Source organism: Pseudomonas sp. NPDC087626 (genome assembly GCF_044743405.1).
Taxonomy (GTDB): Bacteria; Pseudomonadota; Gammaproteobacteria; order Pseudomonadales; family Pseudomonadaceae; genus Aquipseudomonas.
Genome location: NZ_JBIUWJ010000008.1, coordinates 1 through 55,170 on the forward strand (window position 1 = coordinate 1; position 55,170 = coordinate 55,170).

General features: G+C 62.2%; 53 protein-coding genes (1 of these 53 only partly in view). 28 read left to right on the forward strand and 25 right to left on the reverse strand.

The annotated features are described in order from the left end of the window. Positions 1–536, reverse strand: a 536-nt coding sequence (locus tag ACIOVD_RS08675) for an aldehyde dehydrogenase family protein (protein ID WP_401127165.1), incomplete at its 3' end; no start/stop codon positions are given. A 359-nt stretch (positions 537–895) separates the two neighbouring features. Here ACIOVD_RS08675 and ACIOVD_RS08680 point away from each other — a divergent pair. Beyond that, the gene (locus ACIOVD_RS08680; RefSeq protein ID WP_401127167.1) at positions 896–2,806 is read left to right on the forward strand and encodes a sigma-54-dependent Fis family transcriptional regulator; all 1,911 of its coding nucleotides are present in this window, start codon (positions 896–898) and stop codon (positions 2,804–2,806) included. 23 nt (positions 2,807–2,829) lie between these two features. Here ACIOVD_RS08680 and ACIOVD_RS08685 read toward each other — a convergent pair whose 3' ends face one another. Continuing rightward, a complete protein-coding gene (locus ACIOVD_RS08685) occupies positions 2,830–3,954 on the reverse strand; it encodes a molecular chaperone DnaJ (RefSeq protein ID WP_401127168.1) in 1,125 nt (374 codons plus the stop codon). A 190-nt stretch (positions 3,955–4,144) separates the two neighbouring features. Between ACIOVD_RS08685 and mpl the strand changes: the two genes are divergently transcribed. From mpl to ACIOVD_RS08700, 3 genes are read left to right on the forward strand one after another with little or no spacing between them, the layout of a single operon-like run. Then, positions 4,145–5,494 (forward strand): UDP-N-acetylmuramate:L-alanyl-gamma-D-glutamyl-meso-diaminopimelate ligase, encoded by a 1,350-nt coding sequence (gene mpl, locus ACIOVD_RS08690; protein ID WP_320333093.1) that lies wholly within the window; start codon positions 4,145–4,147, stop codon positions 5,492–5,494. Beyond that, on the forward strand, positions 5,491–6,123 hold the full coding sequence (gene ubiX, locus ACIOVD_RS08695) for a flavin prenyltransferase UbiX (RefSeq protein WP_401127171.1): 633 nt from the start codon (positions 5,491–5,493) through the stop codon (positions 6,121–6,123). Before mpl ends, ubiX begins: the two co-directional genes overlap by 4 nt. Then, positions 6,116–6,400 carry a YceK/YidQ family lipoprotein gene (locus ACIOVD_RS08700; RefSeq protein ID WP_095166277.1) on the forward strand — a complete coding sequence of 95 codons (285 nt, stop codon included), beginning with the start codon at positions 6,116–6,118 and terminating at the stop codon, positions 6,398–6,400. The genes ubiX and ACIOVD_RS08700 overlap by 8 nt, the downstream gene beginning before the upstream one ends. Positions 6,401–6,407: 7 nt before the next feature. On the opposite strand, the gene ACIOVD_RS08705 is transcribed toward ACIOVD_RS08700, so the two are convergent. The 3 genes from ACIOVD_RS08705 to ACIOVD_RS08715 form a co-directional block, all read right to left on the reverse strand. Continuing rightward, complete coding sequence (locus ACIOVD_RS08705; protein ID WP_095166279.1) at positions 6,408–7,049, reverse strand: oxidoreductase; 642 nt, start codon at positions 7,047–7,049, stop codon at positions 6,408–6,410. Positions 7,050–7,076: 27 nt separating this feature from the next. Further along, a complete protein-coding gene (locus ACIOVD_RS08710) occupies positions 7,077–8,795 on the reverse strand; it encodes a C13 family peptidase (protein WP_401127173.1) in 1,719 nt (572 codons plus the stop codon). 103 nt (positions 8,796–8,898) lie between these two features. Next, positions 8,899–9,354, reverse strand: coding sequence for a MaoC family dehydratase (locus ACIOVD_RS08715; RefSeq protein ID WP_095166283.1), 456 nt, complete (start codon positions 9,352–9,354; stop codon positions 8,899–8,901). A 183-nt stretch (positions 9,355–9,537) separates the two neighbouring features. Between ACIOVD_RS08715 and ACIOVD_RS08720 the strand changes: the two genes are divergently transcribed. From ACIOVD_RS08720 to ACIOVD_RS08730, 3 genes are read left to right on the forward strand one after another with little or no spacing between them, the layout of a single operon-like run. Further along, positions 9,538–9,900 (forward strand): CidA/LrgA family protein, encoded by a 363-nt coding sequence (locus ACIOVD_RS08720; RefSeq protein ID WP_095166285.1) that lies wholly within the window; start codon positions 9,538–9,540, stop codon positions 9,898–9,900. Then, the gene (locus ACIOVD_RS08725) at positions 9,897–10,613 is read left to right on the forward strand and encodes an LrgB family protein (protein ID WP_095166287.1); all 717 of its coding nucleotides are present in this window, start codon (positions 9,897–9,899) and stop codon (positions 10,611–10,613) included. Before ACIOVD_RS08720 ends, ACIOVD_RS08725 begins: the two co-directional genes overlap by 4 nt. A gap of 10 nt (positions 10,614–10,623) precedes the next feature. Continuing rightward, positions 10,624–11,214, forward strand: a complete 591-nt coding sequence (locus ACIOVD_RS08730) for an LON peptidase substrate-binding domain-containing protein (RefSeq protein ID WP_159998129.1) — start codon at positions 10,624–10,626, stop codon at positions 11,212–11,214. 7 nt (positions 11,215–11,221) lie between these two features. Here ACIOVD_RS08730 and ACIOVD_RS08735 read toward each other — a convergent pair whose 3' ends face one another. Together ACIOVD_RS08735 and ACIOVD_RS08740 are read right to left on the reverse strand one after the other, a co-directional pair. Next, complete coding sequence (locus ACIOVD_RS08735; protein WP_401127176.1) at positions 11,222–12,538, reverse strand: bifunctional DedA family/phosphatase PAP2 family protein; 1,317 nt, start codon at positions 12,536–12,538, stop codon at positions 11,222–11,224. 43 nt (positions 12,539–12,581) lie between these two features. Then, positions 12,582–13,265: a DNA-3-methyladenine glycosylase gene (locus tag ACIOVD_RS08740; protein ID WP_401127178.1), complete on the reverse strand. Its 684-nt coding sequence runs from the start codon at positions 13,263–13,265 to the stop codon at positions 12,582–12,584. Positions 13,266–13,452: 187 nt separating this feature from the next. Here ACIOVD_RS08740 and ACIOVD_RS08745 point away from each other — a divergent pair, with 187 nt between their 5' ends. The 13 genes from ACIOVD_RS08745 (at position 13,453) to ACIOVD_RS08805 (ending at position 25,954) form a co-directional block, all read left to right on the forward strand. Further along, positions 13,453–14,724, forward strand: a complete 1,272-nt coding sequence (locus ACIOVD_RS08745) for a glutamate-5-semialdehyde dehydrogenase (protein WP_095166294.1) — start codon at positions 13,453–13,455, stop codon at positions 14,722–14,724. After that, entirely contained in the window at positions 14,693–15,415 is a 723-nt protein-coding gene (gene nadD, locus ACIOVD_RS08750; RefSeq protein ID WP_095166296.1) for a nicotinate-nucleotide adenylyltransferase, read from the forward strand. The genes ACIOVD_RS08745 and nadD overlap by 32 nt, the downstream gene beginning before the upstream one ends. Before the next feature lie 73 nt (positions 15,416–15,488). Continuing rightward, a complete protein-coding gene (gene rsfS, locus ACIOVD_RS08755) occupies positions 15,489–15,983 on the forward strand; it encodes a ribosome silencing factor (RefSeq protein ID WP_095166298.1) in 495 nt (164 codons plus the stop codon). A gap of 9 nt (positions 15,984–15,992) precedes the next feature. Further along, positions 15,993–16,460, forward strand: coding sequence for a 23S rRNA (pseudouridine(1915)-N(3))-methyltransferase RlmH (gene rlmH, locus ACIOVD_RS08760; RefSeq protein WP_003185785.1), 468 nt, complete (start codon positions 15,993–15,995; stop codon positions 16,458–16,460). Positions 16,461–16,470: 10 nt separating this feature from the next. Then, positions 16,471–18,366, forward strand: a complete 1,896-nt coding sequence (gene mrdA, locus ACIOVD_RS08765) for a penicillin-binding protein 2 (protein ID WP_095166300.1) — start codon at positions 16,471–16,473, stop codon at positions 18,364–18,366. Between the two features lie 31 nt (positions 18,367–18,397). Next, on the forward strand, positions 18,398–19,501 hold the full coding sequence (rodA, locus tag ACIOVD_RS08770) for a rod shape-determining protein RodA (protein WP_162530240.1): 1,104 nt from the start codon (positions 18,398–18,400) through the stop codon (positions 19,499–19,501). A 17-nt stretch (positions 19,502–19,518) separates the two neighbouring features. Then, positions 19,519–20,529 carry a lytic murein transglycosylase B gene (gene mltB / locus ACIOVD_RS08775; RefSeq protein WP_095166304.1) on the forward strand — a complete coding sequence of 337 codons (1,011 nt, stop codon included), beginning with the start codon at positions 19,519–19,521 and terminating at the stop codon, positions 20,527–20,529. Between the two features lie 56 nt (positions 20,530–20,585). Then, positions 20,586–21,542 (forward strand): septal ring lytic transglycosylase RlpA family protein, encoded by a 957-nt coding sequence (locus tag ACIOVD_RS08780; RefSeq protein WP_371917574.1) that lies wholly within the window; start codon positions 20,586–20,588, stop codon positions 21,540–21,542. 194 nt (positions 21,543–21,736) lie between these two features. Then, positions 21,737–22,894 carry a D-alanyl-D-alanine carboxypeptidase family protein gene (locus ACIOVD_RS08785; protein WP_095166309.1) on the forward strand — a complete coding sequence of 386 codons (1,158 nt, stop codon included), beginning with the start codon at positions 21,737–21,739 and terminating at the stop codon, positions 22,892–22,894. An 80-nt stretch (positions 22,895–22,974) separates the two neighbouring features. Next, entirely contained in the window at positions 22,975–23,250 is a 276-nt protein-coding gene (locus ACIOVD_RS08790; RefSeq protein ID WP_008152827.1) for a DUF493 domain-containing protein, read from the forward strand. After that, on the forward strand, positions 23,250–23,897 hold the full coding sequence (gene lipB, locus ACIOVD_RS08795; RefSeq protein WP_095166311.1) for a lipoyl(octanoyl) transferase LipB: 648 nt from the start codon (positions 23,250–23,252) through the stop codon (positions 23,895–23,897). Before ACIOVD_RS08790 ends, lipB begins: the two co-directional genes overlap by 1 nt. A 1-nt stretch (position 23,898) precedes the next feature. After that, positions 23,899–24,921, forward strand: coding sequence for a lipoyl synthase (gene lipA / locus ACIOVD_RS08800; RefSeq protein ID WP_095166313.1), 1,023 nt, complete (start codon positions 23,899–23,901; stop codon positions 24,919–24,921). 82 nt (positions 24,922–25,003) lie between these two features. Further along, positions 25,004–25,954 (forward strand): LD-carboxypeptidase, encoded by a 951-nt coding sequence (locus ACIOVD_RS08805; RefSeq protein WP_401127183.1) that lies wholly within the window; start codon positions 25,004–25,006, stop codon positions 25,952–25,954. Positions 25,955–26,069: 115 nt separating this feature from the next. Here ACIOVD_RS08805 and ACIOVD_RS08810 read toward each other — a convergent pair whose 3' ends face one another. The 5 genes from ACIOVD_RS08810 to leuS all read right to left on the reverse strand — a co-directional run bounded on the left by ACIOVD_RS08810 (position 26,070) and on the right by leuS (position 32,128). Beyond that, entirely contained in the window at positions 26,070–27,392 is a 1,323-nt protein-coding gene (locus ACIOVD_RS08810; RefSeq protein ID WP_401127184.1) for a lytic murein transglycosylase, read from the reverse strand. 61 nt (positions 27,393–27,453) lie between these two features. After that, positions 27,454–27,609 carry an alternative ribosome rescue factor ArfA gene (gene arfA, locus ACIOVD_RS08815; protein ID WP_095166318.1) on the reverse strand — a complete coding sequence of 52 codons (156 nt, stop codon included), beginning with the start codon at positions 27,607–27,609 and terminating at the stop codon, positions 27,454–27,456. A gap of 142 nt (positions 27,610–27,751) precedes the next feature. Then, on the reverse strand, positions 27,752–28,789 hold the full coding sequence (gene holA / locus ACIOVD_RS08820) for a DNA polymerase III subunit delta (protein ID WP_095166320.1): 1,038 nt from the start codon (positions 28,787–28,789) through the stop codon (positions 27,752–27,754). A 39-nt stretch (positions 28,790–28,828) separates the two neighbouring features. Further along, positions 28,829–29,434 carry an LPS assembly lipoprotein LptE gene (gene lptE, locus ACIOVD_RS08825; RefSeq protein WP_095166322.1) on the reverse strand — a complete coding sequence of 202 codons (606 nt, stop codon included), beginning with the start codon at positions 29,432–29,434 and terminating at the stop codon, positions 28,829–28,831. A gap of 87 nt (positions 29,435–29,521) precedes the next feature. Next, entirely contained in the window at positions 29,522–32,128 is a 2,607-nt protein-coding gene (gene leuS / locus ACIOVD_RS08830; protein WP_095166324.1) for a leucine--tRNA ligase, read from the reverse strand. A gap of 271 nt (positions 32,129–32,399) precedes the next feature. Here leuS and ACIOVD_RS08835 point away from each other — a divergent pair, with 271 nt between their 5' ends. Then, positions 32,400–32,720, forward strand: coding sequence for a hypothetical protein (locus ACIOVD_RS08835; RefSeq protein WP_159998120.1), 321 nt, complete (start codon positions 32,400–32,402; stop codon positions 32,718–32,720). Between the two features lie 136 nt (positions 32,721–32,856). Beyond that, entirely contained in the window at positions 32,857–33,624 is a 768-nt protein-coding gene (locus ACIOVD_RS08840) for a YdcF family protein (protein ID WP_401127187.1), read from the forward strand. Between the two features lie 62 nt (positions 33,625–33,686). Here the strand turns inward: ACIOVD_RS08840 and lnt are convergent, their stop codons facing one another. The 5 genes from lnt to miaB all read right to left on the reverse strand — a co-directional run bounded on the left by lnt (position 33,687) and on the right by miaB (position 39,098). Beyond that, complete coding sequence (gene lnt / locus ACIOVD_RS08845; RefSeq protein WP_159998118.1) at positions 33,687–35,210, reverse strand: apolipoprotein N-acyltransferase; 1,524 nt, start codon at positions 35,208–35,210, stop codon at positions 33,687–33,689. A gap of 15 nt (positions 35,211–35,225) precedes the next feature. Beyond that, a complete protein-coding gene (locus ACIOVD_RS08850; protein WP_016773041.1) occupies positions 35,226–36,065 on the reverse strand; it encodes an HlyC/CorC family transporter in 840 nt (279 codons plus the stop codon). 5 nt (positions 36,066–36,070) lie between these two features. Beyond that, positions 36,071–36,565, reverse strand: coding sequence for an rRNA maturation RNase YbeY (gene ybeY, locus ACIOVD_RS08855; RefSeq protein WP_095166332.1), 495 nt, complete (start codon positions 36,563–36,565; stop codon positions 36,071–36,073). Next, complete coding sequence (locus ACIOVD_RS08860) at positions 36,558–37,562, reverse strand: PhoH family protein (RefSeq protein ID WP_159998116.1); 1,005 nt, start codon at positions 37,560–37,562, stop codon at positions 36,558–36,560. The genes ybeY and ACIOVD_RS08860 overlap by 8 nt, the downstream gene beginning before the upstream one ends. A gap of 207 nt (positions 37,563–37,769) precedes the next feature. Beyond that, positions 37,770–39,098: a tRNA (N6-isopentenyl adenosine(37)-C2)-methylthiotransferase MiaB gene (gene miaB / locus ACIOVD_RS08865; protein ID WP_095166623.1), complete on the reverse strand. Its 1,329-nt coding sequence runs from the start codon at positions 39,096–39,098 to the stop codon at positions 37,770–37,772. 135 nt (positions 39,099–39,233) lie between these two features. Between miaB and ACIOVD_RS08870 the strand changes: the two genes are divergently transcribed. Continuing rightward, positions 39,234–39,563 (forward strand): DUF1820 family protein, encoded by a 330-nt coding sequence (locus tag ACIOVD_RS08870; RefSeq protein ID WP_003185742.1) that lies wholly within the window; start codon positions 39,234–39,236, stop codon positions 39,561–39,563. A 119-nt stretch (positions 39,564–39,682) separates the two neighbouring features. On the opposite strand, the gene ACIOVD_RS08875 is transcribed toward ACIOVD_RS08870, so the two are convergent. From ACIOVD_RS08875 to ACIOVD_RS08890, 4 genes are all read right to left on the reverse strand, one after another. Beyond that, the gene (locus tag ACIOVD_RS08875) at positions 39,683–40,237 is read right to left on the reverse strand and encodes a tetratricopeptide repeat protein (protein WP_095166334.1); all 555 of its coding nucleotides are present in this window, start codon (positions 40,235–40,237) and stop codon (positions 39,683–39,685) included. A gap of 224 nt (positions 40,238–40,461) precedes the next feature. Then, a complete protein-coding gene (hemL, locus tag ACIOVD_RS08880) occupies positions 40,462–41,745 on the reverse strand; it encodes a glutamate-1-semialdehyde 2,1-aminomutase (protein ID WP_159998114.1) in 1,284 nt (427 codons plus the stop codon). 18 nt (positions 41,746–41,763) lie between these two features. Next, positions 41,764–42,387: a thiamine phosphate synthase gene (gene thiE, locus ACIOVD_RS08885; RefSeq protein ID WP_095166338.1), complete on the reverse strand. Its 624-nt coding sequence runs from the start codon at positions 42,385–42,387 to the stop codon at positions 41,764–41,766. Between the two features lie 18 nt (positions 42,388–42,405). Next, the gene (locus tag ACIOVD_RS08890) at positions 42,406–43,203 is read right to left on the reverse strand and encodes a hydroxymethylpyrimidine/phosphomethylpyrimidine kinase (RefSeq protein ID WP_401127191.1); all 798 of its coding nucleotides are present in this window, start codon (positions 43,201–43,203) and stop codon (positions 42,406–42,408) included. 325 nt (positions 43,204–43,528) lie between these two features. On the opposite strand from ACIOVD_RS08890, the gene ACIOVD_RS08895 reads away from it, so the two are divergent. From ACIOVD_RS08895 to ACIOVD_RS08910, 4 genes are all read left to right on the forward strand, one after another. Then, on the forward strand, positions 43,529–45,910 hold the full coding sequence (locus tag ACIOVD_RS08895; protein WP_159998112.1) for a 7TM diverse intracellular signaling domain-containing protein: 2,382 nt from the start codon (positions 43,529–43,531) through the stop codon (positions 45,908–45,910). 73 nt (positions 45,911–45,983) lie between these two features. Then, positions 45,984–47,633: an acyl-CoA dehydrogenase family protein gene (locus ACIOVD_RS08900; protein ID WP_401127193.1), complete on the forward strand. Its 1,650-nt coding sequence runs from the start codon at positions 45,984–45,986 to the stop codon at positions 47,631–47,633. A 176-nt stretch (positions 47,634–47,809) separates the two neighbouring features. Next, positions 47,810–49,309: an AMP nucleosidase gene (gene amn, locus ACIOVD_RS08905; RefSeq protein ID WP_162530213.1), complete on the forward strand. Its 1,500-nt coding sequence runs from the start codon at positions 47,810–47,812 to the stop codon at positions 49,307–49,309. A gap of 131 nt (positions 49,310–49,440) precedes the next feature. Continuing rightward, entirely contained in the window at positions 49,441–50,007 is a 567-nt protein-coding gene (locus tag ACIOVD_RS08910) for a pseudouridine synthase (protein ID WP_401127195.1), read from the forward strand. On the opposite strand, the gene ACIOVD_RS08915 is transcribed toward ACIOVD_RS08910, so the two are convergent. The 4 genes from ACIOVD_RS08915 to ACIOVD_RS08930 form a co-directional block, all read right to left on the reverse strand. Next, positions 50,002–50,211 carry a DUF2788 domain-containing protein gene (locus tag ACIOVD_RS08915; RefSeq protein WP_095166363.1) on the reverse strand — a complete coding sequence of 70 codons (210 nt, stop codon included), beginning with the start codon at positions 50,209–50,211 and terminating at the stop codon, positions 50,002–50,004. The genes ACIOVD_RS08910 and ACIOVD_RS08915 overlap by 6 nt on opposite strands. Before the next feature lie 135 nt (positions 50,212–50,346). Further along, on the reverse strand, positions 50,347–50,826 hold the full coding sequence (locus ACIOVD_RS08920; RefSeq protein WP_095166364.1) for an Lrp/AsnC family transcriptional regulator: 480 nt from the start codon (positions 50,824–50,826) through the stop codon (positions 50,347–50,349). A gap of 391 nt (positions 50,827–51,217) precedes the next feature. Then, on the reverse strand, positions 51,218–52,111 hold the full coding sequence (locus ACIOVD_RS08925; RefSeq protein ID WP_095166366.1) for a cation diffusion facilitator family transporter: 894 nt from the start codon (positions 52,109–52,111) through the stop codon (positions 51,218–51,220). A 28-nt stretch (positions 52,112–52,139) separates the two neighbouring features. Continuing rightward, positions 52,140–52,559: a polyribonucleotide nucleotidyltransferase gene (locus tag ACIOVD_RS08930; protein ID WP_401127198.1), complete on the reverse strand. Its 420-nt coding sequence runs from the start codon at positions 52,557–52,559 to the stop codon at positions 52,140–52,142. A 109-nt stretch (positions 52,560–52,668) separates the two neighbouring features. Between ACIOVD_RS08930 and hrpB the strand changes: the two genes are divergently transcribed. Then, positions 52,669–55,170, forward strand: the 5' portion of a protein-coding gene (hrpB, locus tag ACIOVD_RS08935) for an ATP-dependent helicase HrpB (RefSeq protein WP_401127200.1). The gene runs 33 nt beyond the window's last position; only the first 2,502 of its 2,535 coding nucleotides appear in the window; it begins with the start codon at positions 52,669–52,671; its stop codon lies beyond the right edge, outside the window.

Consider the following 55,170-nt stretch of genomic DNA (forward strand, 5'->3'; position numbering starts at 1 on the left):
AGGGCCGGCGCGAGTTTCCAGGCGGCCATCAGGATCGGGAAGTTCCACGGGATGATCTGGCCGACCACGCCCAGCGGTTCGTGGAAGTGATAGGCCGCGGTGTGTTCGTTGATTTCCGCAGAGCTGCCTTCCTGCGCGCGGATGCAGCCGGCGTAGTAGCGGAAGTGATCAGCCGCCAGCGGGATGTCGGCGTTCAGGGTTTCGCGCACGGCCTTGCCGTTGTCCCAGGATTCGGTGATTGCCAGGACTTCGAGGTTCTGCTCGATGCGATCGGCGATTTTCAACAGCACCAGGGAGCGGTCCTGGACCGAGGTCTTGCCCCAGGCATCGGCCGCGGCGTGGGCAGCGTCCAGGGCTTTTTCGATGTCTTCGGCCGTGGAGCGGGGGAATTCGGCAATCGGTTGGCCGTTGACCGGCGAGGTGTTGGTGAAGTACTGGCCTTTGACAGGCGCGACGAACTCGCCGCCGATGTAGTTACCGTATTTGCTTTTGAACGAAACGATAGCGCCTTCAGTACCGGGGTGAGCGTAACGCATGATGAGTGTCTCCTTGGCTTTTGTGCTTATAGGGGAGTACGCGCAATAAGCGCTGGTACAAGCCTAGAGCAAAGGTCGGGCCAGTGCCTTGTGGTGCCTGTAAATCAAGGGTTTGCGCAGTCGGCGGCGGGGCCTTGCTTGCAGGCTGTGCCAGATTCGATACGGGTCGTGTGACACTTTGTACCGTTTGTGGCACAGCGCGTGACCGGTCGGTCTCGCTGGCATTGCAATGCGCGCCGGGCTGGAGGATGCTCGGCTGCATGAGAGGGCGAAGCACTCGCCTGAACCAGGCACAGGATAGGGGACACGGGGGGGTACGACCGTTCTGCGGACCTGACCCTCGGGGAGAACAATAAGAAATGCACAGCAACCATTTAAGTCGCCATGCCCAACAGGTCTTGACCGTCACCCAGGGCAAGAACCAGTTGCACGGTCCGGGCAGCGATCCGTCCATCGCCCGTTCCTGGCTGCGATGCCTGGAGGACTATCATCTCGATCCGGCATTGGCCATCGCGCCCACGGTGCTGGAGCATGGTCGGGTGCTGGAAAGTCGCGAGCGCCTGCAGCAGGTACTGCAGATTGCCGGCGGAGAAATGAACAGCCTGCATCAGCAACTCAGCGGTGCCGGGCATGCGGTGTTGTTGACCGACGCCCGTGGGGTGATTCTCAACTGTGTCACGGCGTCCACCGAGCGCAAGATCTTCGAGCGCGCCGGCCTGTGGCTCGGCGCCGATTGGAGTGAGGCCTGCGAAGGCACCAACGGAATCGGCACTTGTTTAGTGGAACGCCAGGCGCTGACCATCCACCAGGATGAACACTTTCGCGGCCGCCACACGGGCCTGACCTGTTCGGCCAGCCCGGTGTTCGACCCCCATGGCGAGTTGCTGGCGGTGCTCGACGTTTCCTCGGCGCGCCATGACGTTTCGCGCCAGAGCCAGTTCCACACCATGGCGCTGGTCAATCTCTCGGCGAAAATGATCGAGAGCTGCTACTTCCTGCGCCACTTCGACAACCACTGGTTGCTGCGCTTTCACCTGCAGGCCGAGTCGGTCGGGCTGTTCAGCGAAGGGCTGCTGGCATTTGACGGGGAAGGGCGCATCAGTGCGGTCAACCAGAGCGCGTTGAACCTGCTGGGGCATATTCGCGGCGGCCTGGTGGGCAAGCCGGTGGAGGCCTTTTTCGACTGTTCGCTGGATCAACTGATGTCTCGCGCCAGCGTCAACGCCAGCGCCAGTTGGCCACTGCGCACCCGCGACGGCCGGGCCTTGTTTGCCCTGTTGCGCGGTCAGCCGCGCAGTGTGCCCGCCCCGGTTGCGCAGGCGCAGAGGGTTGCCGAGCGGCCGCGGTTGGCCGGTATTTGCCTGGGCGATGAAGGTTTGCAGGCGGATTTTCGCAAAGCCCTGCGGGTGTTCGAACGTGATGTGCCGCTGTTGATCAATGGCGAGACCGGTTCGGGCAAAGAGGCCTTTGCCAAGGCCGTGCACCAGGCCAGCCAGCGTGCCGACAAAGCCTTTGTCGCGCTCAATTGCGCGGCCATTCCTGAGAGCCTGATCGAGAGCGAGCTGTTCGGTTATCGCGGCGGCAGTTTCACCGGCGCGCGCAAGGAAGGCATGCGCGGCAAGTTGCAGCAGGCCGATGGCGGGACCTTGTTCCTGGATGAAATCGGCGACATGCCCCTGGCCCTGCAAACCCGCTTGTTACGGGTACTTGAGGACCGGCTGGTGGTGCCGATTGGTGGCGAGCCGCAGGCGGTCAACGTGCGGATCATCAGCGCCACTCACCGTGACTTGCTGGAGCGGGTGCAGGATGGCAGCTTTCGCGAAGACCTGTATTACCGGCTCAATGGCCTGGAGGTAGGTTTGCCGCCCCTGCGTGAGCGCAGTGATAAATCCCAGTTGCTGGACTTTCTGTTGGCCGAAGAGGCGGGTGGCGAGGCGGTGTTGATTGATGCTCCGGCGCGCCAGGCGTTGCTCGGGTTTGCCTGGCCAGGCAACGTGCGGCAGTTGCGCACGGTGCTGCGGACCTTGGCAGCCTTGTGTGAAGAGGGGCGCATCGGTGTGGAGGACTTGCCGGCGATGATTCGCCAGGCTCGTCCGGCATCGAGCAGTGCACCGGCGCCGGTCGAGTTTCCACTCGACGATGCCGAGCGCCTGGCCTTGCTCAATGCCCTGGAACAACAGCGCTGGCACATGACCCATGCGGCCGAACAGTTGGGGGTCAGTCGCAATACCCTCTATAGAAAGCTGCGCAAGCACGGGATAACCCGTTAGGTGTTGGCTGAAGTGACGGCTGTTCAGCGAAAGAACGGGTCGTCGAAAAACAGGTCGTTGTTGAGTGATTTTTCCATTTCGCGCTCATAGTCCCTCTGTGCCTTGAGCCAGGCTTTCAGGTTCTTGGGATCATTCAGCTCTTCGCCGAGCAGAATATGTTCCTGAATATCATCCAGGACCGAGTCGAGTTGCTGCTGGTAAAAACCAGGCAGGTTCGCCAGTGTCAGTTTGTCGAACGGGTCGAGATTTAGCTGCAGTTTGAATCCTTGCTCCTGATCGAATACTTCCTGTTTTAGTTCATCGAGTTGCTCGGTCAATACGCGGTTGTAATGTTTCAGTCGATCAGCAGTCAGCGTGTTGAGGGTGCTTGCATCGATGTGCTCCAACTCCAGCTGTAGTTGCAGCAGCTCAAGCAGATTGCGCTGGCCATAGGCATGGTTGACGCGCTGCATCAACACGGTTTTGCGCTCGCGCTCGTCAGGGTCGGTTTCTCGGTCTGGGTGCAGGGCGCTGGCCAGTTTGCGGTACACCTCGCGCACGGACTGGCTGGCCTCGGCGGCGGCTGCTTCCTGGCGTAGCTGGTGGGCGTTTTTCTTGCCAGGTTTGTTTGGCTCAGGTTGTTCGCTCTGCAAGCGCTCATTTATTTTTTGCGCGATGTCGTCGGGAGATAGCCCCTGGATATCGTCGTCGAGCTCGACCCCGAACATCTCCTGCAGTCCCAGTTTGAGAAACTCGTTGTCTTCTTCCTCATCGGTATCGAAGTCACGGCCACTGTGCTGGTTGTACAGCGCTTTCAAGCGCACTTGCTCCTCTTCGCTGCAATTGCCGCTATCAAGCAGGGTGTAGGCTTGGCCGCAAATTTCCTGGGTCAGCGTCTTGCGATCAGTTTTCGAGAGTTTGATTCGCTCGCCCAGGTCGCTCAGAAGTTGCACGAACCCGACCGTGTGTTGATGCAGGATGTCGAGCTGGGGCACGAACTCACTGTGCCAGCGCTGCTCATAAAGCGCGGTGGCCGCTTCCCACGCTTGCAGGATCTGCCGTTGTTTGTCGATTTTTTTCACCAGCTCATTGAATTTTCGCTGCCCGGCAGACAATTTTTTGGGACCTTTGTCTGGGGAGATACTCAGGTCGTAGGTGGTTTTGCTCATGGGCGGTCTCCGGCGATCACTCAAGCGTGAGGGATGCCAAGATTATCAGCGGCATCGGTGGTGTACAGGGTCGCAGGCAGATTCTGAATGTTCAGTCGTTTAATAGGGTGCAGTGACTCGCCCGTTTAAACATCAGGTGCGATTTTTCCCACCCTAGGCTAACCTGCCTCGATGTTTTACGAGGTTGACTATGCACATTCATATCCTGGGTATCTGCGGCACTTTCATGGGCTCGATGGCGGTTCTGGCCAAAGAGCTGGGCCATCGCGTGACCGGCTCCGACGCGAATGTCTATCCGCCGATGAGCACCCAACTGGAGGCTCAGGGCATTGAACTGACGCAGGGTTATGACCCGGCCCAGCTCGACCCGGCCCCGGACCTGGTGGTGATCGGCAATGCCATGTCCCGCGGTAACCCGGCGGTCGAGTACGTCTTGAACAAAGGTTTGCCGTACGTCTCGGGCCCGCAGTGGCTGGCCGACCATGTGCTGCAAGGGCGCTGGGTGCTGGCGGTTGCCGGCACCCATGGCAAGACTACCACCAGCAGCATGCTCGCCTGGGTGCTGGAGCACGCGGGCATGAGCCCGGGCTTCCTGATCGGCGGCGTGCCGCAGAATTTCTCGGTCTCGGCGCGCCTGGGCGACACGCCGTTTTTTGTGATCGAGGCTGACGAATACGACAGCGCCTTCTTCGACAAGCGTTCGAAGTTCGTCCACTACCGCCCGCGCACTGCGATCCTCAACAACCTTGAGTTTGATCACGCAGACATCTTCCCCGATCTGCCAGCGATCGAGCGCCAGTTCCACCACTTGGTGCGCACCATCCCGAGCGAAGGCCTGGTGATTCATCCGACCACTGAGCCGGCGTTGCAGCGGGTCGTCGAGATGGGCTGCTGGACCCCGGTGCAAACCACCGGTGCCGGCGGGCAATGGCAGGTCAAATTGCTCAGCGAAGACGGTTCGAAGTTCGAAGTGCTGTTCGAGGGCGTCGCGCAGGGCGTGGTCGACTGGGACATGACCGGTCAGCACAACGTCGCCAACGCGTTGGCGACCCTGGCGGCAGCACGCCATGTCGGCGTGGTCCCGGCCATGGGCATTGCGGCGCTGAGCGCGTTCAAGAGTGTCAAACGGCGCATGGAAGTCGTGGCCCAGGTCAACGGCATCACCATCTACGACGACTTTGCCCACCATCCGACGGCGATCGCTACCACCCTGGATGGCCTGCGCAAGCGCATTGGCGACGCACCGCTGATTGCCATCATCGAGCCGCGTTCCAACTCCATGAAGCTCGGCGCGCACCGTGACGGACTGCCGGAAAGCGTGGTCGATGCCGACCAGGTGATCTGGTACGCCCCGGCCAACCTGGGTTGGGACCTGGCGGGCACCGCGGCGCTGTGTACGGTGCCGTCGATCGTCAGCGATTCGCTGGACGGCATCATTGCGCGGGTCCAGAGCCAGGCTCAACCGGGCACGCACGTGGTGATCATGAGCAATGGCGGCTTCGGCGGCCTGCACGGCAAGCTGGCCGAGGCGCTTAAATGAACAACGGTCCGGATCGCATCACGCTGGCCATGACGGGCGCTTCAGGCGTCCAGTATGGCTTGCGCCTGCTCGATTGCCTGGTGCGCGAAGACCGTGAGGTGCATTTCCTGATCTCCAAGGCCGCACAGTTGGTACTGGCTACCGAGACTGACGTCACGCTGCCGCCCAAGCCGCAGATGATGCAGGCCTTTCTCACCGAATACACCGGTGCGGTCGCCGGGCAGATTCGGGTGTATGGCAAGGAAGACTGGATGTCTCCGGTGGCCTCGGGCTCCGGCTCACCGGCCGCGATGGTGGTGGTGCCCTGTTCGACCGGGACCTTGTCCGCCATCGCCATGGGCGCCTGCAACAACCTGATCGAACGTGCCGCCGACGTGACGTTGAAAGAGCGCCGGCAGTTGATTGTGGTGCCGCGCGAGGCGCCGTATTCGAGCATTCACCTGGAAAACATGCTCAAGCTGTCGAACATGGGCGTGACTATCCTGCCGGCGTCGCCGGGTTTCTATCATCAGCCGCAGACCATCGATGACCTGGTGGATTTTGTCGTGGCGCGGATTCTCAATGTGTTGAACATCCCGCAGGACATGCTGCCGCGCTGGGGCGAACACCATCTGAGCAGTGATGAGTAAGCTGCTGCTGGTGCTGCTGGCCTTGCAACTGGTCGGTTGCGCCAGTGTGCGCACCCTGGATGCGGCGCAACCGGGCGCTCCGGTGGTGTATTCCGGGGCGCGCCTGGACTGGTATGCGCTACAGGGTGGTTGTTGTGCCAAGGATCGATTTGGTGCCGAAGCCCCGAGTTATCCAGGTCTCGACCTGCCGGCCAGTGCCTTGCTCGACACACTGTTGCTGCCGTTGTCGGTGTTGACGGTGCTTGGGGTCGGGTTTCAGGCGACGGGCGGGTTGTAGCGCAGGGCTACTTGCCCAGCTTGCGCAGTTCGTCCGATTCCACCACCCGTATCCCGTCCTGCTCCTCCAGCGCCAGGCGCCACATGGCGCGGGCCAGTTGGCAGGCTTCGATGCCGCGGTATTTACCCGGGATCAGCCTGGACAGCGGGCCGGCGAGTTGCTCGGCCAGGCGTGGCTCCAGGCGTTCGCCCAGTAGCAGGGAAGGCCGGCAGATAGTTAGCTGCGGCCAGTCTTGCGCGCGCAGGGCCTGTTCCATTTCCCCTTTGACGCGGTTGTAGAACACCGAGGATTTTGGGTCCGCGCCGATGGCGCTGATCACGATCAGGTGTCGTGCACCCATTTCGCGCGCCCGTTTGGCGAAGGCCACCACCATGTCCAGGTCGACCGCGCGAAATGCCGGTTCCGAACCGGCCTGCTTGATCGTGGTGCCCAGGCAGCAGTAGGCGATGTCTACCCGGCCATTGAGTTGAGGCAGGAACACGGTAGGGTCGCCGACTGGGTTTTCCAGGTGCGGGTGTTCCGCCAGCGGTCGGCGAGAGGGCGCCAGTACGCGACTGATGGTGGGCTCGTTGAGCAACCGGTCGAGCAAATGTTCACCGGTCAGGCCGGTGGCTCCAGCGAGCAGTACGTGCTGAGGCGTCAAGTACATAGTGTTTCTCCCTTGATACTGTTCAGCTTAGTTGCTCTTTGCATCCGTGTTGTTCAACGCCGCATTTTGCAGCGCTTTTCGTGCTTGCTGCTTGCGCAGTGCCTGCCAGCGCGCCAGAACCCCCTTGGGTGCCCAGATCTGTGGTTCAGAAGCTTCGAAGTCGTCTGCCAGTTCCCGTTCGGCAACCGTGGCCTTGGCCAGCTTGAAGGCTTGCTCGAGGTCGTCGGTCTGGTTCAGTGCCTGGGCGAACAGGGCATCGCCGAAGTAAGTGAAGTCCGCTTCCTCGGAGCAGCCGAACGACACCCGGTCAGCCCGCGAGGCGGTCATGACGAGCGTGCGCTCGTCTTTGAGGGCAGGTAGGAAACCTCCGGAGTAGCAGGCGGAAATCACGATGATCTTGTCGCGGTTTTTCAGCGGTGCCAAGACGGCGGCCAACTCATCGGCGGGCAGGTCGGCCAGCTCCATGCGCGGCTGGTCGAGTACCAGTTCGTGTTCGTGGGTGCCGTGGCTGGTCAGGTAGATGAACAGCAAATCTTCCGGACCGCTGCGCTCGGCCAGGGTCAGGGCGGCGCGGCGCAGGTTTTCGCGGGTGGCCATGGGCCGGTCGCCGAGGTGGTCGCGGTGGTTGACCAGGCGGATCTGGCCATAGGCGCCGAAACGGCTGGCCAGCATGTTGCTGACGTAGTCGGACTCGCGCAGAAATACGCTCTGCTTGCCGTCGCCGCCGAGCGTCAGGCTGTACAGTTCGACCGCGGGGGTTGAGGCAGGCACATTGGCCAGCGCTTCATCGAGCAGGCGGCCCTGGGCCAGCAGGCCCAGCTCCAGGGTGTCGGGCAGCAATTTGCCGTCGGCATCACGCACGCGCAGGCCATTGATCCAGTCGCCGCTCTGCACCGTGCCGTCGGTCAGTACCAGCGTGCCGTGGCCCTGATAGCTGTCGTTGTCGAACTGGCCGACGTAGAAGCTGCCATCGGGCAGGTTCAGGCGCCCCTGGCCGGTGAAGCGCCAGTCGCTGAAGTGCCCGAGGTAGTGACTGTTGTCAGCGCCGATCAACTCGCCCTTGCCGCTGAGCGCGCCTTCCTTGAACTGGCCGATCCACACGTCGCCGTCGGCGTTTTCGTAGCGGCCCTTGCCGTGCAGTTGATTCTGTTTGAAGCCGCCGACATAGCTGTCGCCTTCGGCGCTGTTGAAGCTGCCAATGCCGTCCAGTTGGCTGTTGATGAAGTGGCCGCTGAACTGATTGCCGCTGACATCGCTGCGCTGGCCTTGGCCATTGGGTTTGCCGTGGGCGAACTGGCCCTGGTATTGGCTGCCGTCTTCGAGTTCCAGGCGACCGAGTCCGGAGTACTGGTCGGCCTTGAATTCGCCCCGGTAGGTCATGCCATTTTCCTTGAGCGTGCCCTCGCCGTCGCGCCGCCCCAGCTTGAAGCCGCCGGTGTAGCTGCTGTCGCTGGTGGTCAGGGCGCCCTGGCCATGGAACAGCCCTTGCTGGAAGGCGCCGCGGTAGACCTCGCCATTGCTGCCGTGCCACTCGCCCTGCCCATGCCATTGGCCTTTGTCGAACTGGCCGGCGTACCAACTGCCGTTCGGGTAGTCGATGCGACCCTGGCCTTGCAGCAGCCCGTCGACCAGGTCGCCCCGATAGCGTCCGCCGTCGGGCAGGCGCGCGTCCGGCGGCAACAGCGATTCGCCGTCGCCACAGGCGGTGAGCAACAGGGTCAATGCGAGGGGTGCAAGTAAGCGCATAGCAGGATCCGGGTGATTAGGCGACCGAGTATGCCGCAGCTATGTGCCTGATAAATAGAGACGCGGTGCGAAACAGCAGTAACTGTTCCGCATCCGGCAGGGGTTACACGAACGCCAGTGACAGGGGTTCGGCGATATAGGCCGGTTTTTCCTGGCCTTCGATTTCCAGGGTGGCGGTGGCCTTGAGCAGCCATTGGCCGGGTTTTTTCTCGGTGACGTCGGTCAGTTCGACCTTGAGCCGGACCCGCGAATCGACTTTCACCGGCTGGATGAAGCGCACGCTGTCGAGGCCGTAGTTGACGACCATTTTCAAGTCCTGGGGCAGGACCATGATGTCTTCCATCAGTTTGGGAATCAGCGACAGCGACAGGAAACCGTGGGCGATGGTGCTACCGAATGGTGTCTGTGCGGCTTTTACCGGGTCAACGTGGATGAACTGAAAGTCGCCCGTGGCTTCAGCGAACAGGTTGATGCGCTCCTGGTCGATGGTGAGCCATTCGGAACGTCCGAGTTCCTTGCCGACATAATTCTTGAGCTCTGCAACGGGTACATAGGGCATTGAGACTCTCCTTGGGTTCATCGGTTTTATAGTTTTTTTGAGGGATCAGGAACCACCTTAGATCATCATGGCCACGGGTGCCGGTCAAGCTTGCATACCATTGGCGAATACCCATGCATAGCAGATGCCATGCTTATAATGGCAGGCCCGTTTTGGGGGGCGAGTTTTGTGGGGGGATGATTCATGTTGCTTCGCGGCCTGACCTGGCTGGTGCTGTTTCAATTGCTCGGCACGGCCATCAACCATTTGTTGTTGCCGGTACTGCCGGGGCCGATTATCGGCCTGCTGCTGTTGCTGGTGTACCTGATCATGCGCGGCGAAGTCGGCGAGCCACTGAGCCTGGCTGCTGGCAGCTTGTTGCGCTATCTACCGTTGCTGCTGGTCCCGCCTGCGGTGGGGGTGATGGTGTATGCCGCGGATATCGCGGCTGACTTCTGGGCGATCGCCGGCGCACTGGTGTTGTCGTTGCTGCTGTCCATGGCCTTTGCCGGGGTGCTGATGCAATGGCTGGTCAAGCGTCAGGCTCGGCGGGAGGAGCGCTCATGATGTTTGACTGGCAGGGCGCAGTGGCGGCAGTGATCCATCACCCGTTGTTCGGGATCGGCATTACCCTGGGGGCTTATCAGTTGGTGCTGGCGGCGTTCGAGAAAACCCGCTGGATCTTCCTGCAACCGGTGCTGGTGTCCATGCTGCTGGTGATTGGCGTATTGCTCACCTGTGGCCTGACCTATGCCGAGTACCGTAAAAGCACGGAAATCCTCAGCATCCTGCTGGGGCCGGCGACGGTGGCCCTGGCGGTGCCGCTGTACCTCAACCTGCGGCGCATTCGCCAACTGTTCTGGCCGATTTTTACTACGCTGGTGGTAGGTGGGGTGGTCGCTACCGGCCTGTGCGTGTTGCTGGGCTGGTGGTTTGGCGCCGAACACATGATTCTGATGACTATGGCACCGAAGTCGGTGACCTCGCCCATTGCCATGCTGGTGGCCGAGCAGATCGGTGGCGTGGCGGCGTTGGCGGCGGTGTTTGTGCTGATCACCGGGGTGATCGGGGCGATTTTCGGCCCGGCGCTGCTCGATCGTCTCGGCGTCCATGGCCCCGAGGCCCGCGGCATGGCCCTGGGCATGACCGCTCATGCGGTGGGCACTTCAGTAGCCCTGCAGGAAAGTGAAGAGTGCGGTGCGTTTGCCGCGTTGGCGATGAGCCTGATGGGTGTGGCCACGGCGGTGTTGTTGCCGTTGGCGGTGTCGATGGTGGTGTAAGGACATGTCTATGAGTCTGGCGCTTTTCCCGCTGAATACGGTGCTGTTTCCCGGCTGTTTCCTTGATCTGCAGATTTTCGAGGCGCGCTACCTGGACATGATCAGCCGCTGCATGAAGCAGGGGGCAGGGTTTGGCGTGGTGTGCATTCTTGAGGGCGAAGAGGTCGGCCTGGCCCCGCAGGGGTATGCACTGGTCGGCTGCGAAGCGCGGATCACCGATTTCAAGCAGCAGGACAACGGCCTGCTGGGAATTCGAGTGCAGGGCGCACGCCGCTTCAATGTGTTGCGCAGCGAAGTGCAGCGCGATCAGTTGACGGTCGCCGAAGTCGAGTGGCTCGACGATTTACCCGAGCAGCCCCTGCAGGAAGAGGACGCCGACCTGATGGCCTTGCTCAAGGCGCTGGCCGAGCACCCGATGGTCGAGGCGTTGAACATGGGTACCGACGCCGCAGGCCAGCAGTCACTGGCCAACCAGTTGGCCTACTTGTTGCCATTTTCCGAGCTGGACAAGATCGGGCTGCTGCAGGTCGATGATCCGCAACAACGCCTGGATGCGATCCAGGCGTTGTTGGATGAGCTGCAGGGTGAGTTGTTCGCCTGATATTGCCTCAGTACGCGTAACGCATCATCGCGTGCGGCAGATTCTGCAGTGCGTAGAGGCCGAACAGCGCCACCATCACGGGCAGGATCAACCACCAGATTTTCGCCGGTAGCGGATTGAGCGGCGCCTGGCGCTGGCTCAGCCACAGGCTGGCGGCACACACGCAGGCTGCGAGCATGGCTCCGGCCACCACATCGGTCGGCCAGTGAGCCCCCAGGTAAACCCGCGACAGGGCAATGGCCAGGGCCGGCAGGCAACCGATCAGCAGCCAGGTCAGGCGCATGCGCTGGGGTTGTCCTCGACCCGCCAGCACGGCCAGGGTCAGGAACAGCGCAAACGAACCTGAGGCATGACCGCTGGGCATGCTGTAGCTGGTCAGTGGGTCGGTCAGGACTTCCGGGCGCATCCGCGCGAACAGCTGCTTGGTGGCGGTATTGGCCAGCGCAGTCACCAGCAAGGTACCGCCGGCGAACAGCAAGTGCCGCCATTGTCGCGTGGCCAGCAGCACCAGGGTCAGCGCCGCGCTGATCACCAGCATGTGCTTGAACTCACCGAGTTGGGTCAACATCACCGCGAACTCGTCGAGCAGCGGTTTGCGGTGTTCCTGCACCAGGGTCATCAGGCCTTGATCGAAGGCGCCGAGGTGTGAGTAGCCGACAAGCAGCCCGACCAGTATCAACAGGCTCAGGCCGGCGATCAGCAGGGTAGAGCGCCGATGTCCGCGCAGGCCGCTGTTGATACCCAGGCCTACCAGCACCGCGATGCTGCCCACTACCAGCCCGGCCTGGGGCCAGAAACCCTCGGGCAATGGCAAGCGGATAGCCGCCCCGGTGGCCCAGCCCGGCAGCAGATAAGCCACGGCCCAGCCGGCACCTGCCAGCAGGCTGACGGCAAAAAAGCGCGGGAAGGGCATGTCGAACATCCCGGCGACCATTGGCAGCATCGGGCGCAACGGACCGATAAAACGCCCCACCAGCAAGCTGGCGATGCCATAGCGCTGGAAATAGGCTTCGGCACTGCCGATCCACTCTGGGTGGTGGCGCAAGCCCGGCAAGCGCCGGATGTTCTGATGGAAGTGCCGGCCGACGAAATACGACACCACGTCCCCCAGCACACCGCCGAGAAAGCCCAGCAGTAGGGTTTCCCCCAGCGACAGGGCGCCGCTGCCCGCCAGTACCGCAACGGCAAACAACAGGACGGTGCCGGGGACGATCAGGCCGGCAATCGCCAGACACTCAATGCAGGCCACGATAAATACGGCGGCCGCCAGCCATTGCGGGTTTGCCGTTAACCAAGCGGTCAGGCTATCGAGCCATGGGCCCATAGGTACAACTCCAGGATTGCTGTTGGCCCATCGAGGGCAGGAATCAGATCAGTAAATAGTCGCGGCCTTCGACCTGGCCGCGGCGTAGAGGGTTCCGTGTGCAATAGGGCGCGTAGGCGCTGTCGACGAAGCGGTACATCAAGTGTTCATCGCGGCCGTGGGGGATGCCCAGGCGGGTGGTCTGGATCACATGGGTGGGCGGTCGGCCAAGGTCTTCGACAAACAGCACTTGATGGTCAAAGCGCTTGGCGTCCCAGGTCGGTACTTTCAGGCCGAGCGCCTTGCACAGTAGGGTCTGGCCGGCGCAGAGCTTCTGCGAGGGGCGCGGCCGGCCGTTGGCGTCGGGGTTGTTGAGCAGCATCTGGGCCAGGCTCGCTGGCCCCGAGACTTCGTCGACCCAAGGATAGGCGGACTTGATCAGTACCGCATTGCCGGGCCCGTGGGCGCTGAAGTTCAGGGAGTCGCCACCACGGGCGTAATACATATAGATGTGCCCGCCATCCAGAAACAAAGCCTTACGCTTTTCTGTGTAGCCGAGGGAGGCGTGACTGCCTTTTTCGTCGCAGTAATAGGCTTCTGTTTCAATAATCCGCGCCGAAAGCCACAAATCTCCGATCCGATGGCGGATCACCTTGCCCAGTAATTCGCACGCGAGCAATTGTGCGTCGCGGTTGAAAAAGCTGTCAGGCAGGGCCTTTGGCTGCGTGGGATGGGTCACAATGGTCATGGGCGGCAGCATTCAGAGAGCAAATGTGACGTTATGATAACAACCAGGGCCTTAATCCAGGCTGAAGACTGACTATTTGCTGTCCATTTCGACCATCCGCCCGTCACCGCTGTTAGTCGAGTGACGCGACAGCTATAATCTGCCGCTTTACTCTTTACCACGACCATAGCAAAGACCACTCCAGACTATGACTGAGTCCGTTCTTGACTACATGACCCGCTTGGGTCGCGCTGCGCGCGATGCTTCCCGCGTGATCGGCCGTGCCAGCACTGGGCAGAAAAACCGCGCCCTGCTGGCCGCCGCCAACGCCCTGGATGCCGCGCGTGCCGAGTTGACTGCCGCCAATGAGCTGGACCTGGCCGCTGGCCGGGCCAATGGCCTGGAGCCGGCAATGCTCGAGCGTCTGGCCCTGACCCCCGCACGCATCGACGGCATGATCGTCGGTTTGCGTCAGGTGGCGGCGCTGCCGGACCCGGTAGGCGCGATCCGCGACATGAGTTATCGGCCGTCGGGTATCCAGGTGGGCAAGATGCGCGTCCCCCTCGGCGTGGTCGGGATCATCTACGAATCGCGGCCCAACGTGACCATCGACGCCGCCAGCCTGTGCCTGAAGTCGGGCAATGCGACCATCCTGCGCGGTGGCTCGGAGGCGATTCATTCCAACCGTGCCATTGCTGCCTGCATCCAGCGCGGCCTGGCCGAGGCCGGCCTGCCGGCTGCCGTGGTGCAAGTGGTCGAGACGACGGACCGTGCCGCAGTGGGCGCGCTGATCACCATGCCGGAATACGTCGACGTGATCGTGCCGCGTGGCGGCAAAGGCCTGATCGAACGGGTCAGTCGCGACGCCCGGGTGCCAGTCATCAAGCACCTGGACGGCATTTGCCACGTCTACGTCAGTGCCCACGCCGATTTGGCCAAGGCGCAGCGGATTGCGTTCAACGCCAAGACCTACCGCTACGGCATCTGTGGCGCGATGGAAACCCTGTTGGTCGACCAGGCGGTCGCCAAGGACTTCCTGCCGGCCATGGCTGCCCAGTTCCGCGAAAAAGGCGTCGAACTGCGTGGCTGCGAGCGGACCCGCGCAATCATCGAGGCCGAAGCGGCCACCGAGCAAGACTGGAGCACCGAGTACCTGGCGCCGATCCTGTCGATCCTGGTGGTCGATGGCCTGGACCAGGCCATCGAACACATCAATCATTACGGCTCGCACCATACCGACTCGATCGTCAGCGAACACCAGGGCGACGCCCGGCGTTTTGTGGCTGAAGTCGACTCGGCGTCGGTGATGATCAACACCCCGACCTGCTTTGCCGATGGCTTCGAATACGGATTGGGTGCCGAGATCGGCATTTCTACTGATAAGCTGCACGCCCGCGGCCCGGTGGGTCTCGAAGGTCTGACCTGCGAGAAGTACATCGTGGTCGGTGATGGCCAGTTGCGCGGTCAGGAGCCGGTCTGACTTGGGCGACCTCGAGCCGTCAGCCACAGTGACCCGCCAGGAACCCTGTCCCCGGCGCATTGGCGTACTGGGCGGGACCTTCGACCCGGTGCACATCGGCCATTTGCGCGGTGCGCTGGAAGTGGCCGAGTCGCTGGACCTCGATGAGTTGCGCCTGACGCCCAGCGCCAGGCCACCCCATCGGGGTACGCCGCAGGTGTCGGCGCTCGACCGTCTGGCGATGGTTGAGTGCGCGGTAGCTGGAGTTGCACCCCTGGTGGTGGACGACCGCGAACTCAAACGCGACAAGCCGTCCTACACTATTGATACCCTGGAGCTGATGCGCGCGGAACTCGCCGCCGATGACCAGGTATTTTTACTTTTGGGCTGGGACGCATTTTGCGGCCTGCCCACTTGGCATCGCTGGGAAGAGTTGCTCCAGCATTGCCACATCCTGGTGCTGCAACGCCCGGATGCCGACAGCGAACCGCCGGATGCCTTGCGCAACCTGCTGGCCGCGCGCTCGGTGAGCGACCCGCTGGCCCTCAAAGGGCCGAGTGGACAGATTGCATTCGTCTGGCAGACACCGCTCGCGGTATCCGCCACCCAGATCCGTCAACTGCTGGCCAGCGGTAAGTCGGTACGTTTCCTGGTGCCCGACGCGGTCCTGGCCTACATCGATGCGCATGGACTTTACCGTGCGCCGAACTGAATAGGAGTGCCTCAAGGCACGTGGCAACAACGTGTATTGATGCGCCCGAACATACGAGCAAAACGAGTTTTATATGACTGACAAAGACCAAACCAAAGTAAAGCGTAAAGGCACGTTCAAGAGCGCCCCGCTGCCAGTAGAGGCACACACTGGCGTGATCCTGGCCGGCGAAGAGCTGGTCAAGGTTGCCGTAGCGGCCCTGGAAGACGTCAAGGCCCAGGACATCCAGGTGATCGACGTTCGTGAAAAGCAGAGCATCACCGACTTCATGATCATCGCCACCGGTACCTCCAACCGCCAGATCGGCGCGATGCTGGACAAGGTCCGCGAAGCGGTCAAGGCACAGGGCGTCAAGCCGCTGGGCGAAGAAGGCAAGGGCGACAGCGACTGGGTCCTGCTGGACATGGACGATGTCATCGTGCACATGATGACCGCCTCGGCACGCCAGTTCTACGACCTGGAGCGCCTGTGGGCCGGTGCCGAGCAAAGCCGTTCGGCCAGCGCCGCGCACCACAGCCCGGAAAACACCCATGAGCACTTCACCAAGCTCAACAAAGACCAGCTATAAGGGATCGCTGTGCGACTGCGACTGATCGCCGTCGGTTCACGCATGCCCAAATGGGTGGAAGAAGGTTGGCATGAATATGCCAAGCGTCTTCCGTCCGAGCTGGCGCTGGAACTGGTGGAAATACCGCTCAACACCCGGGGCAAGAATGCTGACGTGGCGCGTTTCATTCGCCAGGAAGGCGAAGCCATGCTGGCCAAGGTCGGGCCGAACGAGCGCATCGTCACCCTCGAAGTCCATGGCAAGCCGTGGAGCACTGAGCAACTGGCGGTAGAGCTCGATCGCTGGCGCCTGGACTCGCGCACGGTGAACTTCATGGTCGGCGGCCCCGAGGGGCTGGCGCCGGAAGTCTGTGCGCGGGCCGATCAGCGCTGGTCGTTATCGCCCTTGACCTTGCCGCACCCGCTGGTGCGGATCCTGATCGGCGAACAGCTGTACCGTGCCTGGACTGTTCTGTCCGGCCACCCTTACCACAAGTAGCTCTGCCCTCATGTCCCAGCCGATCCGCATCAAGGACCACGAAAAAGACGCCCGTCTGGTGCGTGGCCGCGTCGTGTTCGGGGCAATTGCAGTGGTGGTGCTGATCGGCGTGCTGATTGCGCGGCTGTATTTCCTGCAGGTGATCCAGTACGAGTACCACTCGACCCTGTCGGAAAACAACCGCGTCCACGTTCAGCCGATTCCGCCGACGCGCGGCCTGATCTTCGACCGTAATGGCGTGGTGATTGCCGACAACCGGCCCAGCTTCAGCCTGAGCATGACCCGCGAACGTTCCGGCGACTGGCAGCAGGTACTCGATGTGATCGTCGAGGTACTGCAGCTGACGCCCGAGGACCGGGTGATCTTTGAAAAACGCATGCGCCAGGGGCGTCGGCCGTTCGAGCCGGTGCCGATCCTCTTCGAGCTGACGGAGGAGCAGATTGCCCGTATTGCGGTCAATCAGTTCCGCCTGCCAGGCGTCGAAGTGGTTGCGCAGTTGGTGCGCCATTACCCCCAGGGTGCGCACTTTGCGCACTCGGTGGGCTACATGGGGCGGATCAACGAAAAAGAGCTCAAGACCCTCGATCCGGTGAACTACAGCGGCACCCATCATATCGGCAAGACCGGTATCGAACGTTTCTACGAACCCCAGTTGCACGGCCAGGTCGGTTACGAAGAAGTCGAGACCAACGCTCGAGGCCGGGTGCTGCGGGTACTCAAGCGCACCGATCCGATTCCCGGCAAGGACATCGTCCTGAGCCTGGACATCAAGCTGCAAGAGGCGGCGGAAGCGGCGTTGGGTGGCCGTCGTGGCGCGGTGGTGGCGCTGGACCCGAACACTGGCGAAGTACTGGCGATGGTCAGCCAGCCGAGTTTCGACCCGAACCTGTTCGTCACCGGTATCAGCTTCAAGGCCTATGCCGAGTTGCGTGACTCCATCGACCGGCCGCTGTTCAACCGCGTGCTGCGTGGCCTGTATCCACCGGGTTCGACCATCAAGCCGGCGGTGGCGATTGCCGGCCTGGACTCCGGGGTGGTGACGGCCTCCTCGCGGGTGTTCGACCCGGGCTATTACCAGTTGCCCAACTACGATCACAAATACCGTAACTGGAACCGCTCCGGCGACGGTTTTGTCGACCTCGACACGGCGATCATGCGTTCCAACGACACCTATTTCTATGACCTGGCCCACAAGCTGGGGATCGATCGGTTGTCGACCTACATGGGCAAGTTCGGCATCGGCCAGAAGGTCTCGCTGGACATGTTTGAAGAATCGCCGGGGCTGATGCCGTCCCGCGAGTGGAAACGCGCCACCCGCCGCCAGGCCTGGTTCCCGGGGGAAACCCTGATCCTGGGGATTGGCCAGGGTTATATGCAGTCCACCCCGTTGCAGCTGGCCCAGGCCACGGCACTGGTAGCCAGCAAGGGCAAGTGGATTCGTCCGCACCTGGCCAAGACCATCGAAGGCGAAAAGCCGGTGGACGACAACCCGATGCCGGACATCATCCTGCGTGATCCGCTGGACTGGAACCGGGTCAACCATGGCATGCAGCAGGTGATGCACGGTGCTCGCGGCACGGCGCGCAAAGCAGCGATCGGCGCGCAATACCGGATCGCCGGCAAGTCGGGTACCGCCCAGGTGGTCGCGATCAAGCAGGGTGAGAAGTACGACCGCTCCAAGGTGCAGGAGCGCCACCGCGACCACGCCTTGTTTGTCGGGTTCGCGCCAGCCGACAACCCGAAAATCACCGTGTCGGTGATGGTCGAGAACGGCGAGTCCGGCTCCGGCGTCGCTGCGCCGGTGGTGCGTCAAATCATGGACGCCTGGCTCCTGGACCAGGACGGCCGGCTCAAATCCGAGTTCGCCAGCCCCAATACCGCGGAGGCTACGGCCCGTGAAGAGTAATTTTGATCGCATTCTCTCCAGCGAGGATGTGATGCGTCGCCGCGCGACGTTGTTGCAACGCATGCACATCGACGGTCCGCTGCTGATCCTGCTGCTGATCCTCGCGGCCGGCAGCCTGTTCGTGCTGTATTCGGCCAGCGGCAAGAGCTGGGACCTGCTGGCCAAGCAGGCCACCTCGTTCGGCATCGGCCTGGTGTCGATGGTCATCATCGCCCAGTTCGAGCCACGTTTCATGGCGCGCTGGGTGCCGCTGGGCTATGTGCTCGGCGTGGTGCTGTTGATCGTGGTCGACATCATGGGCCACAACGCCATGGGGGCGACGCGCTGGATCAACATTCCCGGGGTGATTCGCTTCCAGCCCTCGGAGTTCATGAAGATCATCATGCCGGCGACCATCGCCTGGTACCTGGCCAAGCGCACACTGCCGCCGCAGCTCAAGCACGTCGGGGTCAGCCTGATCCTGATCGGCATCCCGTTCATCCTGATCGTGCGCCAGCCGGACCTTGGTACCTCGCTGCTGATCCTTGCCGGTGGCGCCTTCGTACTGTTCATGGGTGGCCTGCGCTGGCGCTGGATCATCAGTGTGCTGGCGGCCACGGTCCCGGTGGCGATCGCCATGTGGTTCTTTGTCATGCACGACTACCAGAAGCAGCGCGTGCTGACCTTCCTCGACCCGGAGAGCGATCCGCTGGGCACTGGCTGGAACATCATCCAGTCCAAGGCCGCCATCGGCTCCGGCGGAGTATTTGGCAAGGGTTGGCTGCTGGGCACCCAGTCGCACCTGGACTTCCTGCCGGAAAGCCACACCGACTTCATCATCGCGGTGATGGGCGAAGAGTTCGGCCTGGTGGGCATTTGCGCCCTGTTGCTGATCTATCTGCTACTGATTGGCCGCGGCCTGGTGATTACCGCCCAGGCCCAGACACTGTTTGGCAAATTGCTGGCTGGCGCGCTGACCATGACGTTTTTTGTTTACGTTTTCGTCAACATCGGTATGGTCAGTGGCCTGTTGCCGGTGGTGGGGGTGCCGTTGCCGTTCATTAGCTACGGCGGAACTTCGCTGGTGACGCTGCTGTCAGCGTTTGGGGTTTTGATGTCGATCCATACCCATCGTAAGTGGATCGCGCAGGTTTGAATAAGGTGAAGAGTTCAATGCAAGTAATGCGTGGCTGGGCGACTCGATACGCTCCGTGGGTCGGCCTGGTAAGCATCCTTGGCACGGCGCCCATGGCGTTGGCCGGCGAATATGAAGGCTCGCCCCAAGTGGCCGAATTTGTCGGTGAGATGACCCGCGACTATGGTTTTGCCGGCGAACAGCTGATGGGCGTGTTCCGTGAAGCCCAGCGCAAGCAGGCGATTCTCGATGCCATCTCGCGGCCTGCCGAGCGGGTCAAGCAATGGAAGGAATATCGCCCGATGTTCCTCACCGATGCACGAATTGCCCGCGGCGTGGACTTCTGGCGTCAGCATGAGGCAGTGCTGGCCCGTGCCGAGCAGGAATACGGCGTGCCGGCCCAGGTGATTGTCTCGATCATTGGGGTCGAAACCTTCTTTGGCCGCAATACCGGCAACTATCGGGTAATCGATGCCTTGTCGACCCTGGGTTTCGACTACCCTCCACGTGCCGAATTCTTCCGCAAGGAGTTGCGTGAGTTCCTGTTGCTGGCGCGCGAAGAGCAGGTCGATCCACTGACGCTCAAAGGCTCATACGCCGGCGCCATGGGCTTGCCGCAATTCATGCCAAGCAGCTTTCGGGCTTATGCGGTGGATTTCGACGGCGACGGCCACATCAATATCTGGACCAACGCCGACGATGCCATCGGCAGCGTCGCCAGCTATTTCAAGCGTCACGGCTGGGAAGCCGGGCAGCCGGTGGTCAGTCTCGCCGAAGTGCGGGGCGATCAGGTCGACCAGGGCCTGACCACCGGGATCGAACCGACGAAAACCGTCGGGGAGTTGCGAGCGCTGGGCTGGTCGAGTCATGATGCGCTGCGCGACGATATGCCGGTCACCGCGTTTCGTCTGGAAGGCGACAATGGCCCTGAATACTGGATGGGCCTGAAGAATTTTTACGCGATCACGCGTTATAACCGCAGCGTGATGTACGCCATGGCCGTACATCAGTTGTCTGAACAGCTGGTCCAAGCACGGGGCGTCAAGTAATGCCGGCATTGCCAATCCGCAAACCCCTGAAGCTGGTGGCTTTCACCGCGTTGTCGATGCTCATGGTCAGTTGTTCGACCAGCCGTGCGCCGCAACCGCAGAAAGCCCCGCCCGCTGTCCGCGCCACGCCGGGACTGGACATCAACCGGGCTCACAAGGACGGCGCGCCGTGGTGGGATGTCGATGTGTCGCGCATTCCCGACGCCACGCCAACCCTGCACACCGGGTCCTACAAGGCCAACCCCTACACAGTGCTGGGCAAGACCTACTACCCGATGCCCGAGTCCAAGCGTTATGTCGAGACAGGGACGGCGTCCTGGTACGGCACCAAGTTCCATGGCCAGAACACCGCCAATGGCGAGGTCTATGACCTGTACGGCATGAGTGCCGCGCATAAGACCCTGCCGTTGCCTGCCTACGTTCGCGTGACCAACCTGGACAACAAGCGCACGGTGGTGCTGCGGGTCAACGACCGTGGGCCGTTCTATTCCGACCGCATCATCGACCTGTCCTACGCCGCCGCGAAGAAACTCGGTTATGCCGAAACCGGTACCGCGCGGGTCAAGGTCGAAGGCATCGACCCGCAAGAGTGGTGGGCGGCCAAGGGCCGGCCAGCACCGTTGATGCTCAATGAGCCACAGGTCGCGCAAAACAGCGGGCCGGTGATCACCGCATCGACCGGCAAGGTCGAGCAATGGACCCCGCCGCCACAGCAGCACGCGGCAGCGGTCGTGCCGATGCAGATCAACGCTAAAAAAAACGCTTCTGTACCAGCCTCTGGCCAGTATCTGCAGGTGGGCGCGTTCGCCAACCCGGACGCTGCAGAGCTCCTGAGATCGAAGCTCAGCGGGATGGTGAGCGCTCCGGTGTTCATCAGCTCTATCGTGCGCAATCAGCAGACCCTGCACCGGGTTCGCCTGGGGCCTATCGGTTCGCCGGGTGAGATTACGCAAGTGCAAAACAGCGTGCGCCTGGCCAATCTCGGTTCGCCGAGCCTGGTCACGGCCGAGTAAGTAACACCTGATTCAAGGTTCGCTTGCAGTATTGGGGGGTGAACCTGAGTTGTTGGCTCGTAGTACAACAAAAGCCCGGCAAGGGTCAGTGAGTGAACAACTGAACACGCGACAACCCCAAGGCCCGTGCCGCGAAGGTTGTCAGATTAGTTTTGCCCGCGAGGGCAGTTTCCATTAGCGATTTCGAGAGACGGATGAACATCACCACCTTTGCCAAACGCCTGTGCCTGCTAGTCCCGCTGCTCCTCTCGCCGTCCGCTTTCGCGGCCGAGATGATGCCGTCGTCACCACAACTGGCCGCCAAGGCCTACGTGCTCATGGACGCCAGCAGCGGCAACGTGCTGGTCGAGAACAACGGTGACCAACGTCTGCCGCCGGCCAGCCTGACCAAGCTGATGACCGCGTACATCGCGACCCTGGAAATCCGTCGTGGCCAGATCGGTGAAAACGATCCGGTGACCGTCAGCGAAAACGCCTGGCGTACCGGCGGTTCGCGGATGTTCATCAAGGTCGGTTCGCAGGTGTCGGTCAGCGACCTGCTGCACGGCATCATCATCCAGTCGGGCAACGACGCCAGTGTTGCGCTCGCCGAGCACATCGCCGGCAGCGAAGACGCGTTTGCCGACATGATGAACAAGACTGCCGCTGACCTGGGCATGACCAACAGCCACTTCATGAACCCGACCGGCCTGCCAAACCCAGAGCACTACTCGTCGGCTCATGACATGGCCATCCTGGCACGCGCGATCATCCACGAAGACCCGGCTCACTACGCGATCTACTCGCAGAAAGAGTTCTTCTGGAACGGCATCAAGCAACCTAACCGCAACCTGCTGCTGTGGCGCGACAAGACCGTCGACGGTCTGAAGACCGGTCACACCGACGAAGCCGGCTACTGCCTGGTGTCCTCGGCGGTACGTGATGGCATGCGCCTGGTCTCCGTGGTGTTCGGCACCAACAGCGACACCGCGCGTGCAGCCGAAACCCAGAAGCTGCTGACCTACGGCTTCCGCTTCTTCGAAACCCAGACGTTCTACCAAAAAGGCGCCGAGCTGGCCCAGGCTCCTGTCTGGAAGGGCACCACCAACCAGGTCAAGGCTGGCCTGGCCCAAGACCTGACCATGACTCTGCCGAAAGGCCAGCTGAAGAAGCTCGCTGCCAGCATGACCATGAACCCACAACTGATCGCGCCAATCGCCAAGGGCGACGTGATCGGTAAAGTCGAAGTCAAGCTGGACGACAAGGTGGTGCACAGCGCCGACCTGATCGCGCTGGACGCCGTCGAGGAGGGTGGTATCTTGCGCCGCATGTGGGATAGCATCCGTCTATTCTTCTTCGGCTTGTTCAACTGATTTAGTGTGGACCTGCATGGCCCCGTTCCGACCTGGAGCGGGGCCATGTCCGTTGCCACGGCTTACGAGGCCGTTACGCCATGACAGATACAGAAGTAAAGGCGCCAAAGATCGAATTCCCTTGCGCGGATTACCCGATTAAGGTGATCGGCGATACCGGGGTGGGCTTCAAGGACAAGATCATTGCGATCCTGGAGAAGCACGCCACCGTAGACCACAAGACCCTGGCCGAGCGCCAGAGTACCAATGGCAAATACACGACCATCCAGCTGCACATCATTGCCACCGGTCAGGAACAGCTCTACGACATCAATAGCGAGCTGCGGGCTACCGGTTTCGTGCACATGGTGCTGTGATGACCGCACCGCTGGGCTTTCGCGAGCTCGGCCAGCTGGCTTACGAGCCGGTCTGGCAGGCCATGCAGCGTTTCACCAACGAGCGTGGCAGCGAGCGTGCCGACGAGATCTGGCTGGTCGAGCATCCGCCGGTATTCACCCAGGGCCAGGCCGGCAAGGCCGAACACCTGCTGCTGCCGGGGGAAATCCCGGTAGTGCAGGTCGACCGCGGCGGCCAGGTGACCTACCACGGCCCGGGGCAGTTGGTCGCGTACCTGCTGCTGGATGTGCGCAAGCTGGGGTTTGGCGTGCGGGACCTGGTCAGCCGGATGGAGCGCTGCCTGATCGAGTTGCTGGCCAGCTATGGTGTTAGCGCCGTGGCCAAGCCGGATGCACCGGGGGTCTACGTCAACGGTGCAAAGATCGCCTCGCTGGGACTGCGGATCCGCCACGGTTGTTCCTTTCATGGCCTGGCCCTGAACGTGGATATGGACCTTGAGCCGTTCCGACGGATTAACCCCTGTGGCTACGCCGGGCTGGCAATGACTCAGCTGCGTGACCATACAGGGCCGATAGAATTTGCCGAGGTAAGTGCCCGGCTGCGCGCGCAGCTCGTCAAACACCTCGACTATGCTGAGCAGACGACCCTAACGGGCGGAATCGACTGATATGACTACTGATGCAGTGCAAACCATGATCCCGACGCTGGATGTCACCGAGCGTCCGGCCCCGCGTGCCAAGGTTGAAGCCGGCGTTAAGCTGCGCGGCGCCGAGAAGGTTGCACGCATCCCGGTAAAGATCATTCCGACCACCGAACTGCCCAAGAAGCCAGACTGGATTCGCGTGCGTATCCCGGTTTCCCCGGAAGTCGACCGCATCAAGGCCCTGCTGCGCAAACACAAGCTGCACAGTGTCTGTGAAGAAGCCTCCTGCCCGAACCTGGGCGAGTGCTTCTCGGGCGGTACCGCGACCTTCATGATCATGGGCGACATCTGCACCCGTCGTTGCCCGTTCTGCGACGTCGGTCACGGCCGTCCGAAACCACTGGACGTCAATGAACCGGAAAGCCTGGCCATCGCCATCGCCGACCTGAAACTCAAGTACGTGGTGATCACCTCGGTCGACCGCGACGACCTGCGCGACGGCGGTGCCCAGCACTTTGCCGACTGCATCCGCGAGATCCGCAAGCTGTCGCCGAACGTGCAGCTCGAAACCCTGGTCCCCGACTACCGTGGGCGCATGGACGTGGCGCTGGCCATCACCGCGGCCGAGCCGCCAGATGTGTTCAACCACAACCTGGAAACCGTGCCGCGCCTGTACAAGGCCGCGCGCCCGGGTTCGGACTACCAGTGGTCGTTGACCCTGCTGCAGAAATTCAAGCAGATGATGCCGCACATTCCGACCAAGTCCGGCTTGATGCTGGGCCTGGGCGAAACCGACGAAGAAGTCATCGAAGTCATGAAGCGCATGCGCGAACACGACATCGACATGCTGACCCTGGGCCAGTACCTGCAACCGTCGCGCAGCCACTTGCCGGTGCAGCGTTTTGTGCACCCGGACACCTTCGCCTGGTTCGCCGAGGAAGGTTACAAGATGGGCTTCAAGAACGTCGCTTCCGGCCCGCTGGTGCGTTCCTCGTACCACGCGGACGAGCAGGCCAAGCTGGTCAAGGCCGAGCTGATGTCGTCCTGATCGCTGTGTGAAAGACCAAGGGCCCGCAAGGTTTAGCGCTTTGCGGGCTTTTTTTTAATCGGGTCATAGGGAGGAATCACGGATGACCACTCGCTCTACCGCCATTGTTGCGCCACATACCGCCGTACCGGCGTTGCCCGCTGCGGGCCGCATCGCAGTGATTGCGCCAGCAGGTCCGGCGGCCCTGGATACCGAACAGGCGCTGCTCTGGATGCGCACGCGCGGCTACTCGCTGAAGATCTATCCCGGGGTCCTGGAGAAGGACGGTTACCTGGCTGGCAGCGATGAGGTGCGCCTCAATGACCTGCACCAGGCGTTCAGTGACCCGGCCATCGACGCCATCCTGTGCCTGCGCGGCGGTTATGGCAGCCCGCGCCTGCTCGACCGGATCGACTACGAGCTGCTGCGCCGGCATGCCAAGCCGTTTGTCGGCTACAGCGACATCACCGCCTTGCACCTGGCGATCAGCCGCTATGCGGGGTTCGTCACCTTTCACGGGCCAATGCTCAATGCCGACCTGCTGGGGGGCAAACAAGCGCCGACCGAGGCGTCGTTGTTCAGCCTGCTCCGAGGGCAACTGACGGCCGGCAGTCGGCTGGCGCACCCGGCGGCCTACCCATTGACGACCATCGAGCCAGGCATCGCCCAGGGGCGACTGTTGGGCGGTAACCTGTCGATGATCGCCGCCACCATGGGCACGCCGTTCGAAATCGACGCCGACGGGATCATTCTGTTCATCGAAGACATCAACGAGCCGCTGTATCGCATCGACCGGTTGCTGACGCACCTGCGCCTGGCCGGCAAACTCAGCCGCTTGCGCGGGGTGCTGGTGGGGGATGTGGCGGGAGTTGAAAGCGATGCCCTGGCACGCCTGGTCAAGCAGACTTTCGCGCCGTTCGCGATTCCGGTACTGGCCGGCTGGCGCAGCGGCCATTGCGACCCGAACCTGAGCTTGCCGATGGGCGCCCTGGTGACGCTGGATGCGGGGGGCAAGAGCCTGGTGCTGGAACAGGATGTGGTGGTCAGGTTGTAGGAGCGAGCTTGCTCGCGATGGGGCCGGTACATTCAGCATCGCTGGCGCCTGACCCACCGCTATCCCTGGCAAGCGGAGCGCCGCCCGGCCCGCTTGCGGCTTGCTCGCGATGTTCTTAACGGCTGCGCAAGGCGTCCAGCAGCTTGTGCGTCGGGTAGCCGTCCGCCGGCCAGCCAAACGACTGTTGTGCCGCGCGGATAGCCTTGCGGGTATTGGCGCCGATGATGCCGTCGGGGTTGCCGGCGTCGTAGTTGTGGGTGCTCAGTAGATTCTGCAATTCAATGCGCTCGGAACGGCTCAGCGGCAGGTCATCCTTGGGCCATTCGCCGTTGATCCGGCCGCCACCGCTGAAGCGCTCGGACAACAGGTTGACCGCCAGGGCGTAGGACGACGAGTTGTTGTACTTGAGCACTGCGCGGAAGTTATCGAGGATCAGGAACGCCGGGCCACGGTAACCGGCCGGCAGCAGCAAGGCGGCGGACAGTTGCTCGGAGCCGGCTGGCACGCTGGCGCCGGTGGGCAACTTGACGCCCAGCTGCGTCCATTCGGCGACGGTCTTGCGAATCGCTCCGTCAGCCAGCGAGTAGTTGAAGCTGCTCGGCACCTCGACTTCAAAGCCCCACGGCTGGCCTTTCTGCCAGCCAGAGCTTTGCAGGTAGTGAGCGGTGGAGGCCAGCGCATCGGCCGGGCTACCCCAGATGTCGCGGCGCCCGTCGCCATCGAAGTCCACGGCGTGGGTGTTGTAGGTGGTCGGGATGAACTGGGTCTGGCCCATGGCGCCGGCCCAGGAACCGAGCATCTTCTCGGGGGTGATATCACCTTGTTGCAGAATCTGCAGCGCGGCCAGCAATTGCGCGTGGGCAAAGCCCGGGCGCCGGCCTTCGTAGGCCAGGGTCGCGAGCGAGCGGATTACCGACTTGTCGCCCTGGAAGCTGCCGAAGTTGCTTTCCATACCCCAGACGGAAACCAGTACCTGGCGATCGACGCCGTAGCGCTGTTCGATCGCGCCCAGGGTCTCGGCGTATTGCTCCAGCAGCGCCTGGCCGCGGCGCACGCGCAAGGCTGACAGCGCGCCATCGAGGTATTCCCACACCGGACGGGAGAACTCTGGCTGGCTGCGGTCGGCGCGGATCACGCTCATGTCCGGGGTGACGCCGGCAAAGGCGCGGTCGAACAGGCTCGGGCTGACACCGGCGGCGAGCGCGTCCTTGCGGAAGTTGGCCTGCCATTGCTCGAAGGTCTGGGTCGGCTGGATCTCGAGATTGTCGCCGGTCGGTACCACCGGCGGGACAATGGCCGGGGCAGTCGGGACAGGAATGGTCTGAAGCGGTTGGGCGTCGGCGGCGGTTGGTTTTTCCGCGCAGGCGACAAGCAGAACGAGGCTTGTGGCAGCGATCAGTTGGCGCAGGTGCCAACGACGGGAAATACTAAAGGGCATGCACAGGTCCAGAGAATACGAATCAGGTGCCGACCTTAACATGTCGAGGGGGTGCTGCGCTTCAAGCGGCCAGAAAGTAAGAAGCCTCCCAGCTTTTAGACTGGAAGGCTTCGCGGCGGTAGCTGCCTTTGCCCTTGGCCGGTTGTTCCTGGCGGCTGCGGAACAATGGCTGGGCGACGATGGATTTGGCCTTGTTGGGCCGCTGTTTTCTGCTCATGGGCGGTGTACTCCTGGGGTGGGTGGTGCGGGGCGAATCATCGGCTGAAGTGAGGGAACTGTCTAGCCCCTACATTATGTAGGACCTTTCGCGCCCGGACGTTTTGTAGCCGCTGGCGAAGCCTGCGGCAGCTGCTACAAGATTACTCGGCGGGTAGCATCAGGCGCTGGCCGGCCATCAGCAAGGACAGGCGGCTGAGGCTCATCCATGGTGAGCCCGCGGCCTGGCCCTTGATCTGCGCGTCGATGCGTTGCGCTTCGAGCAGCAGTTGCGCCCAGCGGGGCGCCGAGTAGCGTTGCAGGGCCTTGCTCATCAGCGGTTTGCGTTTGTCCCAGACCGGTGGTCGGGCCTGGCTGAAGGCTTTGTCCAGCGGCACGCCCTGGCTGTATTGCAGCGACAGGTTGGCCAGCAGGCGCAGCTCGCGGGCCAGGGCCCAGAGAATCACCGGTGGTTCCACGCCCTCACCACGCAAGCCTTCGAGCATGCGCAGGGCGTGGGCGGCTTCACCGTTGAGAATCGCATCGGTGAGCCCGAACACATCGAAGCGCGCGCTATCGGCCACGGCCGCTTGCACCGTTTCGACCGTGATCTGCCCGCCCTCAGCCATCAGCTTGAGCTTTTCGATCTCTTGGGCGGCTGCCAGCAGGTTGCCTTCGACGCGGGCGGCAATCAGTTCAACGGCATCCTGGCTGGCGCTGAGTCCGGCCTGGGACAGGCGTTGGCGAATCCACTGCGGCAACTGGTTGGCGTCCACCGGCCAGATCTGCACGAACTGGGTCTGCGCGCCTTCGACCAGGGCCTTGCCCCATTTGGTTTTCTGCGCACTGCCGTCGAGCTTGGGTAGGCTGATCAGCAGCAAGGTGTCTTCGGCCGGACGCGAGCAGTACTCCATCAGGGCCGCGGCACCCTTGTCCCCCGGTTTGCCGGACGGCAAGCGCAGCTCCAGCAGGCGTTTTTCGGCGAACAACGACATGCTGGCGCCGGCTTGCAGCAGCGTGCCCCAGTCAAAGCTGGCATCGGCGCTGAAGACTTGGCGTTCATCAAAACCTTGCTGGCGGGCAGACGAGCGAATGGCGTCGGCGGCTTCCTGGCAGAGCAGCGGGTCATCGCCGCTGATGATGTAGACCGGCGCGAGGGCGCCTTGCAGGTGTTTGGCGAGTTGGGCGGGGGCGAGTTTCATAGGGCGGGGCAAACGGGGCGCACAGGCGCCCCGTAAGACTTACTCGGCAGGGACTTGCAGCGGCGACTGGCGCGGGGTGTTCGCTTCAGTCTGTTGCGCCGCTTCCAGCGCATCGGCTTCGGCCTTGGCGCGGGCGTCAGCGGTCTGCTGCAGTTGATCCAGCTGGGCCGGAGTCAGTTGCTGCAGGCGCAACATCATGCGCTGCACCAGGTCGCGACGTATTTCCTTGCGGGCTTCGTCTTCTTCCTGGACGGAGCCGGTGATGTTGCTGCCATCGTGCATGACAACCTTCTGCACCTGCAGTTTGTCGCTGATCAGCGACAGGTTGTTCTGGCCAACGATCTGGTAGTTCAGCACCGTGGTCAGTTCGTTCTCGGCGGTCCGCCCGGCACCGGAGTAGCTCAGGCTGCGCTGGGTGGTCTGTTCGTCGGTGAACACCAGTTTGTACGGTGCGCCGGCAACCACGTTGACGCCGCTGCTTTGCAATACCTGGCGCATCATGACCACGGTTTCGCCATAGGCGTTACGTGCGCTCAGGTCGAGTTCCTTGATTGCCAGTGCGGTAGTACCGGTGCCGCGCAGCTGGAAACCGCAGGCGCTCAGCAGGACAGCGAGGCCCATCACCAGCAGATTGCGTTTGATCATCTTGTTGCTCCCCTTGAAACCATGTGGGCCGCTATGGCGCCCGAAAGGTTTTGTTCGGTGCCAGGCCGGGCCTGGCACCTGCTCCAATTAGCTGGCGACGATGTTGACCAGTTTCCCGGGTACCACGATCACTTTACGAATGGTCAGGCCGTCGACGAAACGCAGTACGTTTTCGTTGGCGCGCGCCGCAGCTTCGACCTCTTCGCGGGTGGCGCTGGCCGGCATTTCGATCTGGCCACGCAGCTTGCCGTTGACCTGGATAACCAGGGTCAAGCTGTCCTGGACCAGAGCGCTGTCATCCTGCACTGGCCAGCCGGCGTCGATCACAGGATCGGCGTGGCCCAGTTGATGCCACAGCTCGTGGCTGATATGCGGGGTGATCGGAGCCAACAGCAAGGTCACGGTTTCCAGGCCTTCGTGAACCAGGGCGCGATCTTGTGCGGTGCCTTGCGGGGCTTTTTCCAGCACGTTCATCAGCGTCATCACCTGGGCAATGGCAGTGTTGAATTTGTGGTTCTGGCCGACGTCGTGGCTGGCCTGCTTGATGGCCAGGTGGATCGAGCGGCGAATGGCTTTCTGCTCGTCGTTCAGGCTGGCGACGTCCACTTTGCCCGGCAGACCTTGGGTGATGTGCGCTTGCGCCAGGCGCCAGACGCGCTTGAGGAAGCGGTGCGAACCTTCGACGCCGGAGTCGGACCATTCCGCGCTCATGTCCGGTGGCGAGGCAAACATCATGAACAGGCGGCAGGTGTCTGCGCCGAACTGGTCAATCATCGACTGTGGGTCAACGCCGTTGTTCTTCGACTTGGCCATCTTCTCGGTGCCACCGATTTCCACCGGCAGGCCGTCGGCAATCAGCTTGGCGCTGATCACTTTGGCCTTGCTGTCGCGCTCCAGCTCGACGTCCGCCGGGTTGAACCAGGTGTAGGCGCCGTTGGCTTCGCGACGGTAGTACGTCTCGGCGATCACCATGCCCTGGGTCAGCAGGTTCTTGAACGGCTCGTTGGAGCTCACCAGGCCTTCGTCACGCATCAGCTTGTGGAAGAAGCGCGCGTACAGCAGGTGCAGAATGGCGTGTTCGATACCGCCGATGTACTGGTCAACCGGCAACCAGTGGTCGGCCGCGGATTTTTCTACCAGGCCGCCTTCAAAGTGCGGCGAGGCGTAGCGGGCGTAGTACCACGACGACTCGACGAAGGTGTCCATGGTGTCGGTTTCGCGCTTGGCCGGTGCGCCGCATTTCGGGCAGCTGCACTCGTAGAACTCAGGCATGCGCGCCAATGGCGAACCAGCGCCGTCCGGTACCACGTCTTCGGGCAATACGACCGGCAGTTGATCTTGCGGCACTGGCACGTCACCGCAGGTTTCGCAGTGGATGATCGGGATCGGGCAGCCCCAGTAGCGCTGGCGGCTGATGCCCCAGTCGCGCAGGCGGAACTGGGTGCGCGAGGCGCCCAGTTCTTTCTTGATCAGGGCCACTTCCATGGCGTCGAACGCGCCCTGGAAATCCAGGCCGTCGAATTCGCCAGAGTTGATCAGCGTACCGTGCTCGCCGTAGGCGTCTTGCCACGGGGCCGGGTTGGTTTCGCCGGCGCTGGTACGCACCACCGATTTAACCGGCAAGTTGTACTTGTGGGCGAATTCGAAATCACGCTCGTCGTGGGCCGGCACCGCCATTACCGCGCCATCGCCGTAGTGCATCAGCACATAGTTGGCGACCCAGACCGGGAGTTTTTCACCGGTCAGCGGGTGCTCGACGAACAGGCCGGTTGGCAGGCCTTTTTTCTCCTGGGTGGCGACGTCGGCTTCGGCCACGCTGCCGCCTTTGCATTCGGCGATGAACGCTTGCAGCTCAGGATTGTTTTTTGCAGCCAGCGAAGCCAGGTGGTGCTCGGCGGCCACGGCGACGTAAGTCGCTCCCATCAAAGTGTCCGGACGGGTGGTGAAGACTTTAAGGGTGCCGGCTTCGCCGATCGAATCGACGTTGTACGGGAACTGCACTTCCATCCCGCGGGATTTGCCGATCCAGTTGCGCTGCATGGTCTTGACCTGTTCCGGCCAGCCAGTCAGTTCGTCGAGGCTCTCCAGCAACTCATCCGCGTAGGCAGTGATCTTGAAGTAGTACATCGGGATTTCGCGCTTTTCGATCAGCGCGCCGGAACGCCAGCCGCGCCCGTCGATCACCTGTTCGTTGGCCAGGACGGTCTGGTCGATCGGGTCCCAGTTCACGGTGCCGTTTTTACGGTAGATCACGCCTTTTTCGAACAGGCGAGTGAACAGCCATTGTTCCCAGCGGTAGTAATCGGGCTTGCAGGTGGTCACTTCGCGCGACCAGTCCACCGCCAGGCCCAGGCTGCGCAGCTGGGTCTTCATGTAGGCGATGTTTTCGTAGGTCCACTTGGCCGGTGCGACGTTGTTCTTCATCGCGGCGTTTTCCGCCGGCATGCCGAAGGCGTCCCAACCCATGGGTTGCAGGACGTTCTTGCCGAGCATGCGCTGGTAGCGGGAGATCACATCGCCGATGGTGTAGTTGCGCACGTGCCCCATGTGTAGCTTGCCGCTGGGGTAAGGGAACATCGATAGGCAATAGAAAGTCTCCTTGCCTGGCTGTTCACTGACTTCAAAGGACTTTTGCTCGTCCCAGAATGATTGGGCGGCGGCTTCGATTTCACGGGGCTGATATTGTTCGTGCATGGCTACTTTTTAACTGATTAGGGGTGGCCTAATCCTCTTCAATGCAACGCTGGACCTGGATTGCGCCACATGTGGCGTTTTCGATGCCCAGCCGAGCTGGAAGTGGAGTTACAGGAAGCGCCGTAGCATACATGACCGTACTCGGCCTAGGGAAACCCTGATTGCGCCGCGTTAACCACAGCTGGGGCCGTTGGTCGCGGCGCACAGCCGGTTTGTGCGACGAAGCTAAGCTCTAGTTGGGGAGTAGGTCTTATCTTCAATGAGGTGAGGGATGGTTGAGTCGCAAACAAAAGTTACGCAACCCGAGTTGTACGAAAAACTGATAGATCGTCTGGGGATGGCCCTGGACGCGGTAAAGACCGCCGGGCGGTTGCGTGATGAGCGTCCGCTGGAACTGGAACTTCGCGGGTTGAGCCGCGCAGAGTTCGATCTGATCAAGGCTTATCTGGACCGTAGTGAACGCGAGGCGCATGGAGTCTTGTCAACAGCAGTGAAGCACAACGATGCCCCTCGTTCGGCCAAAGTCATCTGGTTGAAAGACAAGGCACCTGGCAGCGACGCGGTAAAGGTCCGGTCCCTGCAGGTCAAGTAAGTGATCAGGTACGTGTTTGTCGCCCCGAGCGGGCACATGAAGTCACCGGTGATGGTTTTTTGATGAAAAGGTCCGTCACCTTGGTTGTCGCTTTACTTCAACCCACTTAGGCTTCGGGCATCTTTGGAGATGCTCGATGCCTTTTCGTTACTTCGTCAAACAACTGCTCATGCCGCCCGGCATTCTTTTGCTGCTGCTGGCGCTAGCCTGGTGGTTTCGCCGTTCCCGGCCGCGCCTGGCAACCCTGTGTTTTGTCCTGGGTGCCGGTGGATTCTGGCTGATGAGCTTGCCGGTAATGGTGCAATGGGGCGCCAAGGCTCTTGAGCGTGAACCGGCGCTGGCGCGCAGTGAGTGGGCGAGCCTGGCCGAGCGCGCGGATGTGATCGTGGTGTTGGGCGCTGGCCGTGAGCGGGGCGATCCGGCCTGGGGTTCCGACCAGCCCACGGGCGTGGCGTTGGAGCGTGAACGCTATGCGGCGCGCCTGGCCAAGGCTTCGGGTTTGCCGGTACTGACCAGTGGCGGCCTGCATTACGGCACGCCGCCGACCGAGGCCAAGCTGATGGCCGATTCGCTGCAGGAAGATTTCGGGGTCACGGTGCGCTGGCAGGAAGGGCGCAGCCGCACGACCTGGGAAAACGCCCAGTTCACCGCCGAACTGCTGCAACCGTTGGGCTTGAAGCGCGTAGTGGTGGTGACCCAGGCCTGGCACATGCCACGCAGTGTCTGGAGTTTTGAGGCCGCGGGATTGAGCGTGGTGCCGGCGCCAATGGGCTTTTTGGGCAGCGACAATGCCAATGCCGAGCCACTGGGTGGCTGGCTACCGACCTTCAAGTCGATCTGGCGCTCCGGGCAGTTGTTGAATGAGGCGGCGGGGCAGGCGGGGTATGCGTTGTTTTATCGATGACCCGTTGCACCCCTTGCAGGCGTTCGCTGGCAAGCCAGCACCTACAAGGGGCGGGGTCGGTTCTAGACGGTCTTGGCCATCCGGCTGGCCAGCAGTGCCCAGCCAAACAGCAATAGGCAGAGGACGATCAGCGGCCACGAGCGCCATTGCAGGTACGGTGTCAGGTTGTGCATCGGCACCACCTCGCCGTAGAGGATGCCGCGCTCGAATTGCGGGATCTGCACGGTGATCTTGCCGAATGGATCGATCAGCCCGGTGACGCCATTGTTGGTCGCTCGAATCATCCAGCGCCCGGCTTCCAGCGCGCGCATCTGCGCCATCTGCAGGTGCTGCAGCGGGCCGATGGAGGTGCCGAACCAAGTGTCGTTGCTGATGGTCAGCAGCAGGTCGCTGCGCGCTGACAGGCTCGCGGCAAACTCCGGGTAGACCACTTCGTAGCAGATGAACGGGGCTATCTGGTAGCCCTTGGCTTGCAGCATCGGCTGGTCGGCCGGGCCACGGGCAAAGTCTGACATCGGCAGGTCGAAGAAGGCGATCAGGCCACGCAGCACGTCCTGCAGAGGCACGTATTCACCAAACGGCACCAGCTTTTGCTTGAGGTAGGTGCCGTCACCTTCACCGACCACGGTAATGCCGTTGTAGAAGCGTTTTTCCTGGTGCACCACCTGGCGAATCGGCACACCGGTGATCAGCGCCGAATTCCGCTCGGCAGCAAAGGTGCCCATCATGCTCAGGTAGCCCTCGGCGGACTCCTTGAGTACCGGCACCGCGGTTTCCGGCCAGATCAGCAGGTCGACGCGCTTGGAGCTCAGGCTCATGTCGCGGTACAGCGCCAACTGCGAGTTGAGCTGCGCCGGGTCCCACTTCATGCTTTGTTCGACGTTGCCTTGAATGGCCGCCACGCTCAACGGCTCGCCGGACGGGCTGGTCCAGGCGTGGCCCTTGAGTGCGATGCCCGCCGCCCATGGGCCGACCAGCAGCACCACGCCGGCGGCGATGAAACCAGGGCGGCGGTTGCGTAGCAGGCGTGGCGCGTTGCACAGCAGCGCTGCGGTCAGGGCGATGGTGAACGACACCAGCCACATCCCACCCACTGGCGCCAGGCCGGACAGCGGGCCATCGAGCTGGCTGTAGCCGGAATAGAGCCAGGGGAAGCCGGTAAGGAACCAGCCGCGGAATGCTTCCTGGGCCACCCACAAGGCAGCAAAGGCCAGGGCATCGGCCAGCGGCGCTTCGTTACGGCGTAGCCAGCGCGCCCAGACCCAGGCGGGCAGGGCGAAGAACCAGGCGATCGCCGCGGTGAACAGCAGCATCAGGAAGCCGGCGAGCAGCATCGAGGCGCCGCCGAAGTGGTGGATGCTGTAGTAGATCCAGCTGGTACCGGCGCCGAACAGGCCGAAACCGAAGCACCAGCCGCGCCCCAGTGCCTGGCGCGGGGTCAGATGGCGCAGGCCGGCATAAAACAACCCAGCCGCCAGCAGTGCCAGCGGCCAGATATCGAACGGCGCCAGCGCCAGGGTAGTGATTGCACCGGCCGCCACGGCCAGCAGGTTACCGGGCCAGCCGGGGCGGGTTATCCAGCGCATTTCGATCCTTAGGGGTTACCGGGCGATAGGTGTCAGGCGCAGCAAGTGGATACGACGGCTGTCGGCATTGAGGATGCGAAAGCGATAGGCGCCGATTTCCGTGATTTCGTTGCGTTTTGGCAGATGCCCGAACGCGCTCATCACCAGGCCGCCTACGGTATCGAACTCATCGTCGGAGAATTCGCTGTCGAAGAACTCATTGAAGTTCTCGATCGGCGTCAGGGCCTTGATCAGGAAGTCGCCGCTGGGCAGGGGCTTGATGTAGCTGTCTTCTTCGACATCGTGCTCGTCCTCGATATCGCCGACGATCTGTTCCAGCACGTCTTCGATGGTCACCAGGCCCGCCACTCCGCCGTATTCGTCGATGACGATGGCCATGTGGTTATGGTTGGCGCGGAACTCACGCAGCAGCACATTCAGGCGCTTGGACTCCGGCACGAAAGTGGCCGGGCGCAGCAGGTCCTTGATGTTGAAGCTGTCGCCGTTTTCCTTGAGGATCAACGGCAGCAAGTCCTTGGCCAGCAATACGCCCATCACGTCATCGTGGCTTTCGCCGATCACCGGATAGCGCGAGTGAGCCGAGTCGACCACGGCTGGCAGGAACTCACGGGGAGTCTGGGTCGCCTTGATGCTGACCATCTGCGAGCGCGGCACCATGATGTCGCGCACTTGCAGGTCAGCCACCTGGATGGCGCCTTCGACGATGGCCAGCGCTTCGCTGTCCAGCAACTTGTTCTGATGGGCATCGCGCAGCAGCTCCAGGAGCTCCTGACGGTTCTTCGGCTCGTGGGCAAAAGCCTGGGTGAGCTTACCCAGCCATGACTTCTGCCCGTTGCTCGATCGATCTTCGCTCATAGCGATTACTCTGAATCCTTTGTTGTAACAGTAGGGGATAGTTCGGTTTCGTCGTCTGCGTAAGGGTCCGGATGACCCAGTTCGGCAAGCAACGTTCGTTCCAGTGCTTCCATTTCCTCGGCTTCCTCGTCATCTATATGGTCGTAACCAAGCAGATGCAAGCAGCCGTGAATCACCAGGTGAGCCCAATGGGCGTCCAGCGCCTTGCCTTGCTCGGCGGCTTCACGCTCGACCACGGCCACGCAGATCACCAGATCGCCCAGCAGTGGGATGTCGAGAAACTCGTCGGGCACGTCGGCCGGGAACGACAGGACGTTGGTTGCGTAATCTTTCTGACGCCAGGTGTGATTGAGCTCACGGCCTTCGGCTTCATCGACCAGGCGAATGGTCATTTCCGAGTCGGCCGTGCGCTGGCGCAGGGCCAGCTCGCACCATTGGCGGAATTGGGCTTCGCTGGGGGCGTTGCCCTCGGTGGCAAGCTGCAGGTCAAGCTCAAGCATCGCGGCGGTTGTCCTTCGGGGAGTCGGGTGCAACGCGATTCTCGAAGCGCTCATAGGCTTCGACTATGCGCTGCACCAGCGGATGGCGCACGACGTCTTTGGGCTTGAAGTGGGTAAAGCTGATACCCGGTACGTCCTCGAGCACTTCAATCACGTGGTTGAGCCCGGACTTGGTGCCCTTGGGCAGGTCGACCTGGGTGATGTCACCGGTGATGACCGCCGTGGAGCCGAAGCCGATCCGAGTCAGGAACATCTTCATCTGTTCTACGGTGGTGTTCTGGCTTTCGTCGAGGATGATGAAGCTGTTGTTCAGGGTGCGACCACGCATGTAGGCCAGCGGTGCGACCTCGATGACCTGGCGTTCGATCAGCTTGGCCACGTATTCGAAGCCGAGCATTTCATACAGGGCGTCGTACAGGGGGCGCAGGTACGGGTCGATCTTTTGCGACAGGTCACCCGGCAGGAAACCAAGTTTCTCGCCAGCTTCGACCGCCGGGCGCACCAACAGGATGCGGCGAATCTGCTCGCGCTCCAGGGCATCTACCGCGCAGGCGACAGCCAGGTAGGTCTTGCCAGTACCGGCTGGGCCGATCCCGAAGTTGATATCGTTACCGAGGATTTCCTTCACGTAGCGCTGCTGATTCAAGCCGCGAGGGCGAATCATGCCTTTTTTGGTGCGCAAGGCTACGGCGGGTTCGGCAGGGGCGTGGTTTTCCAGCTCTTCGACGGCCGATTCCTGCAGGAACAGGTGAACCATGTCCGGCGACAGCTCACTACCCTTGGTTTCACGGTAGAGGCGGCGCAGCAGGTTTTCCGCCGAGGTGGTGTGCTTGAGCTCGCCGATCAGTTCGAACTGATTGCCGCGGTTGCGGATCACGATCGCCAGGCGCTGTTCGATCAAGCGCAAATGCTCGTCGAATTGCCCGCACAGATTGGCGAAGCGGTGAGCCTCAAAGGGCTCGAGGATGAAACGATGCGGTTCTATGGGTGCGTTCAAGGTTGTTTTCAGCCGCCCTTGGGCAATTAAGATGAAATCAAGGATAACGCCAGTGGCCTGGGTGCGAAAGCTCTTATACAGACCAATGTTGAACACCTTCCCCCTGTGGGAGCGAGCTTGCTCGCGATGACGGTCTGACATTCAACATTTAAGTTGTCTGAGCTGGCGCCATCGCGAGCAAGCTCGCTCCCACAGGGGAATGTGGTGTTATTGGATCAGCGAACCTCGCAGCGAGTGCGGCTGTGCGGCGTCGATGTGCACGTCGGCGAACTGGCCGATCAGGGTTGGCGTGTCGCAGCGGAAGTTGACGATACGGTTGTTCTCGGTGCGCCCCTGCAGTTCGCCAGGGTCTTTTTTCGAGTAATCGGTGACCAGGATCCGCTGGATCGATCCGACCATTTGTCGGCTGATTTCGAAGCCTTGCTGGTTGAGGCGATGCTGCAGGGCGTTCAGGCGCTGTTTTTTCAGCTCTTCCGGCGTCTCGTCGGCGAGGTCGGCGGCCGGGGTGCCTGGGCGCTGGCTGTAGACGAACGAGTAGGAGAAATCGAAGCCAACGTCTTCGATCAGCTTCATGGTCTGTTCGAAGTCTTTCTCGGTTTCGCCCGGGAAGCCGACGATGAAGTCCGAGCTGATGCAGATGCCCGGTACGGCGGCGCGTAACTTGCGCAGCTTGGACTTGTACTCAAGCGCAGTGTGGTTGCGCTTCATGGCCGAAAGGATTCGGTCCGAACCCGATTGCACCGGCAAGTGCAGGTGCTTGACCAACTCCGGCACGTCGGCGTGGGCCTGGATCAGGCTGTCGGAAAATTCCAGCGGATGGGACGTGGTGTAGCGGATGCGGTCGATGCCATCGACCGCGGCAACCACCCGGATCAGCTCGGCCAGGTCTGCCAGGCGCCCGTCGTGGGTGGTGCCGCGATAACCGTTGACGTTCTGCCCCAGCAGGGTCACTTCACGCACGCCGTTCTCGGCCAGGTGAATGATCTCGGCGATCACGTCATCGAACGGCCGGCTGACTTCTTCGCCACGGGTGTACGGCACCACGCAGAATGTGCAGTACTTGCTGCAGCCTTCCATCACCGAGACATAGGCGCTCGGGCCGTCGATGCGCGGTTCGGGCAGATGGTCGAATTTTTCGATTTCCGGGAACGAGACATCGACCTGCGGCAGTTTGGTGATCCGCGCGGCGTCGATCATTTCCGGCAGGCGGTGCAGGGTCTGCGGGCCGAAGACCACGTCGACATAGGGGGCACGGTCGCGGATGGCGGCGCCTTCCTGGCTGGCCACGCAGCCGCCGACGGCGATCACCATCTCCGGGTTGGCCAGCTTCAGCTCGCGCCAGCGGCCCAACTGGGAGTACACCCGGTCCTGGGCACGTTCGCGGATCGAGCAGGTGTTGAGCAGAATCACGTCCGCGTCTTCGGCGCGGGCAGTCACTTCCAGGGCCTGGTGTTCACCCAGCAGATCAACCATGCGCGAGCTGTCGTACTCGTTCATCTGGCAACCGTGGGTTTCGATGTAAAGCTTCTTGGCCATGGACGGGGTCATCACGTGATTCAAAGAACCGCGCATTATAGGGAACAAGTCCTCAGGTTCCTACCGTCGTGCGTCCAGCGGCTATGCTATAGTTCGCGCCCTCATTTTTATCCCTCGATGTGTTACCCGCCCACCATGACCAAACGTGAAGCTCCAATCTACAAGGTGATTTTCCTCAACCAGGGCCAGGTGTTCGAAATGTACGCCAAGCAGATCTATCAAAGCGATCTGTGGGGCTTCCTGGAAGTGGAAGAGTTCGTCTTTGGCGAGCGCACGCAAGTGGTCGTCGATCCGAGCGAAGAGAAGCTCAAGGCGCAGTTCGAAGGCGTGGTGCGCAGTTTTGTGCCGATGCATTCGATTGTGCGCATCGACGAGGTCGAGCGCCTGGGCACGCCAAAAATCAGCGAAGCCCGTGGCGCGGTCGGCAATGTCATGCCGTTTCCGATGCCGATGCCTGAGAAGTAAGCCTTAACACCGCGTCGTCTTCATCGCTAGCAGGCTAGCTCCCACAGTGGGTCTTCTGTGAACACACTGTTTGTGGGAGCGAGCCTGCTCGCGATGGGGCCAGACAGGTCAGTGAAGGCTTACGGCAGCGGCGAGAACGGCGTACGCCCATCCGCGCTTTGCAGCTCCATCAGGTACTTGCGGAAAATCTGCCCCAGCACCTGGGTGGCGACTTCCAGTTCATCGCGTTGCATGTGCTCGGCGACTTCGTCGGCCGTGTCCAGCGCATCTTCGGCGCCGTTGACCGCAGCCATTTTCAGCACGATATAGGCCTGGACGTTATTGGCGGGCACGCCTTCGCCGTGGAAGAACATGGTGCCGAGTTTGAATTGCGCCTGGGCGTGGCCTTGCAGGGAGGCCTTTTCGAAGTAGCTCAGGGCTTGATTGAGGTCGCGCGGTGCATTTTTACCGTCGTAGTAGAACTCGCCCAACTCGTATTGCGCTTCCGCATCCCCGGCGTCCGACGCTTTCTGGCAGGCTTCAAGGGCCTCCTTCAGGTCTTCAGGCTGGGTATTGAGGGTGCAACGACCCATTGCCGGGATCAACAACGAGTTGCCGCCTGCTTGTGCGTGCGCGAGCAGCGGCTGAAGGAGCAACAGGCAGCCCAATGCAAGGGTGCGGCCGGTGCGGTTCATGGGAATCGACTTACCTCTGAAGGGCGCGCGGACCCATCGAGGGATCCAATAAGCGCGCATTATGAAATAAGCAGGACCTTCCTTACAAAGTCTTTACTCGTTTTTCTGCCGCGCGGGAACTATATCTACCGCTTTTAGCGACAACTTGGATAGTCGTAGCAGCAAAAAGACAGCAATGTAGGATAAAGCTGACGTCGACCCAGGTCGACGTCAGCGGTTTTGGCTTACTTCAGCGCGGCAAATGCTCGCTCGGCCGCGTCCAGGGTCAACTGCAACTCGGCGTCGCCGTGGGCGATCGAGGTGAAGCCTGCCTCGAAGGCGCTTGGCGCCAGGTACACGCCGCCTTCGAGCATCAGGTGGAAGAAACGCTTGAACAGGTTGGCATCGCTGGCCATGACGTCGTCAAAGGTCACGATGTCGTCGGCGCCACTGAAGTACAGGCCGAACATGCCACCCGCCTGGGTCGTGACGAATGGGATGCCCGCGGCATCGGCACGCTGTTGCAGGCCATCGAGCAGGCGGCTGGTGTAGTCGCTGAGTTCGGCATGGAAACCTGGGCGGCTGATGAGGCGCAGGGTGGTCAGGCCGGCCGCCATGGCCAGCGGGTTACCCGACAGGGTGCCAGCCTGGTAGACCGGACCCAGCGGGGCAATGTGCGACATGATTTCGCGCTTGCCGCCGAAGCAACCCACCGGCATGCCGCCGCCGATGATCTTGCCGAAGGTGCTCAGGTCTGGAGTCACGCCGTAGTGCGCTTGGGCGCCGCCCAATGCCACGCGGAAACCGGTCATCACTTCGTCGAAAATCAGCACCACGCCGTGCTGGTCGCACAGGCTGCGCAGGCCTTCGAGGAAACCCGGAGCCGGCGGTACGCAGTTCATGTTGCCGGCTACCGGCTCGACGATGATGCACGCCACTTCCTGGCCGACTTCGCCGAGCATTTTGGCCACCGCATCGATGTCGTTGAACGGCAGGGTCAGGGTGTGCTTGGCAAAGGCGGCGGGTACGCCAGCGGAACTTGGCACGCCTTGGGTCAGCAGGCCCGAGCCGGCCTTGACCAGCAGGCTGTCGGAATGGCCGTGGTAGCAGCCTTCGAACTTGATGATGCTGTCACGGCCGGTGAAACCACGGGCCAGGCGAATCGCGCTCATGGTCGCTTCGGTACCGGAGCTGACCATGCGCACCATTTCCATCGACGGCACGATCGAGCAGACCAGGTCGGCCATTTCGGTCTCCATCGCCGTTGGGGCGCCGTAGGACAGGCCGTGTTCCAGTTGCTTGCGCACAGCGTCCAGCACTTCTGGGTGGCTGTGGCCGAGAATCATCGGGCCCCAGGAGCCGACGTAGTCGACATAGCGCTTGTCGTCTTCGTCCGTCACGTAGGCGCCTTCAGCGTGCTTGAAGAACAGCGGGGTGCCGCCCACGCTCTTGAATGCACGTACGGGCGAATTCACGCCGCCGGGAATGTGTTTCTGGGCGTTGGCAAACAGGATTTCGGAACGAGACATGGTAGGGCTCTCAAAAATTCAGGAATTGAACAATGCGTTGAAGGCGCGCGCGCGGCGGGTCACTTCGCTCGTGCTGTCGGCGCCGAACAGGCCATGCACTACGGCCAGCAGGTCGACCCCATGGGCCACCAGCGGGGCGGCGTTGTCCAGGGTGATACCGCCGATCGCACAGATCGGCAGGTGCAGCCGGGCGCGGGCCTGGTCGAGCAGTTCGAGGCTGCAGGTCGGTGCGCCGGGTTTGGTGTTGGAGTTGAAAAAGCGGCCGAAGGCGACATAACTGGCGCCTTCCTTGGCCGCTTGTTCGGCCAGCTCGATCTGCGCGTGACAGGTCGAGCCGATGATCGCCTGGCGCCCCAGCAGTGCCCGGGCCGGGGTCAGCGGGCCATCGGTTTGCCCCAGGTGAACGCCGACGCCCAAGCGTGCGGCCAGTTCGGCGTCGTCGTTGATGATCAACTGGGTCTTGTAGCGCTCGCACAGGCCGCGCAGGGCTTCGGCTTCGCGCAGGCGGCGCGCCTCGTCGGTGCTTTTGTCGCGGTACTGCAATAAGGTCACGCCACCCTCCAGTGCCGCTTGCACATAGGGCAGGAACTTGCCGGCCAGTAACTGACTGTCGGTAATGGCGTACAGACCACGTAATTTCATCGGGCAAGCCTCATGGCGTTACGAGCAAAAATCCAGCGGCAGGCGGCGCGGAACAAACTGGCCTTTGCCCAGTTGTTCGGCGTCACGCAGGGTGCGCCACGTGTAGTCCAGTGCCGACTTCACCGCGCTGGCGAGGTGTTCGCCCTGGGCCAGGCGACCGGCCAGGGCGCTGGCCAGGGTGCATCCGGATCCGTGGTAGCTACCGGGCAGGCGCTGGCAGGTAAAGGTTTCGCGGTGACCGTCGCGGCTGTAGAGGCGATTGTGTACTTGATGTTCGTCGCCATGCCCACCGGTTATCAGCAAGTGTTTGACGTAGGGCAGGAGTTTTTCTGCGCACTGGTCGGCGCTGCCGTCTGGCAGTTCAGCCAGGATCCGGGCTTCAGGAAGGTTAGGGGTGGCGATGATCGCCAATGGCAGCAGGCGCTCGCGCATGGCGTAGCCGACTTCGTCCCTGCCCAGGCGTCCGCCGCCGCCGGCACGCAGCACCGGGTCGCAGACCACGGGCAGGTGCGGATGCGCCTGGAGCAGTTCGACCACGGTGTCGACCATTTCCAGTGAGCCGAGCATGCCCAGCTTGACCGCCGCAACCTGCGAGTCGTTGAGGACGGCATTGGCCTGGGCCAGTACCCACTCACGATCGAGGACGCGGAAATCACTGACATTGACGGTGTCTTGCACGGTCAGGGCAGTGACGGCCGGGGCCGCATGACAACCCTGAGCCAGCAGGGCTTCGATATCTGCCTGCAAGCCGGCGCCACCACTTGGGTCGTGGCCGGAGAGACAGAGGACAACGGGGCGAGAGCTGTAGATATTCATGGTGCGCGAGCTTACCACCAAACACGTTTTTTCGGTGCGCCTGGCAGCACGCCAGGACTTGCTGCCAGCCGCGCGGGCTCGTGGCAGCGGCGGGCGGTTAGGGATGATCCTCATAATCTGACTGGATCTTCAGGTATTGACCGCTATGTTCCGCCGAAAGGCCCGTTCTAGAGCCTTCAAACTAAAAATTTCAATGGTGTTCAAACGCCACCAGCGGCTATGCTAGAGTGGATCCAAACCAATAACAGGTTGTATCGGTTCGACGTCTGCTCAAAAGGAAATGGGGGGGCTTCCTGACGCACCGGACAGGCCATGCTGGGGCTTTATGCGCTATTTGCTGATGTTGCTGTTGAGTTTGCCCATGTTGGCGAGCGCAGCGGACTTTGATGAGTTCACCCAAAAGCTCCCCTTGGGTCGGATCATGCAGGTGTACGAGGATGTCGCCGGCACTGCGAGCATCAAAGACGTCCAGGCCCAAGCGGCGGCCGGCCATTTCAGCCCCCACCACAAAGCCACCCTGAACGCCGGTTACTCCCGTTCGGTGTTCTGGCTGAAGATCGACCTGCATTATCGTCCGAGCAATCCCGAGGTCCTGCGTACCTGGCTGCTGGAGTTGGCGTACCCACCCCTGGATCACGTCGACCTGTACCTGCCCGATGGCACTGGGAATTATCAGCTCAAGCAGCGCACCGGTGACGCCTTGCCGTTCGCCACCCGGGAAATTCGCCAGAACAACTACCTGTTTGACTTACCCTTCGTGGCCAATGAACAGAAGACCGTCTACCTGCGCCTGCAAAGCCAGGGTTCGATCCAGGCGCCGCTGGCGTTGTGGTCGAGTACGGCCTATCTGGAAGACCAGCCGGTGCGCCTGTATATCCTCGGGCTGATTTACGGGGTCCTGCTGGGGATGCTGGTCTATAACCTGTTCATCTACCTCAGCGTGCGCGACACCAGCTACCTCTATTACATCTTCTATATCGCGTCGTTCGGCCTGTACCAGCTCTCGGTGAACGGTGCGGCGGTGGAGTACTTCTGGCCGAACAACCCTTGGTGGGCCAACGCCTCGACACCGTTTTTCATCGGCTGCGCGGCGCTGTTCGGCAGCCAGTTCGCCCGCAGTTTCCTGCAAACCTCCAGTCACAGTCGCTGGTTCGATCGCCTGCTATTGACGCTGGTGGCCTGCAGCGCGGTGGTGGTCGGCCTGTCGTTGATGACCAGCTATGCCCTGGCCCTGCGCCTGGCCACGGCATTGGCGCTGATCTTCACCGTGGTGATTTTCTCGGCGGGGATTTTCGCCTGGTGGCGCGGCCTGCGGGTGGCACGCTATTTCATCATCGCCTGGTCGGCGTTCCTGCTCGGCGGCATCGTCAATACGCTGATGGTGCTGGGCTACCTGCCTAACGTGTTCCTGACCATGTACGCCAGCCAGATCGGTTCGGCGATTGAGGTCGCATTGCTGTCCCTGGCCCTGGCTGACCGCATCAACACCATGCGCGAGCAGCAGGCACAGACATTGTTCGATGCCGGGCAGAAGCTGGAAGTGTTGAACCAGCAACTGGCCCACAGTAACCAGCTCAAGGATGAGTTCCTGGCGACCCTGACCCACGAACTGCGCACGCCGATGAATGGGGTGATCGGTTCGCTGGAGTTGATGCAGACCGTCGAGATGGATCCGGAGCTGGAGCAGTATCAGCAGACCGCCGCCGGTTCGGCCCGGGACATGATGCGCATGGTCAACGGCATCCTGACCCTGACCGAGTTGCAGGCCGGGCGCCTCAAGGCCTACCCGGAGTCGTTCAGCCTGCGTTCGGTGGTCGATGGCCTGCACCAGCAGTTCGCCGCCAATGCCGCGAGCAAGGCCCTGGATTTCAAGGTTGAGCTGGCCCAGGGCTTGCCCGATCGCCTGCACGGTGACAGCGCCAAGCTGGTGCAGTGCCTGGAGTGCCTGCTGGACAACTCGATCAAGTTCACCCACGTCGGCGGGTTGGCGTTGCGGGTCAGCGGCAAGCCGGCTGAAGCCGGGCGCCAGGCGTTGTCCTTTGCCGTAATCGACACCGGCATCGGTTTTACTGACCTGGGCGAGGCGACCATGTATCAGCGCTTTTTCCAGCTCGACGGTTCCATGACCCGCGAGTACGGCGGCCTGGGAGTGGGGTTGGCGATCTGTCGGCAATTGGTCGAGTTGATCGGCGGGCGCCTGACCCACCGCTCTGAACCTGGGCGTGGCAGCCGGTTTCAGCTGGATGTCGAGTTCGAGGTGGTGACGCTGCCGCCGAGCACCGCTACCGTGCGCCACGGCCAGGACCTGGTGAGCGTGCGTGACCCCCAGGATTGCCGGGTGTTGTTGGTCGACGACGACAGCATCAATCAATTGGTGGTGCGCGGCATGTTGCTCAAGCTCGGCTATCGGGTGCGCAGTGTCGACAGCGCCCCCGCCGCGCTGGAGTGCTTGCGCCGGGAATATTTTGATGCGGTGCTGCTGGACAGTCCGATGCCCGCGCTGGCGGGGCAGACGATGTGCGAGCAGATCCGTGCGCTGCCGGGCTACGCCAATGTTGCGGTGCTGGCTGCGGTGGCCACCACCAGCCTGGACTTCGAGGCCGGGCTGACTGATTGCCTGAGCAAACCGGTGAAATTCGAAGAGTTGCAGGCGGTGCTGCATCGTCGGTTACTTTGCCAGCAGCAAGGTGAAAGCGCCGGTATTTAGGCGTATATGCCACTTTGTCAGGGGGTGGCAGGGTGCTTAACTGAGGGTCTTCGCTGACCCAAGGAGGCCCGCCATGAACCTGCACCAGTTCGCCGAAACCCACGAAGTTACCAATCAGCCACCCTCCCTGGACGGGGTCAACCTGTACCGCGTCGACCTGCCGCTGCAAGACTGGTCGCGGCGTTTCGGGGCGGGTTGGGCCGAGTCGCGAATCGACGCCTATGGTGCCTTGGCCGGTGGTCCGTTGATGGCCGCGGGGTTCTTGGCCAACCAGAACAAGCCGCTGTTCTCCAGCCATGATCGGTATGGTCATCGCATCGACCTGGTGGAGTTTCACCCGGCCTACCATGAGCTGATGCGGGCTGCGGTCGAGCACGGGCTGACGTCGTTGCCCTGGACCGATCCACAGGCCGGCGCCCATGTTGCCCGGGCCTCCATGACGTACCTGCACAGCCAGGCCGAAGCCGGCAGTGGCTGTCCGCTGACCATGACGTTCGCCAGCGTGCCCGCCTTGCGTCTGCAGCCGGACATCGCCCGGCAATGGCTGCCGAAAATCCTCGCCCGCGAGTATGACCCGCGCAATGTCGGCATGGCCCACAAGGCCGGCGTCACGATCGGCATGGCGATGACCGAGAAGCAGGGCGGCACCGACGTGCGGGCCAATACCACCAAGGCGTATCCAGTCGGTGCGGCCGGTCCGGGCCAGGCGTATGAACTGGTGGGCCATAAATGGTTCTGCTCGGCACCGATGTGCGACGCCTTCCTGACCCTGGCCCAGACCGACAAGGGCCTGACCTGCTTCCTGCTGCCGCGCCATCGACCAGATGACACGCGGAACCAGTTCTACATCCAGCGCCTGAAAAACAAACTGGGCAATTGCTCCAATGCGTCCAGTGAAGTCGAGTTTCGTGGGGCGCTGGCGTGGATGATCGGCGAGGAGGGGCGTGGCGTACCGACCATTATCGAAATGGTCGCCATGACCCGTTTTGATTGCATGGTCGGCTCCAGTGCCTTGATGCGCCAGGCGCTGACTCAGGCCAGCCATCACTGCGCCCACCGCCAGGTGGGTGGCAAGTTTCTCAGCGAACAGCCGCTGATGCAGAACGTGCTCGCCGACCTGGCGCTGGAAAGCGAGGCCGCCCTGGCCTTGAGCCTGCGCATGGGGCAGGCGCTGGATCAACTGGATGACTCCCAGGAAGCCAAGTTCGCCCGGCTGGTGACAGCGGTGGGCAAGTACTGGATCTGCAAGCGCGCCCCGGCCATGATCAATGAAGCTGCCGAGTGCATGGGCGGTGCCGGTTATGTCGAGGAAAGCATCCTGCCGCGCCTGTACCGTGAGGCGCCGGTGAACTCGACGTGGGAAGGTTCCGGTAACGTGCAGTGCCTGGACGTGCTGCGTGCCCTGTCCAAAGAGCCCGGAGTGCTCGATGCACTGTTCAGCGAACTGGGCGACGGGCATGGCGACAAACGCCTGGCCACGCACATCCAGCAGTTGCAGGCGGCGTTCAAGGACACCAGCGACATCCAGTACCGCGCCCGCCAACTGACCGAGGACATTGCCCTGGGCCTGCAGGCCAAGTTGTTGCTCGAGGCGGGCAATGCCAGCGTCAGCGACGCCTTTATCGCCAGTCGCCTGAACGGTGGAGGCCGGGTTTACGGTGCGTTGCCGCGAGGTCTGGATGTGGAAGCCATCGTCGCCCGTTCGACCCCGCAGCGCTACTGACCACAACAAAGCCCTGTGGGAGCGAGCTTGCTCGCGATTGCGATCAAACATTCAACATCAATGTTGCCTGACACACCGCAATCGCGGGCAAGCCCGCTCCCACAGGATTTCCAGTGTTCCGGAATTGAAGCGTAACCAACACGCCACTGTTCCCGTGAAGCAACGTTGCAGGCAAGATGAAGGCCTGCAAGCCAGAACACAGGAAGCTGATCGTGACCGAAGCCTTTATTGTCGTTCAAACCGCTGAACAAGCCGTGGACCGGCTCGCCGCGCTGCACGAGCGAGCCACTACGGCGTTGAACCAGGCGCTCAAGCGTTATCTGAAAGACCGCATCGAACCCGATGCCGAACAGCGTGCGATGTTCCGCTACCCGGAATTGCGCCTGACCTACCTGTGCCAGGGCGAAGTCCCACAGACCACCCGGGCTTACGCCAAGGTGCAGTTGCCGGGGACCTACAGCGTCACCGTCACCCATCCGGCGGCGTTTCGTAAGTACTTGCTGGAGCAACTGGTGCCCTTGATGCACGACTTCACCGTGACGGTGGAAGTGGGTGTCAGCCAGCAGAATATCCCGTACCCCTATGTGGTCGAGCAGGGCGATGAACTGGCCGGCTCCGGCGTGACCGCCGCGGTGCTGGCGCGGGTGTTCCCGAGCACCGACCTGTCGGCGGCCACCGATGGCATCGCCGACGGCCTGTACGATTGGGAAAATACCGATCCGCTGCCTCTGGCCCTGTTCGACGCCGCGCGGGTCGACTTCTCCCTGCGCCGCCTGGTGCACTACACCGGCAGCGACTGGCGGCATGTGCAGCCGTGGATCCTGCTGACCAACTACCATCGTTATGTCGACCAGTTCATCGTCCATGGCCTGGAGCAATTGCGCAGCGACCCGCGCTTTGTGCGCATGGTGCTGCCGGGCAACGTGATCATCGAAAAGAGCATGGATCACGGCGAAGCCTCGGCCATTGCCGCAGGTGTGGTCTGGCACCGTTACCAGATGCCGGCCTACCACTTGCTGGCGTCTGACGGGCATGGCGTGACCCTGGTCAACATTGGTGTCGGTCCGTCCAACGCGAAGAACATCACCGACCACCTGGCTGTGCTGCGTCCGCACTGCTGGCTGATGATCGGGCACTGCGGTGGCCTGCGCCAATCGCAGACGATCGGCGACTACGTGCTGGCCCACGCCTACATGCGGCGCGATGGGATTCTCGACCGGGTGGTGCCGCCGAACATTCCGATCCCGGCGCTGGCCGAAGTGCAAATGGCGCTGCAACAGGCGGCTGCCAACGTCACGGGCGAGAAGGGCGATGACCTGAAAAAACGCCTGCGCACCGGTACCGTGCTGACCTACGACGACCGTAACTGGGAATTGCGTTGGGCCCAGGAACGACCGTTGATCAACCTGTCACGGGCCGTGGCGGTGGACATGGAAAGCGGCACCATCGCCGCCCAGGGTTATCGTCTGCGGGTGCCATATGGCACGTTGCTGTGTGTCTCGGACAAGCCGCTGCACAGTGAAATCAAGCTGCCGGGTTCGGCCAACGCTTTTTATGAGCGTGCGGTCAGCCAGCACTTGAAAATCGGCATCGCCGCGGTGGATCTACTGCGCACCGAGCTCAACTCATTGCACTCGCGCAAACTGCGCAGCTTCGACGAGCCGCCGTTCCGCTGATTGTTATCGTGGTCATTTGACGGTCGGGGCACTAGCATGGGCAGCCCTGACCGTTAGATGTTGTGTTTGCCATGTCCCGTCCTCGTCCTCCTTCCCGTCGCCCAGGTGCTGCCCCTGCAGGCCCGCGCCGCGTGGCCAAAGCGCCGCCGGCTGAACCGAAACTGATTCTGTTCATCAAACCCTTCGATGTGCTGACGCAATTCAGTGATGGCGAAGGGCGGGCGACGCTCAAGGATTACCTCGAGATTCCCGGGATCTACCCGGCCGGCCGCCTGGACCGTGACAGCGAAGGGCTGCTGTTGCTGACCAACGATGGCCAGTTGCAGGCGCGGATTGCCGACCCCAAGCACAAGTTGGCCAAGACCTATTGGGTGCAGGTCGAAGGCGAGCCGACGGCCGAGCAGTTGCAGCGCTTGCGTGACGGTGTCGAGCTCAATGACGGCATGACCTTGCCCGCTGAGGCGCGTCAGCTGGAAGAGCCCGAGTTGTGGCCACGCAACCCGCCGGTACGCTTTCGTAAAAGCGTGCCGACCAGTTGGCTGGAGTTGGTGATTCGGGAGGGGCGCAACCGTCAGGTGCGGCGCATGACCGCGGCAGTGGGCTTGCCGACCTTGCGCCTGGTGCGCGTGCGAATCGGCGACTGGACGCTCGAGGGGCTCGACCAGGGCCAGTGGAAGGAAGTGCCGGCGCGCTTATAAAGTGCCGGATTCGATCAGGCCAATTACCACGCTCTTGATGATGAATGCCGCCACACCCAGGCCCAGCACAAAGAACAGGATGAACGAGCCGAAACGTCCGGCCTTGGATTTCTTTGCCAGGTCCCAGACGATGAAACCCATGAAAATGATCAGGATGCTGACCAGGCCGGTCATCATCCACTCTTCCAACAGTGCAGGATCCATCGAAAATCTCCAGCGCGCGCAGGGCAAAAAAGGCCGGGGGAGTATACGCCAAGGGCGCGCGGCGGGGCATTGACCTGCGTCGGTGTGCCGCAGCCTTGCGCCCCGTAGGTGCAAGGCTTGCCCGCGATGGCGTACTTAGCCGCGCAAATGGGTCAACGGCAACTCGGTACTGTTCAATACCTGGTTGAGCACGAAGCTGGAGCGCACACTGGTCACCCCTTCAATCCGCGTCAGGTGGCCGAGCAGCAGTTTCTGGTAATGGTCCATGTCCGGCACCACCACCTTGAGCTGGTAGTCGGCGTCCATCCCGGTCACCAGGCTGCACTCCAGTACCTGGGGCAGGGTACGAATGGCGGCCTCGAAATTTTCGAAGCGCTCGGGAGTGTGGCGGTCCATGCCGATCAATACGTAGGCCGTCAGGCTCAAGCCGAGCAGCTTGCGGTCGAGCAAGGCGACCTGGCGGCTGATGTAGCCATCGTCCTCCAACTGTTTGACCCGCCGCGAACAAGGCGAGGGCGAAAGGCCGATGCGCTCGGCCAGCTCCTGATTGGAGATGCGTGCGTCGCGCTGCAATTCCGCCAAAATGCTCAAGTCGTATCGGTCGAGTTTGCTCATGAAACAGGCCTTTGTCTTAACAATTGCGGTGGATTATCTATCAGGGGTGAAAAATTGCGCAAGTCATGTTTATTTGAGCAATATTCGCAATCCTCTGCCGTGGCCTCAGGCCTATTCTTATTACCAGAATCACTGCCCGGACAAACAGTCCACAGCGGCCCGCCGAATCAGGCCAGCCGCGGCCACCCCTCCCACAGGAGGCGAGTTGGCCCCCGGGCTACACACTGTCCAGAAGACGGAGTGAGGTGAGCCGGCGTCAAAAGCGTCGAGCACGGACTAAGTTCTCAAGGGGAGGCCGACGGGCCTCCCTTTTTTATGTGCGCGATATAAGGCCAGGCCCGGGCAATTGCCTGGGCTCGCGGGACTATCAGGTTCAGTGGTAGCTGTGAGCTTAAAGCTTGCCGCTTGCGGCTGAGCCAATCGGGTCAGCGTGCACCAGCACTTCGGCTCGTGGGTAGGCGGCGTGAATGGCATCGGCCGCCTGGTCGCTGATGCCATGGGCGACGGATAAGGTCAGGTCCCCTGGCAGTTCCAGGTGCAGTTGCACAAACCAGTGGTTGCCCGAGACCCGGGTGCGCAAGTCGTGGGCGCCCAGGACGCCGGGCACGCCACAGGCCAGTTCGAGCATGTGCTGGCTGATCTCGGGCGGCAGTTCCTCGTCCATCAGCACGGTAAAGCTTTCCCGGGCGATCTGTATCGCACTCCACAGGATGTAAGCGGCAATCGCCAGGCCGAACCAGGCATCCAGTTGATGCCAGCCAAACCCAGCCAGCACCAGGGCAAGCAGGATGCTGCCATTGAGCAGCAGGTCGGAGCGGTAGTGCAGTGAATCGGCGCGTACCGCATTGGACCCGGTTTCGCGGATAACCCGGTGTTGCAACAGCAGCAATGCCGCCGTCAGGCCGAGGGAAAACACAATCACCCCGATACTGATCCAGGGCGCACCGACCGGCTCTGGATGCTTGAGCCGGTCGAAAGCCTGGAAGGCGATCAGTAATGCACTGCCGCCGATGAACAGCGCCTGGGCCATACCCGCCAGGGACTCGGCCTTGCCATGCCCATAGCGGTGATCGTCGTCCGCCGGGCGCAGGGCGTAGTGCACCGCCAGCAGATTGAGCAGCGAGGTCACGCCGTCGAGTGCCGAGTCCGTCAAGCCGGCGAGCATGCTCACCGACCCGCTTAACCACCAGGCAATGGCCTTGGCGATAATCAGGATGCTGGCCACCGCCACCGAGGCGCGGGTGGCCAGGCGTAACAGGCGAGCGTGTTCCGGGCTGCTGGTCATAGGTGCATCGTTCCTTCGGTGCGCGTCATCAAGCGGCGGGTTGCAACCCTAGCGCTGCCAGTTGCTGGGCACTGCCCTTGTGCTGGATCAGGCGTGGATCGTCCAGCGGGAAGCTGCGGCCCAACTCGGTTTGCAGGATGGTCTGCAGCTTGACGTTGTCGACCTGGCCGTCGGCGCCGATCGCTTGCTGGAGTTTTTCCGGGGCCACTTGGGCGGTCTTGCCTGGCTCGAAATAAATCGCCCCGGTAGTGAAGTCCACGGCAAAGGCGATCAGCCCGGGGATCACATAAAACAGCAGGCCCACGGCATCGAGCACGGCAATTGCCGGGTCGATCTTGCCGTCGATCTGGCCACGGCGATCGGGGTAGAAAATCGACCCGCACGCGGTCAGTTGGGTCAGCAGGGTCGCTACCAGCACACCACCAATCAGACGAAACGGAACACGCATAAGAATTCTCCTCGGCAAACTTGAAACGAAACGTCGTCGCTATGAATTAGGACCGTGACGAACGCAAAGCAGTTCGCCGTTATACTCGCCGCTCTGTTTTGGAGCCAGCATGATTTCTTTGCCGATAGATGAAGTTTTACCCGCGCTGCGTGAAGCCCTGGCGACACGCCATGAAGCCGTGCTCGAAGCACCGCCCGGCGCCGGTAAGACCACCCGCGTGCCTTTGGCGCTGCTCAACGAGCCATGGCTGGCCGGGCAAACCATCCTGATGCTGGAACCGCGCCGGCTGGCGGCGCGCGCAGCGGCCGAGCGCCTGGCCAGTGAGCTGGGGGAGAAAGTCGGGGAAACCGTCGGCTACCGGATCCGCCTGGACAGCAAGGTCGGTCCCACCACCCGTATCGAAGTGGTCACCGAAGGCATCCTCACCCGCCGCTTGCAGGAAGATCCGGCGCTGGAGGGGGTTGGCCTGCTGATTTTCGATGAGTACCACGAGCGCAGCCTGGATGCCGACCTGGCCCTGGCCCTGAGCCTCAATGGCCGGGAGCTGTTTCGCGACGAGCAGCCACTGAAGATTCTGCTGATGTCGGCCACTCTCGAAGGCGAGCGCCTGGCCAGCTTGCTGAATGATGCGCCGATCCTGCGCAGCGAAGGCCGCATGTACCCGGTGGCGATGCGCTGGGGCCGGCCGTTTCAGCCGGGCGAGTTCATCGAGCCACGGTTGGTGCAGACCGTGCTCGAAGCCTTGAATGATGAGGCCGGCAGCCTGTTGGTATTCCTGCCCGGACAAGCGGAAATCCGTCGGGTGCACCAGCAATTGGCCGATGCCCTGGGTGAGCGCTCCACGGTGTTGTTGTGCCCTTTGCACGGCGAACTCGACCTGGCAGCGCAGCGGGCGGCGATCGATCCGGCGCCGGCGGGGCAACGCAAAGTGGTGCTGGCGACCAACATCGCCGAGACCAGCCTGACCATTGACGGCGTGCGGGTAGTAATCGATGCCGGACTGGCGCGGGTGCCGCGTTTCGACCCTGGCAGCGGCATGACACGCCTCGATACCCAGCGGATCTCCCGCGCCAGCGCCACCCAACGTGCCGGTCGTGCCGGACGCCTGGAGCCGGGGGTGTGTTATCGGCTGTGGTCCCAGGACCAGCATGAACAATTGGCAGCCTATGCCAGTGCCGAAATACTCTCGGCGGACCTCGCCGGCCTGGCGTTGCAGTTGGGGCGTTGGGGTGTGACTCCGGGGCAACTGGTGTGGCTCGATGTGCCGCCGGCGGCGGCGTATGCCCAGGCCCAGGACCTGCTCGAACGCTTGGGGGCCCTGCAAGGCTCCTCGCCGCAAGATTGGCAACTGACCCGGCATGGCGAGGCTATGGCCGAACTGCCGGCCCACCCGCGGATTGCCCATTTGTTGCTGCGCGGCCAGGCGCTGGGCCTGGCGAACATGGCCTGCGATGTCGCGGCGTTGCTCGGCGAGCGGGATATTTTGCGCGGCGCCGGTGCCGACCTGCACAGTCGCCTGGTGCTGCTGTCCGGTGAGGAACGGGCTGCCCGGGGCGCCCAGGGTGGTGTGCAGCGGGCTCGGCAACTGGCGCGGCAGTATCGCGGCTATCTGCGTGGCAAACCCGAGCAACCGGTGGCGGACCCGCAACATCCGCGCTGGCTTGGCGCGTTGCTGGCCCTGGCCTACCCGGACCGCGTGGCCCAGCAGCGCCGTGCGGGCGGCGCGGAATATCGCTTGGCCAACGGACGCGCGGCGTTGTTTGCCGAGGCGGACAGCCTGATGAAGCAGGGCTGGCTGGTCATCGCCGATTTGGGCAGTCGCCAGGGGCAACGGGAAGAACGGATCTACCTGGCGGCGGATTTTGACCCGGCGCTGTTCGACTCGGTATTGGCCGAGCAAGTGCGCTGCGTCGATCAACTGGATTGGGATGAGCGTGAAGGCGTGCTGCGCGCTGAGCGCCAGCGCAAGGTCGGCGAGCTGGTATTGAGTCGTGAGCCGTTGACCGGCCTGGATGAAGCGGCGCGCAGTCAGGCGCTGGTCAACCTGGTGCGGCGCAAGGGCTTGGAGCTGTTGCCCTGGACCCCGGAGCTGCGGCAATGGCAGGCCCGTGTGGCGCTCTTGCGCCAGCTCGACCTCGATCAGCAGGGCGACAGCAGTTGGCCGGATGTCAGCGACGGCGCGCTGCTCAAGAGCCTGGAACACTGGCTGATGCCTTATCTGGGGCGGGTTTCGCGGCTCAGCCACTTTGCCAACCTGGACCTGTCGAGCATTGTGCATAACTTGCTGCCCTGGCCGTTGCCGCAACGCCTGGATGAGCTGGCGCCCCATCACCTGAGCGTGCCTTCGGGGTCGTCGATCCGCCTGGACTACAGTGAACAGCCACCGATTCTCGCGGTGCGCCTGCAGGAATTGTTTGGCCTGGCCGAGACCCCACGCATTGCCGGTGGCCGGCAGGTGGTCAAGCTGCACCTGCTGTCACCGGCCCGCCGCCCGGTGCAGGTGACCCAGGACCTGGCAAATTTCTGGCGCAGTACCTACGCCGAAGTGAAGAAGGACCTGAAGGGCCGATACCCCAAGCACTACTGGCCCGATGACCCTCTGGTGGCAGAA

What these genes read in the sequence shown, in the direction of transcription:
- ACIOVD_RS08805 (WP_401127183.1), top strand. Translation starts at nt 25,004, where the DNA reads ATGACCACTCGCTCTACCGCCATTGTTGCGCCACATACCGCCGTACCG.
- ubiX (WP_401127171.1), top strand. Translation starts at nt 5,491, where the DNA reads ATGAACAACGGTCCGGATCGCATCACGCTGGCCATGACGGGCGCTTCA.
- ACIOVD_RS08720 (WP_095166285.1), top strand. Translation starts at nt 9,538, where the DNA reads ATGTTGCTTCGCGGCCTGACCTGGCTGGTGCTGTTTCAATTGCTCGGC.
- ACIOVD_RS08705 (WP_095166279.1), bottom strand. Translation starts at nt 7,049, where the DNA reads ATGTACTTGACGCCTCAGCACGTACTGCTCGCTGGAGCCACCGGCCTG.
- ACIOVD_RS08875 (WP_095166334.1), bottom strand. Translation starts at nt 40,237, where the DNA reads ATGAACCGCACCGGCCGCACCCTTGCATTGGGCTGCCTGTTGCTCCTT.
- ACIOVD_RS08740 (WP_401127178.1), bottom strand. Translation starts at nt 13,265, where the DNA reads ATGACCATTGTGACCCATCCCACGCAGCCAAAGGCCCTGCCTGACAGC.
- ACIOVD_RS08745 (WP_095166294.1), top strand. Translation starts at nt 13,453, where the DNA reads ATGACTGAGTCCGTTCTTGACTACATGACCCGCTTGGGTCGCGCTGCG.
- ACIOVD_RS08840 (WP_401127187.1), top strand. Translation starts at nt 32,857, where the DNA reads ATGCCTTTTCGTTACTTCGTCAAACAACTGCTCATGCCGCCCGGCATT.
- thiE (WP_095166338.1), bottom strand. Translation starts at nt 42,387, where the DNA reads ATGAAATTACGTGGTCTGTACGCCATTACCGACAGTCAGTTACTGGCC.
- lnt (WP_159998118.1), bottom strand. Translation starts at nt 35,210, where the DNA reads ATGCGCTGGATAACCCGCCCCGGCTGGCCCGGTAACCTGCTGGCCGTG.
- rodA (WP_162530240.1), top strand. Translation starts at nt 18,398, where the DNA reads ATGCGTCGCCGCGCGACGTTGTTGCAACGCATGCACATCGACGGTCCG.
- lptE (WP_095166322.1), bottom strand. Translation starts at nt 29,434, where the DNA reads ATGATCAAACGCAATCTGCTGGTGATGGGCCTCGCTGTCCTGCTGAGC.
- ACIOVD_RS08785 (WP_095166309.1), top strand. Translation starts at nt 21,737, where the DNA reads ATGAACATCACCACCTTTGCCAAACGCCTGTGCCTGCTAGTCCCGCTG.
- ACIOVD_RS08920 (WP_095166364.1), bottom strand. Translation starts at nt 50,826, where the DNA reads ATGAGCAAACTCGACCGATACGACTTGAGCATTTTGGCGGAATTGCAG.
- ACIOVD_RS08925 (WP_095166366.1), bottom strand. Translation starts at nt 52,111, where the DNA reads ATGACCAGCAGCCCGGAACACGCTCGCCTGTTACGCCTGGCCACCCGC.
- arfA (WP_095166318.1), bottom strand. Translation starts at nt 27,609, where the DNA reads ATGAGCAGAAAACAGCGGCCCAACAAGGCCAAATCCATCGTCGCCCAG.
- mltB (WP_095166304.1), top strand. Translation starts at nt 19,519, where the DNA reads ATGCAAGTAATGCGTGGCTGGGCGACTCGATACGCTCCGTGGGTCGGC.
- ACIOVD_RS08810 (WP_401127184.1), bottom strand. Translation starts at nt 27,392, where the DNA reads ATGCCCTTTAGTATTTCCCGTCGTTGGCACCTGCGCCAACTGATCGCT.
- nadD (WP_095166296.1), top strand. Translation starts at nt 14,693, where the DNA reads ATGGCCAGTTGCGCGGTCAGGAGCCGGTCTGACTTGGGCGACCTCGAG.
- ACIOVD_RS08730 (WP_159998129.1), top strand. Translation starts at nt 10,624, where the DNA reads ATGAGTCTGGCGCTTTTCCCGCTGAATACGGTGCTGTTTCCCGGCTGT.
- ACIOVD_RS08680 (WP_401127167.1), top strand. Translation starts at nt 896, where the DNA reads ATGCACAGCAACCATTTAAGTCGCCATGCCCAACAGGTCTTGACCGTC.
- ACIOVD_RS08890 (WP_401127191.1), bottom strand. Translation starts at nt 43,203, where the DNA reads ATGAATATCTACAGCTCTCGCCCCGTTGTCCTCTGTCTCTCCGGCCAC.
- ACIOVD_RS08850 (WP_016773041.1), bottom strand. Translation starts at nt 36,065, where the DNA reads ATGAGCGAAGATCGATCGAGCAACGGGCAGAAGTCATGGCTGGGTAAG.
- ACIOVD_RS08790 (WP_008152827.1), top strand. Translation starts at nt 22,975, where the DNA reads ATGACAGATACAGAAGTAAAGGCGCCAAAGATCGAATTCCCTTGCGCG.
- rsfS (WP_095166298.1), top strand. Translation starts at nt 15,489, where the DNA reads ATGACTGACAAAGACCAAACCAAAGTAAAGCGTAAAGGCACGTTCAAG.
- ACIOVD_RS08735 (WP_401127176.1), bottom strand. Translation starts at nt 12,538, where the DNA reads ATGGGCCCATGGCTCGATAGCCTGACCGCTTGGTTAACGGCAAACCCG.
- mpl (WP_320333093.1), top strand. Translation starts at nt 4,145, where the DNA reads ATGCACATTCATATCCTGGGTATCTGCGGCACTTTCATGGGCTCGATG.
- leuS (WP_095166324.1), bottom strand. Translation starts at nt 32,128, where the DNA reads ATGCACGAACAATATCAGCCCCGTGAAATCGAAGCCGCCGCCCAATCA.
- ACIOVD_RS08895 (WP_159998112.1), top strand. Translation starts at nt 43,529, where the DNA reads ATGCGCTATTTGCTGATGTTGCTGTTGAGTTTGCCCATGTTGGCGAGC.
- amn (WP_162530213.1), top strand. Translation starts at nt 47,810, where the DNA reads ATGAAGGCCTGCAAGCCAGAACACAGGAAGCTGATCGTGACCGAAGCC.
- ACIOVD_RS08870 (WP_003185742.1), top strand. Translation starts at nt 39,234, where the DNA reads ATGACCAAACGTGAAGCTCCAATCTACAAGGTGATTTTCCTCAACCAG.
- ACIOVD_RS08715 (WP_095166283.1), bottom strand. Translation starts at nt 9,354, where the DNA reads ATGCCCTATGTACCCGTTGCAGAGCTCAAGAATTATGTCGGCAAGGAA.
- ybeY (WP_095166332.1), bottom strand. Translation starts at nt 36,565, where the DNA reads ATGCTTGAGCTTGACCTGCAGCTTGCCACCGAGGGCAACGCCCCCAGC.
- miaB (WP_095166623.1), bottom strand. Translation starts at nt 39,098, where the DNA reads ATGGCCAAGAAGCTTTACATCGAAACCCACGGTTGCCAGATGAACGAG.
- ACIOVD_RS08685 (WP_401127168.1), bottom strand. Translation starts at nt 3,954, where the DNA reads ATGAGCAAAACCACCTACGACCTGAGTATCTCCCCAGACAAAGGTCCC.
- hemL (WP_159998114.1), bottom strand. Translation starts at nt 41,745, where the DNA reads ATGTCTCGTTCCGAAATCCTGTTTGCCAACGCCCAGAAACACATTCCC.
- lipA (WP_095166313.1), top strand. Translation starts at nt 23,899, where the DNA reads ATGACTACTGATGCAGTGCAAACCATGATCCCGACGCTGGATGTCACC.
- ACIOVD_RS08915 (WP_095166363.1), bottom strand. Translation starts at nt 50,211, where the DNA reads ATGGATCCTGCACTGTTGGAAGAGTGGATGATGACCGGCCTGGTCAGC.
- ACIOVD_RS08900 (WP_401127193.1), top strand. Translation starts at nt 45,984, where the DNA reads ATGAACCTGCACCAGTTCGCCGAAACCCACGAAGTTACCAATCAGCCA.
- ACIOVD_RS08725 (WP_095166287.1), top strand. Translation starts at nt 9,897, where the DNA reads ATGATGTTTGACTGGCAGGGCGCAGTGGCGGCAGTGATCCATCACCCG.
- ACIOVD_RS08780 (WP_371917574.1), top strand. Translation starts at nt 20,586, where the DNA reads ATGCTCATGGTCAGTTGTTCGACCAGCCGTGCGCCGCAACCGCAGAAA.
- ACIOVD_RS08930 (WP_401127198.1), bottom strand. Translation starts at nt 52,559, where the DNA reads ATGCGTGTTCCGTTTCGTCTGATTGGTGGTGTGCTGGTAGCGACCCTG.
- ACIOVD_RS08710 (WP_401127173.1), bottom strand. Translation starts at nt 8,795, where the DNA reads ATGCGCTTACTTGCACCCCTCGCATTGACCCTGTTGCTCACCGCCTGT.
- mrdA (WP_095166300.1), top strand. Translation starts at nt 16,471, where the DNA reads ATGTCCCAGCCGATCCGCATCAAGGACCACGAAAAAGACGCCCGTCTG.
- holA (WP_095166320.1), bottom strand. Translation starts at nt 28,789, where the DNA reads ATGAAACTCGCCCCCGCCCAACTCGCCAAACACCTGCAAGGCGCCCTC.
- ACIOVD_RS08700 (WP_095166277.1), top strand. Translation starts at nt 6,116, where the DNA reads ATGAGTAAGCTGCTGCTGGTGCTGCTGGCCTTGCAACTGGTCGGTTGC.
- lipB (WP_095166311.1), top strand. Translation starts at nt 23,250, where the DNA reads ATGACCGCACCGCTGGGCTTTCGCGAGCTCGGCCAGCTGGCTTACGAG.
- ACIOVD_RS08835 (WP_159998120.1), top strand. Translation starts at nt 32,400, where the DNA reads ATGGTTGAGTCGCAAACAAAAGTTACGCAACCCGAGTTGTACGAAAAA.